This is a genomic window from Bosea sp. PAMC 26642 (assembly GCF_001562255.1).
Classification (GTDB): domain Bacteria; phylum Pseudomonadota; class Alphaproteobacteria; order Rhizobiales; family Beijerinckiaceae; genus Allobosea.
This window is the reverse complement of sequence record NZ_CP014301.1, coordinates 506,789-561,591: the sequence shown is the minus strand read 5'-3', so window position 1 is coordinate 561,591 and position 54,803 is coordinate 506,789. Positions and strand designations below refer to the sequence as shown.

The following is a 54,803-nucleotide window of genomic DNA, read 5'->3' as shown; positions in this document are numbered from 1 at the left end:
GCACGCGGTCGCGCGGGATGCGCGTGCCCAGCGTCTTGCCGGCATAGCAGGGGATGCGCGAGATCGTCAGGAAGGCGATGAAGAGGATGTAGAGGCCGACGAATGGCGCGCCGTATTCGCTGACCGGCAGGCCGATGAACTGCAGATAGAGCGGCAGCATGGCGGTGATGGCACCGGCCGGCGCAGGCATTCCGACGAAGAAGTTCTTCTGCCAGTCGGGCCGGTCGGGATCGTCGATCATGACGTTGAAGCGCGCGAGCCTGAGCGCCATGGCGCAGGCCAGCGTCAGAACGATGATCCAGCCGAAGGATTTCAGGTCGTGCAGGACGAAGATCCACAGCACATAGCCGGTGGCGACGCCGAAATTGACGAAATCCGACAGCGAATCGAGCTCGGCGCCGAAGCGCGAGGTGCCCTTGAGCATACGCGCCAAGCGCCCGTCGACGCCGTCGAGCGCGGCTGCGATCAGGATGCAGATCGTGGCCATCTCGAATTTGGCCTCGACGACGAGGCGCATCGCGGTCAGGCCCAGGCACAAAGCGAGCAGCGTCACGACGTTGGGCGCGATCAGGCGGAACGGGATGGGCTTGAAGCGGGCGCGCTTGGATTCGGCGCGCTCGGGCTCGAAAGGGGGAAACAGGTCGCTCATGCGAGCGGGAATACGCGGTTTTTCAGGCGGAGGCTAGGCGGGTGTGAACTCGCCACTGTCGCCGCGTGAAGCGCGGGGAACCCCTCTCCTGTAAGGAGAGGGCAGGGTGAGGTGACGGACGTTCGACCAGAATACTGCAAAGCCCACCGCGCGGCAGGACATTCGCCCTATCCGGAGAGCGTCCGACCCCTCACCCTGCCCTCTCCCTTTGGGAGAGGGTTCCCCGCGCTTTCTCCTGAAAGCTCAAATCCCTTTGAACGGCCGCGGAATCAGTTCGCTGCCGGAAAAATCGGCCAGCACCGTCTCACCGGCGATGGCGGTCTGGCCCTCGCCCACCAACGGGATCACGCTGACCGGCAGGTAGACGTCGACGCGGGAGCCGAAGCGGATCAGGCCGAAGCGCTCGCCGGTCGCGATCGCCTCGCCCTCCTTGACGAAGGGCACGATGCGGCGCGCGATCAGGCCCGCAATCTGGACGACGCCGACGATGCCGGCCGTGGTTTCAATCGCCAGCGCGTTGCGCTCGTTGTCGTCGCTGGCCTTGTCGAGCTCGGCGTTGAGGAACAAGCCCGGCGTATAGGCCATCTTGACGATCCGGCCCGAGACGGGCGCGCGGTTCACATGGCAGTCGAAGACGTTCATGAAAATCGAGATGCGCGTCATCGGCTCGGCCGGGAGGTTGAGTTCCGGCGGCGGCAGGGCCAGGGCGATCTGGCTGACGCGGCCATCGGCCGGCGAGATCACCAGCCCCTCGCGCTGCGGGGTGATGCGGACCGGATCACGGAAGAAATAGCAGATCCAGAGCGTGATGATCGCGCCGATCCAGCCGAACGGCGTCCAGAGATGCCCGAGCACGAGCGAGGCCACGAGCCCGATGGCGATGAAGACATAGCCCTCCTTGTGGATGGGCACGATCACCTTGCGGACGGAATCGACGAGCGACATAGGGTGGGGTTCCGATTGCGGCTTTAGCGCCAACAGGCGCGAATGTGATGGTGCTCTGCGCGGCTGTCGGGCGCAGGGCTTGGGCGGTGGTTTAGGAGGTTATGGGCGGCAGGGGAAGTACGACGCACCCCAGGGCTGGAACCTCAACTCCGGCATCCCTATGCTCCGCGCCGAGGCGGGCACTTGTTCGACGCCGCCCCGGAGATGCCGATGACCTGGTCCGCCACGCAATACAGCAAGTTCGAGGCCGAGCGGAACCGGCCGGTGATGGACCTGCTCGCCCGTATCCAGACGAGCGCGGTCAGCCGCGCGGCCGATATCGGCTGCGGGCCGGGCAATTCGACCGAACTGCTGCGCGGGCGGTTTCCGCAGGCCGAAATCTCGGGCATGGATTCGTCCGCCGACATGATCACGGCGGCCCGCAAGCGCCTGCCGGATGTCGCCTTCGAGGTCGCCGATATCGCGAACTGGGCAAATGCCGGCCCGTTCGACGTGATCCTCTCCAACGCGGCGCTGCAATGGGTGCCCGATCACGAGGCCTTGCTGCCGGCGTTGATGACGAAGCTCCGCGCGGGCGGAAGCCTGGCCGTCCAGATGCCCGACAATCTCGACGAGCCGGCCCATGTGCTGATGCGCGAGATCGCGGCCGACGGTCCATGGGCTGGAGCGCTTGCCAATGCCGCGAACGCGCGCGGCACGCGCCAGCCTGCGGAGTGGTATTTCCGCATCCTGAGCAGCGTCGCCGCCGAGACCGACATCTGGCGCACGACCTATTTCCATCATTTGGCGGGAGGCCCGGAGGCGATCGTGGAATGGTTCAGAGGCGCAGGCCTGCGTCCCTTCCTTGATCCGCTGGACGACGCGCAGCGAGCCGGCTTTCTGGAGCGCTATACGACGGCAATCGCGCAGGCCTACCCTGCCCTGCCCGACGGCAGCGTGCTGCTGCCCTTCCCGCGCCTGTTCTTCATCGCGACGCGCTGACGCGGGAAACGGCGCTGTCCGACGGGCGAAAGCCTGTCCCGGCGAAGCGCCGGGTTGCCAGCCAGGTCCAGGCCGCGAAAATGACCAGTACGAGCCCTTCGGCGATGGCAAAGGGCGGCTCCGACTGGGTCGGCGCCATGGCGCGCAGGAACGGCACCTTGGAGAAGAGCTGCGCGACCAGAACAAAGACGAGCAGATAGAAAGTGAGCATGGCCGTGATCGCATAGGCGCGCCGCCAGCCGCCGGCGAGGCCCCGGCCATAGAGACCGTAACCCGCAATCGCGACAAGCACGAGCGAGATCGCGCCGATGATGTGCGAGGGCAGAACGCCATTGAAGGGGAAACCGAAGCCTGTCGCGCTGGTGGCAAAGGCGGTGGCGAGGAAGATGCCGGTCCAGTTCGGAACCGTGTGGCCCTTGAGCAAGCCGGCCGCCATGGGAAAGCCCGCGACGATAGCGATCAGGCTCAGCCAGGTGTGAAAGCCTACGAATGTCGTCGGATCGAACATGGAAAAAGCCCCCGCTTCACCTCGCCGCCGCAACGCATCCGGCACGGCCGAAGATGCAGGAACGGTGCCGAAAATGCGAGCGATTATAAAGGAAGGCGCCTGCCCTGTTACGTCAGGCTGACCCGCACGCTCGGCTCCTCTTCCTGCGTGGCGCGCTGGAGCGTTGCCTTGGCCTCATCGACCTGGCGCTGGCGATTCCAGAGGGCCGCGTAGACACCATTGGCCGCCAGCAACTGCGGATGACTGCCGCGCTCGGCGATCAGGCCCTTGTCGAGGACGATGATCTCATCGGCGTTGATCACGGTTGAGAGCCTGTGCGCGATCACCAACGTCGTGCGGCCCTCGCTGACCCGGTCGAGCGCGTCCTGGATCTCCTTCTCGGTGAAGGAATCGAGCGCCGAGGTCGCCTCGTCGAGCACCAGCACGGGCGGGCCCTTGAGGATGGTGCGGGCGATGGCGACGCGCTGCTTCTCGCCGCCCGACAGCTTGAGGCCGCGCTCGCCGACCGAGGTGGCGTAGCCCTCCGGCAGGGATTTGATGAAGCGGTCGATCTGGGCGAGCCGCGCCGCCTCCTCGACCTCGGCCTCCGACGCCTCAGGCCGGCCATAGCGGATGTTGTATTCGATCGTGTCGTTGAACAGCACCGTATCCTGCGGAACCATGCCGATCGCAGCGCGCAAGCTGACCTGCTGGACATCGGCGATGGGCTGGCCGTCAATCAGGATGCGTCCGGAACCCGGTTCGTAGAAGCGGAAGAGCAGGCGCGAGATCGTCGATTTGCCTGCACCCGAGGGCCCGACGATGGCGATCGTCCTGCCCGGCGGCACGGTGAATGAGATACCTTTCAGGATCGGCCGCTCCGGGACATAGGCGAAGTGCACGTCCTCGAAGACGACCTCGCCGGCATCGACCCGCAAGGGCAGCGAACCGGGCTTGTCCTGGATTTCGGGATCTCGGCCGATCAGGTTGAACATCTCGCCGATGTCGAGCGTCGCCTGCTTGATCTCGCGATAGACGGTGCCCATGAAATTCAGCGGCTGGTAGAGCTGGATCAGCATGGCGTTGATCAGCACGAAATCGCCGACCGTATGTGTGCCGGCGCGAAAGCCCTGCACCGCCATCGCCATCGACAGGGTCAGCCCTGCCGCGAAGATCGCCGCCTGGCCGAAGTTCAGCCAGGCAAGCGAGGTGTAGGCCTTCACCGAATTGCGCTCGTAGCGCAGCATCGAAACATCGTACCGGGCGGTCTCGCGGGCCTCAGCGCCGAAATACTTCACCGTCTCGTAGTTGAGCAGCGAATCGATCGCCTTGGAATTGGCGTCGGTGTCGGATTCGTTCATGGCGCCGCGGATGGCAATGCGCCACTCGGTCGCCTTGATGGTGTAGGCCATATAGGTCGTCACCATGACGACCAGCACGACGACATACACCCAGTCGAACATCACCAGCAGCACGGCGACGATCAGCGTGACCTCGACGATGACCGGCACGAGCTGGTTGAGGCCGAGCCGGACCATCTCCTCGATGCCGTTGCGGCCACGCTCCAGGACTCGGGTCAGGCCGCCGGTCTTGCGTTCGAGATGGAAGCGCAGCGAGAGGTGATGCAGGTGGCCGAAGGTCTGCAGCGCCAATGTCCTTACCGCATGCATGAAGACCGGCGCGAACAGCGCGTCGCGCAGCTGGATAAAGGCCGCCGACCCGACGCGGGCCAGGCCGTAGATCACCGTCAGCGCCAGCGGCGCGCCGACGAGCCACGGCAGCCAGCGCTCCATGCTGGAGGGCGTATTGGCGAGCGCATCGGTCGTCCATTTGAAGGCGAAGGGCACGCCCATCAGCACGATGCGGCCCATCACCAGCAGGATGAAGGCGAGTACGACCCGCTTGCGAAGATCGGCCCGGTCGGCCGGCCAGAGATAGGGCCAAAGCGCGCGGAAGGTCGCGACGAAACCGGAGCCGGGCTGCAGCGCGAAGGAGTGCGGAACGATCGGCGCCGGATGGGGCGCGGCAGGCGGGGACATTTTCAAACGATTCCAGTTGGGCTGCCGATATAGGCGCATTCGCTCGCGAATGCATGTGCAGGCGCTGCGAGCCGGCGATAGCGCGGAAGGCGCCTTGTTCTCGTCTCAAGCGGGGTGTCAAATCATCCCGAGAACTTCGAAAAGCTGGCCCATGGGGATGAGACAATGTCGACAATTCAACGTCTTATGACTGCCGCAACGATTGCCGCCTGGACTGCGTCCATCCTCGTGGCCGGACCTGCCATGGCCCAAAGAGCCAAGCCGCCGGCCCAGATCACCATCACCAACATGCGGGCCGCGCCGCTGACGACCTTCGAGATCGCCACCACCGGCGAGCAGCCCCGCCTGATCGGGAAGCTCGCCAAGCCGCTGGCACCGGGCAAGAGCGCGGCGATCAAGCTGACCAGGCCGGACGGTTGCAGCTACTACGTGCTGGCGCGTTTCAGCGACGACGCCGAGAGCGACAGCGAGAGCATGGATTTGTGCCGGGACAGGGTGATCCGGCTGACGGAGTGAGGGCTTGTTCCCTTCTCCCCTTGCGGGAGAAGGTGGCAGCGCGAAGCGCTGACGGATGAGGGGTCGCGCTACGCCAATGCACCGTTCGACTTCAACTGTGACGATTTGGGGCAGCGCGACCCCTCATCCGGCGCTGCGCGCCACCTTCTCCCGCAAGGGGAGAAGGAAAAGTTCTCACGCCGTCGCGCCCTCGCGGACCAGCTTGTAGGTGATCGAGTCGACCAGCGCCTGAAACGAGGCGTCGATGATGTTGGCGCTGACGCCTACCGTGGTCCAGCGCTCGCCCGTCTCGTCGGCGGATTCGATCAGGACGCGGGTGACGGCGTCGGTGCCGCCCTGGAAGATGCGGACCTTGTAGTCGACCAGCCGCAGCCCCTCGATCAGCGACTGGTAGCGGCCGAGATCCTTTCGCAGCGCGACATCCAGCGCATTGACCGGGCCGGCGGCGCCCTCGGCGGCGGAAATCAGGACCTCGTCGCCGACTTTCACCTTCACGATCGCCTCCGAGAAGGTGACAAGTTCGCCGATTGCGTTGTAGCGGCGCTCGACATTCACCTTGAAGCGCTCGACCTCGAAATAGGCAGGGACCTCGCCCAGGATGCGCTTGGCGAGCAGGAAAAAGGACGCATCGGCGCCCTCGAAGGCATAGCCCTGCGCCTCCTTCTCCTTGACCTCTTCGAGCAGGCGGCCGAGCCGCGGGTCGTCACGGCCCAGCGTGACGCCGATGCGCTCCAGCTCGGCGCTGAGGTTCGACTTGCCGCCCTGATCGGATATCAGGACTTTTCGCAGGTTGCCGGTCGCCTCGGGCGGGACATGCTCGTAGGTGCGCGGGTCCTTCAGCACGGCCGAGGCGTGGATGCCGGCCTTGGTCGCGAAGGCCGAGGCGCCGACGAAGGGCGCGTGGCGGTTGGGCGCACGGTTCAACATCTCGTCGAGCGCGCGCGAGACATGGGTGAGTTCGCCGAGCTGCCTGTCGTCGACGCCGGTGACGTAGCGGTCCTTGTAGCGCTCCTTGAGCTTCAGCGTGCCGATCAGCGTGACGAGATTGGCGTTGCCGCAGCGCTCGCCGAGCCCGTTCAGCGTGCCCTGGATCTGGCGCGCGCCGGCCTCGATCGCGACCAGCGAATTGGCGACGGCGCAGCCGCAATCGTCATGGGCGTGGATGCCGAGATTCTCGCCGGGGATGACCTTTGCGACCTCGGCGACGATGGCCGAGATTTCGCCCGGGAGCGTGCCGCCATTGGTGTCGCAGAGCACGACCCAGCGTGCGCCGGCCTCATGGGCGGTCCGGGCGCAGTCCAGCGCGTAAGCCGGGTTGGCCTTGTACCCGTCGAAGAAATGCTCGCAATCGAGCATGACCTCGCGGCCGGCAGCCTTTGCGGCGGCGACGCTTTCGCGGATGCCGGCGAGGTTGTCTTCGAGCGGGATCTCGAGCGCGACATGGACATGGTAGTCCCAGGTCTTGGCGACGAAGACGATGGCGTCGGCTTTCGCGTCCAGCAACGCTGCGATGCCGGGATCGTTGGCGGCCGAGCGCCCTGCCCGCTTGGTCATGCCGAAAGCGGCGAACTTCGCCTGCTTTGTCGGCTTTTGCGCAAAGAACGCCGTGTCGAGCGGGTTGGCGCCGGGATAGCCGCCCTCGACATAGTCGATGCCGAGCCTGTCGAGCATGGCGGCGACGGCGCGCTTGTCGTCGAGCGAGAAATCGACCCCGGTGGTCTGCGCGCCGTCGCGCAGCGTAGTGTCCAGAAGGTGAATGCGCTGGGCGGTCACGGCTTGCGTCGCAGTTTGAAGCGCAGCACGCGCGGCACGACCATGGCCAGCATGACGAGCTTGATCGCGACGGAGAGGGAGCCGGCGGGGCGGATTTTGGGGGTCATGGCGTGTCGTCCAGCGTCTTGGGAAGCCGCCGGAGATCGACGGGCGTTTCGGGATCGATCTCGCCGACCATGGCGGGCTTGAGATCGTAGATCGCGGCAACCGCCTCGAGGGCGGCCGGCGCATCGAGATTGACGCCCCAGGACGCGACGGTGCGCACGAAGGCGCGCGTCGTCATCAGCGTGACCGGGTAGTCGACCTCGAGAAAGAGGCTTGGCACCTTGCGGTCCTCATAGAGCACGACGGCTGAAGAAACCGTGTCGGGCCGCCAGAGATCGACGAATTCGCGCAGAGCCAGTTCGCCGGAGTTGCGCAGGCCGGATTTCAGCCGCGCATCCTCCTCGGGCGTGCGCGCGCGCGCCTTCAGCGAGGCAATGCCTTCGCCGATGATCGTGGAGACACGCAACAGGGCATCGCCCTCGCCGGCGATCCATTGCGCGATCTCGCCGGCGTAGGGTTTGGTCTCGTCGCCGACGAGTTCGTCCTCGATGCGATCGACGAGGACGATCCGGCGGTTGAGGCGGGCGAGCATGGGCAAGAGACCCGCCGCCGCCAGCCGCAGGACGGGGCCGGCATCGGCGATGATGATGGGTTCGCGGGAGGCCGGGGACATCATCGCTTGACCTCCCAGGTCGTGGTCGGCTCGCCGGTGGCGGGGTCCTTACCGTCCTTGAGCGCGATGCCCATGGCGGCGAGTTCGTCGCGGATGCGGTCGGATTCGGCGAAGTTTTTGGTGCGGCGGGCATTTTCGCGGGCTTCGATCAGCTCCCTGATCCTTGTTTCATAGGCATCGTCAGTCACCATTTTGAACGTCAGCGCCTGATCGTCGGCGTCCCAAGCGTGGCGTCGGAACCCTAAGAAATCGACCGTCGCAGCGAGCGACGAAGCCGCTTTGCCATCTCCGTTTTTAGCGATGCGAGCTAATGAGTGAAGCGCAGCCATTGCTTTGGCGGTGTTGAGATCGTCGAGCAGCGCCTTCACGACTTCGTCGTTAACATTGCGCGGAGCCTCTGCCGGATGGTTCGAGATATTGCGAACCAGAGGCTGCCAACTCCTCAGGGTGGCCTCCGCCTCCTCCAGCGCTTTCACCGTCCAATCGATCGGCTGGCGATAATGCGTCTTCAGCATCGCAAGCCGCAGCACCTCGCCGGGCCATTTCCGCCCGCCGAACGTCTCCGTCTCCAGCAGTTCGTTGATCGTGACGAAGTTGCCGAGGCTTTTCGACATTTTTTCGCCTTCGACCTGCAGGAAGCCGTTGTGCATCCAGTAGTTCGCCATGCGTCCGCTGCCATCCGGCCCCCCGAAGGCGCAGCAGGATTGGGCGATCTCGTTCTCGTGGTGCGGAAAGACGAGGTCGATGCCGCCGCCATGGATGTCGAAGACGTTCTTGGCGGGATCGTCGCAGGAGAGCCCGCCGCCGAAGGGTTCGAGCAGCTTCGCCATCGACATGGCCGAGCATTCGATATGCCAGCCGGGGCGGCCGGGCGTGGCGATGCCGGCGGGCGAGGACCAGCCGGGATCGATCCCGTCGCGGCTCGGCTTCCAGAGGACGAAATCCATCGGGTCGCGCTTGTAGGGCGCCACATCCACCCGTGCGCCGGCGATCATCTCGTCGAGCGGACGGCGGGCGAGCGAGCCGTATTTCGGCGCGTTGCGCAGATGCGCGACGGCCGGCACATGGAATAGCACATGCTCCTCGGCGACATAGGCGACGCCACGCGCGATCAGGCGCTCGATGATCGCCTTCATCTCCTCGATATGGTTGGTGGCGCGCGGCTCCTCGTCCGGCGGCAGGTTGCCGAGTGCGGCGATATCGGCATGGAACTGCGCCGTGGTGGCGGCCGTAACCTTGCCGATCGCCTGGTTCAGCGGCAGGCTCGGAAAGTCGCGGGCGGCGCGGGCGTTGATCTTGTCGTCGACGTCGGTGAGGTTGCGGGCGTAGGTGACATGGCTTTCGCCATAGAGATGCCGGAGCAGCCGGTAGAGCACGTCGAAGACGATGACCGGCCTCGCATTGCCGATATGGGCGTAGTCATAGACCGTCGGGCCGCAGACATACATGCGGACGTTGTCGGGGTCGATCGGAGCGAAGGGCTCCTTCGTCCGGGTCAGCGTGTTGTAGAGCCTGAGTTGGGAAGACATCGCGACGGTCCTGAAAAACGAAAAGCGTATCCTGGCCGCTGGCCGGGGCGCTTCGTGTCAGGTCTTTTCGGAGACGAGGACGTGAGCAGCCGGCCAGCGAATGCTAGCGGCAAATCCGACAAATCAGGGCGGCGGCTCCGGTCATGACATTCTGCTTGCCTGCAAGCGGGCTTTGCGTCAAGAGGGCGCCCCGCCGCGACGGCGGGGCACAGCGGCCCGACCTGCTCATTCAGACAATTTTAACGGTCCGGAACCATGCTCGCGCCTCGCGGGTTGTCCGCCCGTCTCAACGCTTTCCAGGAATGTTTCTCATGCGCCGCGCCATCGCTCTGGTTGGCCTTTTCGGAATCGTCGGTGCCGGCATTTCGCTCTCGATCCTGCCGACGACCCGCACCGTCGCCGCCGCCAACGAGCAGCGCACCTTCGTGATCCCGGCCAGCGACGGCTACGGCGTCGCCGACTGCATCTCTTCGAAATCCGAATGCGGCGAGATCGTCGCCAATGCTTATTGCGAGGCGCAAGGCTTCGCCAAGTCGACCAGTTTCGGTCTCGCCACCCGGGAGGATTTTACCGGGACGCTGGCGAAGGCGACATTGACCGCCGAGGTCGAGACGCCGCTGGTGATCACCTGCGGCGGTTGAGACGTCGTCAGCCTACTCTTCTTACTTCACCCATTCCCCGCATCTGGCCGGCTCGGCCGTTCCGCCCCAGGGCATGATCGGGACGCTGGAGGTGGAGTTCTTCGGCGAGCCGTCGATCAGCTTGTCGGTATAGACCATGTAGATCAGCACGTTGCGCTTGGCGTCGCAGCCGCGCACGATCTGCATCTTCTTCCAGATCAGCGAGCGGCGCTCGCGGAAGACGACGTCGCCCTGCTCGGACTTCTCCTTGAACCTGATCGGGCCGATCTGGCGGCAGGCAAGCGAGATGTCCGACAGTTCCTCGGCCAGGCCGAACATGCCGGCGACGCCGCCCTTTTCAGGCACGGTGTAATGGCAGGCGACACCCTCGACGACCGGGTCATCGACGCCGTAGATCGCGAGCCTGTCGTCGGGCGTCAGCATCTTCCAGACAGTCGATTTGCGCAGGATCAGATCCTCCTGCGCGACGGCGGGCGCGGCAGCCGCAAGGCCAAGCACGACGCCGAGCAGGGCAAGAGCGGAACGGCGGAACGGCAGCATTTCATTCTCCTGACATATTGGCCTGCGCAGTGGCCGCAGCGATATGGACTCGGGCGATATGGGATGGCCGATACGGCCATGCCAGAGCCGCGGTGACGAACGCATGACGCCATCAAGAACTCGAAAGCAAACAAGCCTTCACGATGCAGCCTGGCATACAGCCTGAACTGGCGACGGAACGCCTTGTGCTGCGTCCTCGCAACCAAGGCGATCTCGTACGCATCGCGGCGATGAATTCCGACCCGGAGGTGATGCGCTTCATCGCGCCGACCGACGACCCCTTCATGCAGGTCGAGGGGCTAGCCAAGCGCAGCTTCACCTATGTCGCGCAGGGGCTCGGCTACTGGTCCGTCAGTCGGCGTGGGCAGGACGACGATCTTATCGGCTATGTCGGGCTGATCGCGGACGGTCCGGCGCTTGGGCGGGTCGAACTGAGCTACCGCTTCGAGATGCGGCATTGGGGGCGTGGCTATGCGGTTGAAGCCGCCAGCCGCCTGCTGGCACATGCCTTCGAGGCCCTCGGGCTTGCGGAAATCGTGATCTTCACTCACCCGCTCAACACGGCCTCGCTGAAGCTCGCCGGACGGCTCGGCTTTGTACGCGAGGCGGATCGGCCGTCCGCCATGATGGGCCTGCCCGATTTTCCCTGCGCCTTCCTGCGGCTGTCGCAGGTGCGCTGGCGCAACGATCAGACCGGGATCGCGATCGGCCGGAAGGCGAGATAGACTGCGGCGAGCGCGCCGACGATTCCGGCGGTGAACAGCACCAGCTTCAGCCGCGTGAAGCCCGACGCCATGGCGACATCGCCCGGCACGATCGTCGGGTATTTGTCCAGCAGGCGCGCGATGGCGAGGTTCTCGACAACGTCGCAAAGGCCGCCGAAGAGCCAGCCGCCGCCGCAGAGCGCCGCCACCCACCAGGGATAGCCCCGCATCGAAAGGCCGGCGACGGTGACGGCGCCGACGATCGCATAGGTGAAGGCGCAGGCCATGTCGGCCGGCAGAACGCGGTTGCGATAGCGCGCCCGCCGCTCCTCGCCATAGGCGGAGAACAGTTTTTCGATGTCGGCGGCATTGAAGCCGTTCCAGTCGTTTTCGAGCAGCCGCGCCACGCGCTGGCGACTGGCCCAGGCCCCGACCAGCCAGAACAGCAACATGACCAGCACCGGCCCCCATACGAAGAAGGCGAGCGGAATGGTGTCGGGATAGAACGGCACGGATTCGATCATGATGCTCTCGGGTCTCGCGGCGGCCGATGGTTCGTTCAAGGCTTAGCGCGCCTCGCCCGCCGACGCCAAGCCTCTACGGAACAGCAACGACGCTCCGCACTACCCCCGCAGCTGCGCCCACATCTGCCGGTCGCGCTCGTCGGTCCAGATCCGGGGACGGTCGAGCCCGCCGACCTCGTCATAAGCGCGGCTGACGCTGAACGGCAGATAGCGGTCGAAATCGGCCAAATCGCCATAGGCCGGTTTCAGCGTAGCGTGAACATGCTCGAAGGTTTCGCGAAAGGAGTGGACACCTTCCGCTTTCGCGCCCACGGCCTCGTAAAGATCCCTGAGAAAGGCCCGCGTCGCGGCGATCGCATCCGAGACGGCGGACGGGCCGATCAACGCCGCGCCTCGGCCCGGCAGCATCGCGACCGAACCGATCTGGGAGAGATCATCGAGCGTCGCCGGCCAGTCCTCGAAATGGGCGTCGCCGCAATAGGGCGCGGCCCCATGTTCGACAAGATCGCCGACGAACGAGATCGAGCAGTCCGGGATCAAGGCGATGATGTCGCCGGTGGTGTGGCCGCGCCCCAGCCTGATCAGGCGCACCTCGCGGCGCCCGAGCCAGATCGAGCAGTCCTCCGAGAAGGTCGTGGTCGGCCAGGTCAGATCGGGCAGGATCGTTTCCGCGCCCCGGAACAGATGCGGATGGCGCGCGATCTCGTTTGCCCTTTCCTGCTCGCCACGCTCCAGGATCAGGTCGCGCGCCTCGTCCGAACAGACGATCTGGCGTGCACCATAGGCCGGCGCGCCCAGCGCGCGCACGGCGTGGTAGTGCGACAGCACGAGATGGTGGATGGGCTTGTCCGTGACGGACCGCACGCGGTCGATCACGGCCTGCGCCATCTTCGGCGTCGCCTGCGCATCGAACACCAGCACGCTGTCGTCGCCGACGACGACACCGGTGTTCGAGCAGCCATCGGCGATGTAGGCGTAGATGCCGTCGTCGATCTCGTCGAAGGAGACGGGGTTCCCGCCGAGACCGGCACTGGCGGCGAGGCCGGGCTTGTCAGCTGGCTGTGGGCTCTGCATGGGGCAGGACGTCCTGTTCTATGGCGCCGAAGATAGAGTGTCCGGCGGCGTCCTTCATCTCGAGGCGAATCGTATCGCCATAGCGCAGGTACGGTGTCGAAGCTGAACCGTCGATGATCGTTTCGACCATTCGCTGCTCGGCGATGCAGGCATAGCCTGCTCCGCCCGCTGCCAGCGGCCGGCCCGGACCGCCGCCGGCATCCCGGTTGGAAACGGTGCCGGAGCCGATGATCGTGCCGGCCGACAGGGGCCGCGTCCTGGCCGCATGGGCGATCAGTGTGCCGAAATCGAAGGTCATGTCGACGCCGGCATCGGGCCTGCCGAACGGCTTGCCATTCAGCAGGGCGAGCAGGGGCAGGCGCAGTTTGCCGCCGGCCCAGGCATCGCCCAGTTCGTCGAGCGTGACCGCGACCGGCGAGAACGCCGTCGGCGGCTTTGACTGAACGAAACCAAAGCCTTTCGCCAGTTCGCTCGCAATCAGATTCCGCAAGCTGACATCGTTTGCCAGCATCACGAGACGGATATGGCCATGCGCCGCCTCTGCAGTGAGGCCGAGCGGGACGTCACCCGTCACCACCGCGATCTCGCCTTCGAAATCGATGCCATGCTCCTCGCTGCGGGCATGGATCGGCTCGCGCGGACCCAGGCAGGAATCGGAGCCGCCCTGGTACATCAGCGGATCGGTCAAGAAGCTCTCGGGCATCTGCGCGCCCCGCGCCTTCCGAACCAGATCGACATGGTTCACGTAAGCGGAGCCATCGAGCCATTGATACGCCCGCGGCAGCGGCGCCGCGCAGTCATGCTCGTGGAAGCGGAAGGACGGCACGAAGCCGTGCTCCAGGCTTTCCGACAGATCGGCCAGACGCGGAGCATTCCGGTCCCAATCGTCGAGCGCGGCCTGCAGCGTCGGCACGACCGGGAAGGCGTCGGTGGCGCGGGTGAGATCCTTCGAGACGACGACGAGACGGCCATCCCGTCCGTGCTTGAGCGAGGCGAGTTTCATGTCTTTTCATTCCTCCCGGGACGCGCCAATAAGAGCGCAACAAACTTTTGGGAGACGACCTTATGAAACGCCGCGAGTTTTTGAAAACAGGGGCTCTTGCCGCCGCTGCGACTCCGGTGGCAATGCCCGCCATCGCACAGTCGATGCCGGAGGTGAAATGGCGCCTGACGTCGAGCTTCCCGAAGTCGCTCGACACGATCTACGGCACCGCCCAACAGTTCGCGAAGTTCATGTCCGACGCGACGGACGGCAAGTTCCAGGTTCAGACCTTCTCGGCCGGTGAGATCGTGCCCGGCCTGCAGGCGCTCGACGCGGTGACCTCTGGCACGGTCGAATGCGCGCATACGCCGACCTATTTCTATATCGGCAAGGATCCGACGCTCGGGCTGGGAACCGGCATCCCGTTCGGGCTCAATGCGCGCCAGCAGCATTCATGGTGGTATTTCGGCGGCGGCGAGCAGATCGTCAATGCGGCGCTGGCCAAGTTCAACGCCTATTCGATCCCCTGCGGCAATTCCGGCTGCCAGATGGGCGGCTTCTTCCGCAAGGAATTGACCGGGCTCGACGACCTCAAGGGGCTGAAATTCCGGATCGGCGGCATGGGCGGGGCGGTGCTGGCCAAGCTCGGCGTGGTGCCGACGCAGATCGCCGGCGGCGACGTCTATCCGGCGCTGGAGCGCGGTACGATCGACGCGGCCGAGTTCGTCGGCCCCTATGACGACGAGAAGCTCGGCTTCGTGCGCGTGGCGAAATACTACTACTACCCCGGCTGGTGGGAGGGCGGCGCTATGCTGCACCTCGTCATCAACCAGGAGCAGTGGAACAAGCTGCCCAAGCACTATCAGGCCATCGTCCAGCACGCCTGCGAGGCGGCCAACAACTGGATGCTGGCGAAATACGACGCCGTGAACCCCGGCGGGCTGCGCCGACTGGTCGCGCAGGGCGCGCAGCTCAAGGCATTCCCGATGCCGATCATGGAAGCGGCGCTTAAGGCGGCGGAAGAATATTACGCTGAGACCTCGGCCAAGAGCCCCGAATTCAAGGCCGGCTACGATTCGATGGTCGCCTTCCGCGGCGAGAACCTGCTCTGGTGGCAGGTGGCGGAGCTGTCCTACGATTCGTTCATGAACCGGCTGCGGTCGCGCTGAGTCTGGTCGCGACCATCGCATCACCCGCAGTCGGCGAGTCCGGCGACGGCGTCCGGCGACTGGCTCTCCGGGTTTGGGCGACCGCGAGGTCATCCAAACCCGCCTGCAAGTGAAACCCATGTCGCAAAAAAAGCTCCAGCCGGACCGCGAGCCGCCCCAGGCTCAGGCGCAGCTGCGGCTCGAGCAGTTCCTGCCATACAGGCTCAACGTCGTCGGCTTCTTCGCCAGCCGGGCGCTCGGGCGGATCTATGCGGAGCATTTCGGCATCGACATTCCGCAATGGCGCGTCGTCGCGCAGCTCGGTGAATTCGGCAAGCTGACGGCACGCGACATCGGCGATCTCGCCCAGATGCAGAAGACCAAGGTCTCGCGAGCGGTCGGCGAATTGGAGAAGCGCGGGCTGGTTGCGCGCGCCGAGAACCGGCAGGATCGGCGCGAATCCTTCGTCACCCTCACGCAAGCCGGGACCCGTATCTATGCGCAGATCGTGCCGCTGGCGCTCGCGTTCCAGCAGCGCTGGATCGAGGGCATCTCGCCCGACGAGCTGAAGGTTTTCGAACGGGTTCTATCGACGCTGACCGAAAGAGGCCGCCATCTCGCCGGCGGGTATCGCGAGGACGAAGCCTGATTGCTGGCATCACGCAAATATGCCATGCGGATAAGCTCGTGGCGCTGCGTGGTTGAGTGCCGGTACGCCGCAGCAGTCCTTAGTTCGGTCGCGTTTGGCTGATGATGTGACGGGCAACGGCAATGGTTCGGCACTGGCTGGACCGGCAAACAGGTGATGTGGCCCGACCGGCGATGATAGTCCAATTTTCCAGACGCTTTGGTGCGGTGCTGATGGCGCTGGCCGGCCTGAGCGGTGCGGCCTATGCGCAATCCCCGGCCTGCAATGCGTGGCGATCCGAGCTGGCGAGCCTGCAGGGCCAGCGCAACAGCGATCCGCGCGTGGCCGAGGCGGCGCGCCGGGCCGGCGCCCAGCTGTCGCAGGCCACGGAACAGTACCGCGCGATAGGCTGCGAGCGCGGCGGCTTCCTGATCTTCGGCGACCAGCCGCCGCCGCAATGCGGGTCCTTGCGCGCCCAGATCGGCCAATTGCAGGCCCAGTACGGTGCACTCCAGCGACAGGCGCAAGGCGGCGGCGACACCCAGCGACGGGCTCAGCTCGCCGCCGCGATCGAGAACAACTGCCGGGGCGCACCGCAGCAGCAGCGCGGCTTCTTCGAAACGATCTTCGGGATCGAGCCACGCCGCGGCGAAGTCGATTCGACCCTGCCCGGCCTCGACCCCGACCAGCCGCTGGAACCGGAAAAGCCGCGTCTGGGCGGCCCGCAGACCGTCTGCGTGCGCAGCTGCGACGGCTTCTTCTTCCCGCTCGCCAACACCCCCAACGGGCGCGAGGGCGCCGACGAGATGTGCCAGGCGCTCTGTCCGGGCGCGGAGACGACAGCCTATGGCATGACCAATGGCAGCGACATCCAGAACGCGGTCTCGCGCAGCACGGGCCAGCCCTACCAGTCGCTGCCGAATGCCGGCAAATACCAGCGCAGTTTTGATGCAGCTTGCACCTGTCGCGGCCAGGGCCAGAGCTGGTCGCAAGCCCTGAAGGACGCCGAATACCTGCTCGACAAGCGCAAGGGCGACATCATCGTCACCGAGCAGCGTGCCGCCGAGCTGTCGCGCCCGAGGGTCGATCCGAAGGCCGACCCCAAGCGCAAGGGCGCCGCGCCCGCGCCCGCGCCGACGCCGGCTGCGGCTGCGGCCGCCAGCCCGCCCCCTGAGCTGCCCGACGAGAAGCCGCTACCCTCGGAGAATTCTCCGACATCGGGCACGGAATCGGCCGGCGTCGGGCCTCGCACGGTCGGCGAGCGGGTTCTCGACAAGGGCGACGGGCTCACGCGCGAGACCCGCAGCGTCACCGGCGAGAAGCGCACGGTGAGGATCGTCGCCCCCAATCTCGCGCCCAATCTGGCACCCACGGTCGCCCGACCCTGACGGCGACCGGCAGGAGTTCCATGCACCAGAGCCATACCAGCACAGCTTCGACGTCGAGATCAGGCGCTGGACGCATGGGTGGTGGCGGCGCATAACGACGGGCAGTCGTTCAACCTTCGCCTGGGGGTGCACCGGATGGGGACGTTGCCTCGCGCCTGTCGCGAACGCACCGGCAGCTCCGACGACCCAGGCCCAGAGGCCGCCATGTCCGATACCGCCGCGCCCCACCACGCCCACCCGATCGAACTCGCCGACGCGAAACGGCGCATCAAGGCGATCTTCGTCGGCTCCGTCGGCAATCTCGTCGAGTGGTACGATTTCTACGCCTATACGGCGTTCGCGCTGTATTTCGCGCCTGCCTTCTTCCCGTCGAGCGACCCGGTCGTGCAGCAGCTCAATGCCGCGACGCTGTTCGCGGCCGGTTTCATCGTACGCCCGCTCGGCGGCTGGCTGTTCGGCCATCTCGCCGATCGCTACGGCCGGCGGCTTTCGCTGACGATCTCCGTCGTGATGATGTGCTTCGGCTCGCTGATCATCGCGGTAACGCCGACCTATGCCTCGATCGGCTTTGCGGCCCCTGCCCTGCTCGCGCTGGCGCGCATCATCGAGGGCCTGAGCCTGGGCGGCGAGTACGGGGCGAGCGCGACCTATCTCTCGGAGGTGGCCGACCCGGAGCATCGCGGCTTCTATTCGAGCTTCCAGTACGTCACGCTGATCGGCGGGCAGCTGACCGCCATTCTCGTCCTGCTGCTGCTTCAGAACGTCTTTCTGACGCATGAGCAGCTCGTCGCCTGGGGCTGGCGCATTCCCTTCGTCATCGGGGCGCTGCTGGCGATCACGGCGATGTTCATGCGCCGCCATATGCAGGAAACGGATGCCTTCAACGCGGCCACGAAGGAGCCGGTCAAGCGCCAGAGTTCGATCCGCGGCCTGCTGAAATACCCGCGCGAGATTGCGATCGTGGTCGGGCTGACGGCCGGCGGGACGGCCGCCTTCTACACCTTCACCACCTATATGCAGACCTTCGTCAAGCAGACCGTCGGGCTTTCCGACCTGACCACGACCTATGTCATCGCGGGCTCGCTGATTTTTGCCGCGATCCTGCAGCCGATCTATGGCGCGATCTCGGACCGCATCGGCCGCAAGCCGCTCCTGATCTTCTTCGGCGTCGCCGGCACGCTGCTGACCGTGCCGATCCTAACGGCGCTGGCGGGAACGAAATCGCCCTGGATCGCCTTCCTGCTCATCTCGGGTGCCTGGCTCTTCGTCGCGGGCTACACCTCGATCAATGCCGTCGTGAAGGCAGAGCTGTTCCCGACCTCGATCCGGGCGACCGGCATCGCGGTGCCTTATGCCGTCACGGTATCCATCTTCGGCGGCACGGCGCCCGCGATCGCGCTGTTCTTCAAGCAGCAGGGCCATGAGGAGTGGTTCTACTACTACCTCGCGGGCGTGATCTTCCTGTCGCTGCTCGTCTACGCGACGATGCGCGACACCAAGCATGACTCGGCGATGCACCGGCACGATTGAATAAGAGGCTCACGTCATGGTCGGGCTTGACCCGACCATCTCTGAAACCAGCCCGCACTCGTCACGAGATTCTCGGCTCGCTGCCTTGCAGCGCCCGAGAATGACGGTGGGCTCAGGCCGCCTCGCCTGCCAGCCGCCTCAGCGCCTTGTCGCGGCCGATCAGCGGCAACAGGGCGGCGAGCTCCGGGCCGTGATCAAGCCCGGTGAGGGCCTGCCGCAGGGGCATGAACAGGGCCTTGCCCTTCGCCCCGGTCGCGGCAGAGACGGCGGCGGTCCAGCTCTTCCATGTCGTCGCGTCGAAAGGCTCGGGCGGCAGCACCGACGCTGCGGTCGCAGCGAAGTCCGGGTCGACGATCACGGGCGCCAGCTGGCCGCGGACCACCTCATCCCACATGCGCGCCTCGTCGATTTTCGCGAGGTTGCCCCGGATCGCTAACCAGAAGGCTTCACAGCCATCGACGCCGAGACCGGCCAGCCGCTCGGCCACGGCCTCATAGGGCAGCTGGTGCAGCGTGCGGGCGCTCAGCGCCTCCAGTTCGTGCTCGTCGAACTTTGCCGGCGCGCGCGAGACATGCGCGAGATCCACCAGATCTGCGAGTTCATCGAGGCTGGCGACCGGCCGCACCGCGTCCGACGAGCCGACCAGCACGGCGAGCGCCGCGACCGCCAGCGCCTCGACGCCGGATTCTCGCAGGCCGCGCAGGGAGAGATGGCCGAGCCGCTTGGACAGCCCCTCCCCGCTCGCGGTGGTCAGCAGGTTGTGATGGCCGAAGACAGGAAGCTTTGCGCCCAACGCCTCGAAGATCTGGATCTGGACCGCCGTGTTGGTGACGTGGTCCTCGCCCCGGATGACGTGGGTGATGCCGGTCTCCGCATCATCGACGACGGAGGGCAGATGGTAGAGATAGCTGCCATCCTCGCGGATCAACACCTGATCCGACAGCGAGGCGCAATCGACATGGGCCTCGCCGCGGATGAGATCGCTCCAGGCGACGATGCGCGGCTCCAGCAGGAAGCGCCAATGCGGCTTGCGGCCTTCGGCTTCGAGCTGAGCCTTGTCCTGTGCCGTCAGCTTGAGCGCGGCGCGATCGTAGACCGGCGGCAGGCCCCGCGCGAGCTGGCGCTTGCGGCGGCGATCGAGTTCGTCGGCCGTCTCGTAACAAGGGTAGAGGCGTCCGGCGTCGCGCAGGCGTTGCGCGGCAGCGTCATAGATGGCCAATCGATCCGACTGCCTGATGACACGATCGGGCACGACGCCGAGCCAGGCCAGGTCTTCCGCGATCGCCTCGGCGAATTCTGGCTTCGAGCGGACAGCATCGGTATCGTCATAACGCAGCAGGAAGCGGCCGCCATGGCGGCACGCAAACAGCCAGTTGAACATGATCGACCGGACGTTGCCGATATGAAGGAAGCCGGTCGGAGACGGGGCGGTGCGGACGAACGGTGGAGTCATCGGTGGCTTATGGCGCGTTTGCCGGGCAGCGACAATCGTCTCAAAAATCGAAGCTCTCCCCGCCTCCCTTGCCGACGCCCTTCACCAGTCCACCATTGGGCACATGTGCCGGCTCGCCTGAATCCACGAAACCATTGACGATCGGGTAGCGCCGGTCACGGCCGAAATTTCGGGCGGTGATCTTGACGCCGGGCGCCGCCTGCCGGCGCTTGTACTCGGCGCGGCGCAGCATCTGCTCGACCCGCTGCACGATTACGGGATCGTGGCCCTTCGCAACGAGATCGGCGACGCGCAGTTCCTGCTCGACGAGGCCGTCGAGAATGGCGTCGAGCACATCATAGGGCGGCAGCATGTCCTGGTCGGTCTGACCTTCGCTGAGTTCCGCGGAGGGTGGCCGCTCGAGGATCGAGGCCGGGACGACGATGCCGTCGGGCCCCAGTGCGCCTATCGGCCTCCAGCCATTGCGCAAGGTGCAGAGACGGTAAATCTCCGTCTTGTAGAGGTCCTTGACCGGGTTGAAGCCGCCGCTCATGTCGCCATAGAGCGTGGCGTAGCCGCAGGACATCTCGGATTTGTTGCCTGTCGTGACCAGCATCGAGCCCTGCGCGTTCGAAATCGCCATCAGGATCGTGCCGCGGATGCGGCTCTGCAGGTTCTCGTCGGCGATGCGGCGGTCGGTGCCGGCGAGCAGCGGCGCAAGCACAGGCTCGAAGCCCGCGAGCGGTCCGGCGATCGGGGCGATCTCGTAGCGCAGTCCGAGCGCGTCGGCGCAAGACTTTGCGTCGTCGAGACTGCGCTGCGCCGTAAAGCGGGAGGGCAGCATGACGGCATGGACCCGCTCAGGGCCCAGCGCATCGACGGCCATCGCCGCGCACAGCGCCGAATCGACACCGCCCGACAGACCCAGCACCACGCCCGGAAAGCGGTTCTTCTCGACATAGTCGCGCAAGCCCAACACACAGGCGGCGTAGTCGGCCCGAGCGCCGGTCTCGATCTCCGCGACCGCTCCAGGCTTGCACTGCCAGCCGCCGCCTTCGCGCACCCAGTCGGTGACGACGAGGCTTTCGCGGAAGGCAGGAAGCTGATGCGCCAGCGTCCGGTCAGCGTTCAGGACGAAGGAGGCGCCGTCGAAGACGAGTTCGTCCTGGCCGCCGATCTGGTTGAGATAGACCAGCGGCAGGCCGGATTCGACGATGCGCGCCACGGCGACGCTCATGCGCTCGTCCATCACGCCACGACGAAACGGCGAGCCATTGGGCGAGAGCAGTATCTCGGCTCCGGTCTCGGCCAGGCACTCGACGACATCCTCGCCCCAGATGTCCTCGCAGACCGGCAATCCGAGCCGGACCCTGTCGCGGAACACCACCGGGCCGGGCAGCGGTCCCGGCGAAAAAACGCGTTTCTCGTCGAACACGCCGTAATTCGGCAGATCGACCTTGAAGCGCACCGACTGGATCAAACCGCCGTCGAGCAGGGCATAGGCATTGTAGAGCCTGCCCTCCTCCAGCCAGGGCAGGCCGACGAGCAGGGCCGGTCCGCCATCGGCGGTCTCGCGCGCCAGCGCCTCGCAGGCCTTGCGGCAGGCATCCTGGAAGGCGGGTTTCAGCACGAGGTCTTCGGGCGGATAACCGCAGAGGAAGAGCTCAGGGAACATCACCAGATCCGCTCCCACCTGCCGGGCGGATGCGCGCGCGGCGCCGATCTTTGCCGCATTGCCGGTAATGTCGCCGACAGTCGGGTTCAGTTGCGCCAAAGCGATGCGGAGGGAGTTCGAGCTCATGAGCCCGGCTGTAGCGCGGCGGCGGGGCACCAGCAATGTGGGCTCCCGCATAGCTGCGCGTCGGCGCTTAACCGGTCGTTAGGGTTAATCGCGCATGAATCGTGTCGCGCCTGTCAGTGACGATGGCCGGCTGGTTCGGAGAGACCATCATGCGTATCCGCTCACTCATGCTAGCCGGCGTCGCCACGCTCGGCCTCGCCTCGGTCACAGGCCCTGCCGCACAGGCGGCCGACTACCCGGTCCTGCGCGGATCGCAGATCGAGGACGCGCCGCAGGCGCCGAACGGTTTCGATTCGGGGACGATGAACTGGAGCGGATTCTACCTCGGTGGCGGTGCGGGCGTGTCAGACACGAAATTCGCTCCGGGAGGGACAGGACTGCAGGGACTGGCGCGGTCGGCCTACCGGAACACGGTTCTGGGGGCGGAGATCGACATGGGCGGGCTCGTCAGTGACCTGCCCACCAAGCGTGATAGCGGAGCGACCTATTTCGGCTTCGGCGGATACAACTTCGCCTTTGGCGACGTGATTCTAGGCTTCGAGGCGGATTACACCCGCTCGGAACATCGCTATGCGATCAAAGATTTCATCGCACGCCAATTCCAGACGTCCGATGGCGACATCAACAATTTTTCCCTGGCCACCAATCAGGGCGCGACCTTGCAAGATTATGCAACCGCGCGCCTGCGCATGGGCTGGGCCTATGGCCGCATCATGCCGTTCGCGACAGTCGGCGGTGCTGTCGGCCGCTTCGACACGACGTCGACCATCGACGCGACCTATCGTTTCACGCGGATCAATCCGATCACCGGCGTAGTGCAGAACAACGTGGTCGCTGCAGGCTATCCCCTGACCGTCGGGAACTCCAAGACCAACGTCTACGGCTTTGGCCTCGCTTTAGGCGGCGGCATCGACATGGCGCTGACCGACAATCTGTTCGTGCGAGCGGAATACCAGCTCATCCGCTTCGCCGATGTCGAGGGCACGACGACGACGGTCAACACGGCGCGGGTCGCGGCCGGCCTCAAGTTCTGACACCTGAACAGTTTGAGATCGACGGCCGGGGCTGAGCCCCGGCCTTTTGCTATGCCAACTGCGGCGCGGATTATTCCGCCGCCTCGACCTCAGGCCGCGCCCGCCCTGCCCGCTCGCGCTTAACGAGTTCGGCGACGAGGAACGCCAGTTCCAACGCCTGCTCCGCGTTGAGGCGCGGGTCGCAGACCGTGTGGTAGCGATCGTTCAGGTCCGCGTCGGTCATGCCCCGGGCGCCGCCGGTGCACTCCGTGACGTTCTTGCCGGTCATTTCCAGGTGCAGGCCGCCGGCATGGGTGCCCTCGGCCTGATGCACGGCGAAGAAGTTCCTCACCTCGGTCAGGATCAGGTCGAAGGGCCGCGTCTTGTAGTTTCCCGCCTTGACCGTGTTGCCGTGCATCGGGTCGCAGGACCAGACGACGTTGCGGCCCTCGCGCTTGGTGGCCCGCACAAGCGCCGGCAGGTTGTCGAAGACCTTGTCAGCGCCGAAGCGTGCGATCAGCGTGAGACGCCCGGGCTGGTTCTGGGGATCGAGCACCTCGATCAGCTTCATCAAGCCGTCCGCCGTCATCGACGGCCCGCATTTGAGGCCGATCGGATTGCGGATGCCGCGGAAGAACTCGACATGGGCGTGGTCAAGCTGGCGCGTGCGGTCGCCGATCCAGACCATATGGCCCGAGGTGTCGTACCAGTCGCCGCTCGTCGAATCGGTGCGCGTCATCGCCTGCTCGTAGCCGAGCAGCAGCGCCTCATGGCTGGTGTAGAAATCCGTCGTGCGCATCTCGGGATGCGTCTCCGGATCTATGCCGATGGCGCGCATGAAGTCGAGCGCTTCGGTGATTCGCTCGGCGACCTCGTTGTAGCGCGACGAGGCCGGCGCATCCTTCACGAAGCCGAGCATCCAGCGATGGGCGTTGTCGAGATTGGCGTAGCCACCCGTCGCAAAGGCGCGGATCAGGTTCAGCGTTGCGGCCGACTGGCGATAGGCCTCGAGCTGGCGGCGCGGATCGGGGATACGCGCTTCCGGCGTGAAGGCGTTGTCGTTGACGATGTCGCCCTTGTAGCTCGGCAGCTCGACGCCGCCGATCGACTCCGTGGGGGCCGAGCGCGGTTTGGCGAACTGGCCGGCGATCCGCCCGACCTTCACCACGGGCGAGCCGCCGGCAAAGGTGAGGACCACCGCCATCTGCAGAAACAGCCGGAAGAAATCGCGGATGTTGTCGGCCGAATGCTCGCCGAAGCTCTCGGCACAGTCTCCGCCCTGGAGCAGGAAGGCCTCGCCGTTTGCGACTTGTCCGAGGGCCTTCTTCAGCTTGCGCGCCTCACCCGCAAAAACGAGCGGCGGAAAGCCGGCGAGCTGCTGCTCCACCGCCTTCAAGGCTGCCTGGTCCGGATAGTCCGGAATCTGCTGGACGGGCTTTGCCCTCCAGCTCTCTGGCGTCCACCGCTCGGACATGGGGTCTGCTCCTGACTGACAGTCGCGCGGCCGTTAACCTCGTTGCAGCGCGAAGGCGGGCCTATACACCCAAGGCGGCGCGATGGCCACCAGAGAGCACACGAACGGCGACGACCGGCTCCCACTGCGACATGGTTAGCGAAACCTGAATCGCTTCAAGGCATTGTGCGCCGTCGCTGCCAGATCGATTCCGATGTTTGAGACGGTGATTCAGGAAGTTCGCGCAGCGATTCAACGCGTTCTGGTTCGGAATCGGCCTGGCCGGCTACCGCCGACGCTATGCGGAGTCGATGTCGGTCCGGCCGAAATCGTCGCCCTTGAACAGCAGTGCAGCCTTGAAATGCTTTGCCGTGGCGTAGGAGAAACAGTCACCGAGGTTGAGGATACCCGGGCGACCGCCACCCATGCCGTAGCGCTCGGAGGCGGCGATGGCTAGGGCGGTGATCGCCATGTCGGGCGCGATGGGCTCGACCTCGGCTGCGTCAACGAACTCACCGACCTCGGCAAATGCATCGTTTCGATCGATGCTCCATATGCGCGCCAGCGCGCAGGCAGCTTCCCAGATCGTGACGGTCGAAGCGTATCGACGGCCGGATCCTCGCGGCAGCGCATGAAGCCGTGCAGCCAACACCTCGCTGCCGTTTTCCCCGGCCATGATACCGACGATCGCCGAGGCATCGACCACGATCACGGCCGTTCGTACTCGCCGTTCAGTTCGTCATAAAACGCTTTGTCAGCCTGCAACCCAGTCTTGCCAGCTTTTGCCAGCCGCTCGCGGATCGGCGCGATCTTCTCCCAAAGCGTCATCTCCGACCCGTCACGCTCCGCCTTCTCGACCAAGGCCAAGTGGATGATCTCGGTCACTCCCTTGCCGTGGCGGCGCGCCAGATCGCGTGCCAGCGACTCAACGGCCGGGTTCTTGATGCTCAGTCCCATGGCCAAACCTCTTATTCTAGAATGCGACACCATCATTCTATAAATCGGGTACGGCCGCAACGTGGCGGCTCCGCCGGCGCCGCTGGAGCGGGCGATCGGATTTGACAGTCCCGCGCCCCCTCTTTAGCTCGCCGAACAAGCGCGACGCCGCAGACCTTTGCTATCCGAGGCCATTCGATCCATGAATCTCAGCGTCTTCGTGCAAGAATACATGCGTGCCTCCGTGCGCAAGCCGCGGCAGTTCCTGGCGAGCATCCCGGCCCGCACCTGCCCGGTCTGCGATTTCACGGGGCGGTTCCTCGATGTCGGGCCGCGGCCCGAGGCGCGCTGCCCGAACTGCTCCTCCAAGGAGAGAGACCGGATCATGGGGCTCTATCTGCGCCGCACGGGCGCCGACATGTCCGACAAGGCGATCCTGCATTTTTCGCCGGAGCGGCCGTTCTTCCGGCAATGGAAGACAAACCCCGATTATGTCGCCGGCGACGTGAAGGTCAGCAAGGTCGCCAATGCGGTCGTCGACATCACCAAGATCCAGTTCGGCGACGGCCATTTCGACTATGTGATCTGCCATCACGTGCTGGAGCATGTTCCCGACGATGCGCAGGGAATGCGCGAATGCTTCCGCGTGTTGAAGCCCGGCGGCACCGCCTTCTTCTCGGTGCCGCTCGACATGGAGCGCGAGGAGACCTGGGAGCCGCCGGCCGGCATGGACCCGAAGGAAATCGAGCGCATCTGCGGCTGGGATCATGTCCGGCTCTACGGCCGGGATTTTCGCGCGAAGCTGGCGTCGGTCGGCTTCGGCGTGGAAGAGATCGCTTTCACCCCGGAGGAGGCCGAACGATACCGGCTCTCCGAGCGCCATGCGCTCAGCCTGCAAGGCCTCGACAGGATATTCGTCTGCAGCAAGTAGGCCGGCGGATCAGCCCGCCCGCGCCGTCCGCATCGTCACGAGTTCCTCGGCAGCGCTGGGGTGTAGTGCGATGGTGCGATCGAAATCCGCCTTGGTCGCGCCCATGGTGACGGCGATGGCCACAGCCTGGATGATCTCGCCGGAGTCGTGACCGAGGATGTGGACGCCGAGGACGCGGTCCGTCTTCGCGTCAACGACGAGCTTCATGTAGATGCGCTCCTGCCGGCCGGAAATCGTCGCCCTCATCGGCCGAAAGCCCGACTCGAAGATGCGCAGTTCGTAGCCGGCGGCGAAGGCCTGCTGCTCGCTCAGGCCGATCGTGCCGATCTCGGGTGTGGTGAAGACGGCGGAGGCGACGAGGCCGTGGTCCATATGCCAGGGCTTGCCGCCGAAGGTGGAGTCGGCAAAGGCATGGCCTTCGCGGATCGCGACCGGGGTGAGGTTAATGCGGTTGGTGACATCGCCGACGGCATGGATCGAGGGAATGTTCGTCGCCGAATTGTCATCGACCATCACCTGACCGATGGGCCCAAGCTTCACTCCCGCCTGCTCCAGCCCGAGACCGACCGTGTTGGGACGGCGGCCGGTCGCGACCAGGATCACCTCTGCATCGATCGGATCGCCCTTGACGCAATGGGCGCGGCGCGCGCCGTCGGGCAGTTCCTCGATCCGGTCGATGGTGCAGCCCAGCCGCAGTGCGATGCCGGCATGGGCGAGCGCGTCGCGCAGGCGGATGCGAACATCATCATCGAAACCGCGCAGGACATTGTCGCCACGATGCAGCACCGTGACCTCGACGCCGAGCCGTGCGAACAGGCTGGCGAATTCGAGCGCGATATAGCCACCGCCGACGACGAGCATACGCTGGGGCAGGCTCGGCAGATGGAAGATCTCGTTCGACGAAATGCCGAGTTCGCCGCCGGGAATCGGCGGATCGAAGGCGGGGTAGCCGCCTGTCGCCACCAGGATGTGGCGAGCGCGGACGATCTCGCCGCTCTTCTGTAGACGGATCTCGTGCGGCCCCTCGACCACAGCCCTTTCCTCGCGGATCGCAACCTTTGCGCCCTCCAGCCCCTTTCGGTAGAGGCCCGACAATCGTGTCACCTCGTCGGCCACGGCGTCGCGCAGGGTCGGCCAGTCGAAGCGCGGCTTGGGAACCGTCCAGCCGAAGCCTGCGGCATCCTCGAAATCCTCGGCGAAGCGGCTGGCATAGACGAAGAGCTTCTTGGGCACGCAGCCGCGGATGACGCAGGTGCCGCCGATGCGGTCCTCCTCCGCGATCATGACGCGAGCACCATGGCCGGACGCGATGCGCGCCGCGCGCGTGCCGCCGGAGCCTGCCCCGATGACGAAGAGGTCGACGTCGAAATCAGTCATGGCATCCTCGCATGTTCGGTCGGCTCGGGAATGCCGCGTCCGGCCTGCCCGCCCTGCAGCGCTTACGCCATGACGGAAGGGACTGCCAGCGGGCGGCTCCGGCTGCGAGCGAAAGGCAGTCCTGCGAAATCTCTTGACTCATGATTGTGCAATCAGGCGCAATTGACGGCGAAGCGTCCAGCCTGCAGTGGCAGGCCGGGTGACTTGAAAAATGCGCGGGGAAGCCGCGCGCGGAGGAAATTCACATGCTCACATCCATCCTGAAACGCGGCGCCCTGGTGGCGGTCGCGGTGGCCGGCCTCTCGACAGCGGCCTTTGCCCAGCTCGAACTGAAGATCATGGCCCCCGCCTCTCCCGGCGGCGGCTGGGACGGCACGGCGCGCTCGATGCAGCAGGCGCTGATGGCGTCGGGTATCGCCAAGAGCGTGCAGGTGACCAACGTCACCGGCGCCGGCGGCACCATCGGCCTGTCGCAGTTGATCAACGCCAAGGGCGATGGCTCGCAGCTGATGGTCAACGGCTTCGTCATGGTCGGCGCGATCCTGCTCAACAAATCGCCGGTCAACCTGTCGCAGACGACGCCGATCGCCCGGCTGACGGCCGAGGCGCTGGTCATCGTGGTCCCGACTGATTCACCGATCAAGACCGCCAAGGACCTGGCCGAACGCGTCAAGGCAGACCCGGCCAAGGTAACCTGGGCCGGCGGCTCGGCGGGCGGTGCCGACCACATCCTGGCCGCGCTCTTTGCCGAGGGCGCTGGCGGAGATCCCAAGAAAATCAACTACATCCCGTTCTCGGGCGGCGGCGAGGCGCTTGCCGCCATGCTGGGCGGCCGGGTTACTGCCGGCATCTCCGGCTATGGCGAGTTCGAGGGCCAGATCAAGGCCGGCAAGCTGCGCGTCATTGGCGTATCTGCCCCCAAGCGCATCGCGAACGCCCCCGATGCGCCGACCCTCAAGGAGGGTGGCGTCAATGTGGAATTGCTGAACTGGCGCTCGGTCGTCGCCCCTCCCGGCCTGAGCGCGGAGCAGCGCAAGACCCTGTCGGACGCGGTCGAGAAGCTGGTCAAGTCGAAGGAATGGGCCGAGATCCTCAAGGCACGCGGCTGGGACGACGCCTATCTAGGCGGCGCCGATTTCGAAGCCTTCATGACCGCCGAGCAGGCCCGCGTTTCCAAGGTGATGACGGATGTCGGCCTCGTGAAGTAAGGTGAGGGCAGCGTCGCGACGCATCAGAAGGGGCCGGGCGACCGGCCCCTTTCGCGCCTCGGCTTCCCGTTTTCGATCAGCCAAACCGCCTGACCGGCCATGGACCCCATGACGAACGAAAAAATCACACAAGGCGCCGATCGACCGGCCCTCATCGTGGGCATACTCCTGCTCGTCGTGGCCGCGATCGTCGGATATGACGCTTCGAAGCAGACGATCACCTCCAATTACGGCATCGGCCCGACCGCCATGCCCTATGTTGCCTGCGCCGGCCTCGTGATCCTGGGCCTGGCCCATCTGTTCGTCGCATTCCGCGGGGGCTTGCCGAAGCCCGAGGCCGCCGACGGCGCAGCGCTGCTCTGGATCGTCGCCGGGCTTGTGGGGTTGATCGCCTGCATCGCACTCGGCGGCGGCTTCGTCATCGCGGTCACCATCGTCTTCGCCTGCACGGCGCGCGGTTTCGGCCGGCGCGCCCTCCTGGTCGATGCGGTGATCGGCTTCGTGCTGGGCTTCGTCATCTTCATGGTCTTCGCCAAGCTCCTGACCCTGCTGCTCCCGGCGGGGCCGTTCGAACACCTGTTCATCTGAGGCGAGCGATCATGGAAACCACAGTCGCATTGCTGCACGGCTTCTCCGTCGCGCTCGAGCCCTCCAAGCTGATGTTCTGCCTGATCGGCGTGTTCCTGGGCACCGCCGTCGGCGTGCTGCCGGGCATCGGTCCGGCACTGACGGTGGCGCTTCTGCTGCCCGTCACCTTCAAGCTCGATCCTGCCGGCTCGATGATCATGTTTGCCGGCATCTATTACGGCGGCATGTATGGCGGCTCGACCACCGCCATCCTGCTGAACGCACCCGGCGAGAGCGCCTCGCTCGCGACCGCGCTCGAAGGTTCGAAGATGGCCAAGGCCGGACGCGGCGGACCCGCTTTGGCGACGTCGGCGATCGGCTCCTTCGTCGCCGGCACGATCGCGACGATCGGGCTTGCGTTCCTGGCGCCCTGGCTGGTCGAGGTCGCGGTCAAGTTCGGCCCCTGGGATTACTTCGCGCTGATGATCGTCGCCTTCGTCACGGTCTCGGCGACCTTCGGCGATTCGCCGCTGCGCGGCCTGACCAGCCTGTTCCTGGGCATCACGCTCGGGCTCGTCGGCATCGACAAGCTGACAGGACAGGCGCGCCTGACCTTCGGCGTTCCCGACCTGCTGAACGGCGTCGAGGTCACGACATTGGCGGTCGGTCTGTTTGCGGTCGGCGAGGCGCTTTATGTCGCCTCGAAGCGCTTCCGCGACCCCGAGGAGATCATCCCGATCAAAGGCTCCCTGTGGATGACCAAGGAAGACTGGAAGCGCTCCTGGGCTCCCTGGCTGCGCGGCACCGCCTTCGGCTTCCCGATCGGCGCGTTGCCGGCGGGTGGAGCGGAGGTGCCGACCTTCCTGTCCTATTCGACGGAGCGGAAGCTCTGCAAATATCCCGAGGAGTTCGGCAAGGGCGCGATCGAGGGCGTCGCCGGGCCAGAAGCCGCCAACAATGCCTCGGCGGCCGGTACGCTGGTGCCGCTGCTGACGCTGGGCCTGCCGACCTCGGCGACAGCCGCGATCATGCTGGCGGGCTTCCAGCAATACGGGCTCAACCCCGGCCCGCTGCTCTTTGCCGAGAAGCCCGATCTGGTCTGGGGCCTGATCGCCTCGCTGTTCATCGCCAACGTGATGCTGGTGATCCTGAACCTGCCTCTTATTGGACTATGGGTGAAGCTGCTCGCGATCCCGCAGCCCTGGCTCTATGCCGGCATCCTCGTCTTCGCGACGATGGGCACGGTCGCGGTGAACGCCTCGCCGGTCGAGCTCGGGATGCTCTTCGTCTTCGGCTATCTCGGCTACCTCATGCGGCGCTACGACTATCCCGTCGCGCCGATGGTGGTCGGCCTGATCCTGGGGCCGATGGCGGAGGCGCAGCTGCGCCGGGCCCTGCAGATCAGCCTCGGCGACCCGATGATCCTGCTGGAGAATCCGATCTCGGCAACGCTGCTGGGTCTGGCCTTTATCGCGCTGGTCGCGCCTTTCGTGATGAAGGGGCTGAACAAGTTCAAGGCGTCGGAGGATTGAGCCTTCCGCCCGACGGTGATCGAGGGGATCGCCGCGGTTGAACAAATGTGGCGTGAATGTGTTTCCTTGGGAGCGGTGGCCGGCGTAACCTGACGCCTCGGCCCGTCCCCGGGAGACATGTCAATGACTGACGCCACGCTTTCAGCCTCAACGACGCCGACAACCGAGCCCACCCTTAACCGCGTGATGGGCCCCTGGCTGCTGCTTCTGTTCATTGTCGGCGACATTCTCGGCACGGGCATTTATGCGCTGACCGGTCAGGTCGCCAAGCAGGTCGGCGGTGTGGTCTGGCTGCCGTTCCTGATCGCCTTCATCGTCGCGATGGTGACCGCCTTCAGCTATCTCGAACTGGTCACGAAATATCCGAAGGCGGCCGGTGCGGCGCTTTATACGCACAAGGCCTTTGGCGTGCATTTCATCACCTTCATCGTCGCTTTCGCGGTGATGTGCTCAGGCATCACCTCGGCCTCGACGGCGTCGCGCGCCTTTGCCGCCAACATGTCCAATGCCTTCGGCCTGGGACTTTCGGGCGGGTTCGGCATCACGCTGATTGGGCTTGGGTTCATGGCGCTGGTGGCGGCCGTGAACCTTCGCGGCGTCGGCGAAAGCGTCAAGGCCAATGTCGTTCTGACCTGCGTCGAGCTGACCGGACTTCTGATCATCATCGGCATCGGCCTGATGGCCATCATGGCGGGCCAGGGCGACGTCTCGCGCGTGCTGGAGTTCAAGACGACGGGCGATTCCGGAGCGTTCTGGCCGGTGATCGCCGCGACGACGCTCGCTTTCTTCGCCATGGTCGGATTCGAGGATTCGGTGAACATGGCCGAGGAATGCAAGGATCCCAGCCGCATCTTCCCGAAGGTGCTGCTGGCGGGCCTCGTCATCACCGGGGTGATCTATGTTCTGGTGTCGATATCGGCGATCACGCTGGTCTCGCCACAGGACCTGGGCGAGGGCGAGACACCCCTGCTGAAGGTGGTTCAGGCCGGCGCGCCCAACTTCCCGCTCTGGATCTTCGGCTTCATCACCATGTTCGCGGTCGCCAACAGCGCCTTGATCAACATGCTGATGGCGAGCCGGCTGGTCTACGGCATGAGCCGCGAGCACGTGCTGCCGCCGCTGCTCGGCAAGGTGCATGCGACCCGGCGTACGCCCTATATCGCGATCGGTTTCACGACGCTGCTGGCGTTCGGGCTGATCACCTTCGTCGGCGAGGTGCCGGCGCTGGGCGGCACGACGGCGCTGCTGCTGCTTTGCGTCTTCACCATCGTCAACATCACCGTGCTGGTGCTGCGCAAGGACAAGGTGGAGCACGAGCATTTCCGCACGCCGACGCTGCTGCCGATTCTCGGTGCGCTGGCCTGCGCCTTCTTCGCGGGGCCGTGGACGGGGCGCGACATGGTGCAGTACCAGATCGCCGGGGCCTTGATCGCAATCGGCGTGGTGCTCTGGGTCGTGACGGTGATGGTCAACCGCGCCAGCGGCGTGCGGCCTGCCGATCCGACGATCGACGAGCTCGGCCGTCGCGGCCCGGTGAACTGAGGCCTCCGAGGCCTCACCGGCAAAACGAAAAGCCCGCCGGCGCGGTGCGCCGGCGGGCTTTGTGTGTTCACCCGGACAGGGTCAGAGCTTGTGGCCGCGCTTGCGCATCTCTTCGGCAAAGCGGTCGAATAGGAAGTTGCTGGTCTGGACCGACCAGGGCTGCAGCACGCCAAAAATCTCGTCCAGAGCCTGGTTGCGCGTCAGGTTGTAGCGCTGGCCGACGGGGGACCGGAAGAACGAGACGATCTCCTTGATGTCGGCCTCCGGCATCTTCTGGGCGAAGATCACCGCAGCGCTCGTCATGATCTCGTCGCGCTTCTTGTCCGCCTCGGGCTTCAGCGCCGCGACGACCTCGTTGGAATCCTTGAGCATTTCCGGCCGCGTCGAGGAGACGAGTTGCTGCGTCTCCTTGCGAAACTCGGGATAGATCGCGTCGAAGGAGCCAGACAGCCCGGTGATCTGGATGAGGTCGCGCGCGAGCTGGATGTGGGTCGGCGTCAACGGAGCCGACGGCGCCACCGCCGGGGCGGGCGCTGGCGCCTGCGCGAAGGACGGCACGGACACGACAAGGGCGAGGCCGAAGGCGGCGCCTGCGATCGAAAAACGGTTCATGGCGACAGGCCCCTTCACTCATGCGGCCGCCCGGTCGGGAGCCGTATCGGTGGGTGCACTCTATCAGTCAGCACACCCAGCATCTGCGGATTTCGTTTCGCCGAAGCGGCGTGGAATCGCGACCGCCGGACGAGCCGCCGGTCTGCTTGGCCGTTCCTTAGCGTGCTTTGCGCGAGAATGGAATCATTCGATCGTACCCAGGCAGACGAGACCGTCGACGCCCGCCAGAATCGCGGCCGAGGCGAGGCCGAGGAAAAGACCGTGCTCGACCACGCCCGGCACTCGGGTCAGCGCGGCAGCCAGCACCTCGGGCTGCGCGATAGCGCCAAGATGCGCATCGAAGATGTGGTGGCCGCCATCGGTGACCAGCGGCGTGCCGTCCGAATGGCGACGCAGCTTCAGTTCGCCCGCGCAACCGGCAGCCGCGATCGCGGCGGCTATGGCGCGCCGCGTAACCTCGATACCGAAGGGCACGACCTCGATCGGCAGCGGGTATCGGCCAAGCATCGAGACCAGCTTGCCGTCATCGGCGATGACGACCATGCGCTTCGAGGCGCTGGCGACGATCTTCTCGCGCAGCAGCGCCGCACCGCCGCCCTTGATCAGCCGCAACTCGGAATCGACCTCGTCGGCGCCATCGATGGTGAGGTCGAGTTCGGGCGTCTCGCCCAGCGTCGACATCGGGATCGCAAGCGAGAGGGCCTGCGCTTGCGTGAACTCCGACGTCGCGACACAGATCACGTCGAGGCCGGCCTTGACGCGCGCGCCGAGCAGATCGACGAAATGCTTCGCTGTCGAGCCCGTGCCGAGGCCGAGCCGCATCCCCGGCCTGACCAGTTCGAGCGCGCGGGCTGCCGCCTGCTTCTTGAGATCGTCCTGCGTCACGCGCCGAGCCCGCCCATCAGCATGTATTTGATCTCGACGAACTCATCCATGCCGTGGAGCGAGCCCTCGCGACCCAGGCCCGATTCCTTGACGCCGCCGAAGGGGGCGACCTCGGTGCCCAGCATCGCGGAATTGATGCCGACCATGCCGTATTCGAGCTCCTCGGCGACCCGGAAGGCACGGCCGAGATCCTTCGAATAGAAATAAGCGGCGAGCCCGAAAGGCGTGTCGTTGGCCATGGCCACGACTTCCTCCTCGGTCTTGAAGCGATAGACGGGCGCGACCGGGCCGAACGTCTCCTCGTTGGTCACCAGCATCTTCGTGGTGACGCCCGACAGCACGGTCGGCTCGTAGAAGGTGCGGCCGAGCGCGTGACGATGCCCGCCCACAACGACCTTCGCGCCATGGCTGACCGCATCGGCGACGTGGCGCTCGACCTTCTCGACCGCGCGCTCATTGATCAGCGGGCCCTGGACGACGCCGACCTCCGTGCCGTTGCCGACCTTCATCTTCGCGACCTCGCCGGCGAACTTCGCGACGAACTCGTCATGGACGCCGTCCTGCACGAAGAGCCGGTTGGTGCAGACGCAGGTCTGGCCCATGTTGCGGAACTTGGCGGCGATGGCGCCCTGAACGGCGGCGTCGACATCGGCGTCGTCGAAGACGATGAAGGGTGCGTTGCCGCCGAGTTCGAGCCCGACCTTCTTCACGGTCGAGGCCGCCTGCTGCATCAGGAGCTTGCCGACCGGGGTGGAGCCGGTGAAGCCGATGAAGCGCACGGCGGGATGGCTGGTCATGACCTTGCCGATCGCGACCGCATCGCCGGTGACGATGTTGAGCACGCCGTCGGGGAAGCCGGCCCGGATCGCGAGTTCGATCAGGGCGAAGGCCGTCAGCGGGGTATCAGGCGCGGGCTTAACCACGAAGGTGCAGCCGGCGGCGAGGCCGGGCGCGCATTTGCGGGTGATCATCGCGGCCGGGAAGTTCCAGGGCGTGATCGCGGCGCAGACGCCGACGGGCTGCTTCTGGATGATGATGCGCGAATTCGGGAAGGGCGAGGGAATGGTCTCGCCATAGATGCGCTTGGCTTCCTCGGCGTAGAACTCGACGAAGGAGGCGGCATAGGCGACCTCGCCGCGCGATTCCGTCAGGGGCTTGCCCTGCTCGGCGGTCATGATCTGGGCGAGGTCCTCCTGGTTCGCCATGATCAGGTCGAACCATTTGCGCAGGATCAGCGAGCGCTCCTTGGCGCTCTTCTTCGCCCAGGGCTTGAAGGCGCGCGAGGCGGCTTCGACGGCAGCCGTGGTCTCCTCGGCGCCGAAGCGCGGCACCCTGGCCAGAACCTCGCCGGTCGCGGGATTATCCACCGCATCGACGCCATCGCCGATCCAGGCGCCATCGATGTGGCACTGCGACTTCAGGAGCGACGGGTCGTTGAGCTTCAGCATGGCGGCCTCCGGCAGAGCACAGGATTGATGCCGGTGGCTCTACCACGCCCGGGCTGCCGATTTCGACAGCCAATCTGGCATGGCGACGGCATTATCTGCGCAGCCATGCCTTCGTGGAAGCGCGTTATTTCGCCTGTGGGGTACAGACGACCTTGTCGTCGAAAACGTAGCAGATGCTCATCTCGCCGGTGCGGACATTGACCCGGAAGATGCCGCCCTCGCGCTCGTGCCGCGAGGGCATCAGGAGATAGTCGCTGGGGGCCTGGGGACCCGCGCCCTCGCCCGGCGGGAAGCAGACGGTGACGCCGATGCCGCCTTCCTTGAGCTGGAACTGGCAGGCGCCGACCTCACCGGTCGGTTTGTCGATGCGATAGATGCGGTTGAGGTCGGTCTGCGGTGCGGGCGCGAACTCGAAGGGAGCGGCCTCAGCGGAAGAGGCCGCAAACAATGCGACAGCGATCATGCCGCTGAGCGAGGCAATGCAGCCCCGGCGCGAGACGCATTTTTCCCTGATGTTCGACACGGCCGGACCTCGTCTGACGAATCAACGGGACGTTAGCACCATTGGCGATGCGTTTGACGATGTCAGCAGTGTCGCGCTTGCCAAGCGGAGGTGAAACCGCTTCAAGCCCCCTTCCAACGGAGCGACGCCATGAGCCTGCCCCCCATCGTCGTCTTCGATCTCGACGGCACGCTCGCCGAGACCGCGCCCGACATCATGCGCGTGCTGAACGTCATCCTCGCGCGCGAAGGCCTGCCGGTTCTGCCGCTGGAGCGGGCGCGCGAGCTGGTCGGAGCCGGTGCGCGGGCGCTGATCGAACGCGGCTTCAAGGTTTCGGGCCGGCCGCTCGACGCCGAGACGCTGGAGAGGCTGTTCGAGGATTTCCTGCTGATCTATGCGCAGGATGTGGCGGCGGACAGTTTCCTGTTCGACGGTGTTCTCGAGGCGATGGAGGCGCTTTCGTCGGAGGGCTACCTGCTCGCGGTCTGCACCAACAAGCCAATCCTGCATACGCGGCTGATCCTCGACCATTTCGGCATCACCGAGCGCTTCGCGTCCGTCGCGGGGCGCGACAGCTTCCCGTTCCACAAGCCCGACCCGCGGCATCTGACGATGACGATCGAAGCAGGCGGCGGAGATCCGAAACGTGCCGTGATGATCGGCGATTCACGCACCGACATCGACACGGCGAGGGCTGCCGGAATCCCGTCGATCTGCGTGCCGTTCGGCTATACCGACGTGGCGATCGGGACGCTGAATCCGGATATGGTGATCCAGCATTTCGACGAACTGCCGGGGGCCGTTGCCAAGGTCGCGACGCGCTGGGCGGCGATGGTGGGCGACACAGGGATCGAACCTGTGACCACTCCCGTGTGAAGGGAGTGCTCTACCGCTGAGCTAGTCGCCCGCACCGGCCCTTCTCCTAGTCGCGGAGCCGGATCGCGTCAAGGATAGGGTGGACACCGGAATCACCACCGATTTGGACAGGGATTTGCCTCACAATGACCATCGAACGGACGGGCCTGACACCACGCTGGTGCGACGCGGCGGCCTTCAACGGCATCGTCTTCCTCGCCGGCCATGTCGCCGAGACGACGCAGGGCGCCGCTCTGGCGGAGCAAACGGCGGAGGTTCTGGCGTTGCTGGAAGAGACGCTGGAAAGCGCCGGGAGCGGCAAGGAGAGCATTCTCAGCGTGCAGATTTTCCTGACCGACATCGGCAAAATCGCCGAGATGAACGCGGTCTGGGACGCCTGGGTCGCGCCCGGACAGGCGCCGGCTCGCGCGACCGTCCAGGCGGCGCTGGCCTCGCCGGGCTATGCCATCGAGATCACGGCCGTCGCTGCCAAGCGGTCGGCCTGACGGTCGCCGCATGCGTTGGCGGGTCGCCCTTCTGGCTGCGGTCATGCTCGGTCTGCCGCAGGCTCTCGCGGCGCAGGAGCCACCTTCGTCGGGCATCGATGCGGCGCTGTGCCGCCTGATCGACGATGCCGCAGTTGCCAACGCCGTACCGCCCGCCTTCCTGACGCGGCTGATCTTCCAGGAATCGAGCTTTCGCGCCGGCGTCACCAGCCCGGCAGGTGCGCAGGGCGTGGCGCAGTTCATGCCCGGTACGGCACGCGAGCGCGGTCTGGCCGATCCGTTCGATCCCGAGCAGGCCCTACCCAAGGCCGCCCATCTGCTGGCGGAGCTGCGCCAGCGCTTCGGCAATTGGGGGCTCGCAGCCGCAGCCTATAACGGCGGGCCTGGCCGGGTCTCGGCCTGGATGGCCGGGCGCGGCGGCCTGCCCTTCGAGACCGAGAACTACGTCTTCGCGATCACGGGAGCGACGGCGCAGGCCTGGGCCGACGACGCGCGAGAGGCGGCCAATGGCGAGGGCCGCGACCGCCCTGCCCGCGCAGCGGCCCCCGACAGTGCCGCGCTCTGCCTGACGACGTTAGCGTCGATCAGAGCCGGCAGGCCACAACTGGCCACCATCGAAGCGCCATTCGCGCCGTGGGGCGTGCAGCTTGCCGGCAATTTCTCGAAAGCGCGGGCGCTGAGTGCATTCCAGCGGGCGGGGAGCCGACACCGCGCCATCATCGGCGAGCTTCAACCCATGGTCATCGGCACAAGGCTGCGCAGCCGCGGCACGCGTGCCTTCTACAGGGTGCGGCTGCCTGCCGCGACACGTGTCGAAGCCGCAGCCCTGTGCCGCCGAATCCAGGCCAATGGCGGCGCCTGCGTGGTGCTGCGAAGCTGAACGGATGCCGTTTATGTTGCAGGTGCGCAACGGCGGTGCGCAAAGCCCTGGGCTCGCGCCGATGTGATGGGGTCGCAATTGCGACTCCGGCAGGAGTCTGACAAAAAATTGAGAAGACGTTGACCTTTTTGGGCCAACTTCATGACCCGCGCCCCTTCCCGTCGCCTTTAGAGGTCCAGATGAACCGTTTTTCCCGCCTGGCTATGATCGCCGGCCTGGTCGCCGCCGCGACCTCCGCTTCCGCCTATGAGATCGATCCCCTCACCCGCCAGCCGCTCGTGCAGGGCGTCGAGCCCGCCAAGGCGCAGGCGACCGCGATTCCGCGTGAGGTCGTCTCCTATGACGGCAAGCAGCGCCCCGGCACCGTTGTGATCAACACCAGCGAGCGTCGCCTCTATCTGGTGATGCCCGACGGCAAGGCGATGCGCTACGGCGTCGGCGTCGGCCGCCCCGGCTTCGACTGGGCCGGCTCGCAGAACATCACCCGCAAGGCCGAATGGCCAACCTGGACACCGCCTTCGCAGATGCTGAAGCGCCGTCCCGACCTGCCGCGCTTCATGCCGGGCGGCCCGGAGAACCCGATGGGTGCCCGCGCCATGTATCTCGGCTCCTCGCTCTATCGCATCCACGGCTCGAACGAGCCGGAGACGATCGGCCAGGCGGTCTCCTCGGGCTGCATCCGGATGCTGAACGAGGACGTGATCGACCTCTACGAGCGCGTGAAGGTCGGCACCCGGGTCGTGGTCGCGCGCTGAGCATTTTGCACTGAGAGCTGGAAAGGGCCGGCGGAGACGCCGGCCCTTTTTTCTTGCGCGCGAACTGACGATCACCGGCAATGCGGCTCGTCATTCCGGGGCTTCGCGGAGCGAAGAGCCCGGAACCCATAAGCGCGACCGCATCCGGAAGAAGCGACAGGCCGCCACAACGCCTCTTCCGGCAGCCCGCTGTGCATATGGGTTCCGGGCTCGGCCCTGCGGGCCGCCCCGGAATGACGCAGGTTTTGCTGCAGATCTAAATGTAGGGCATCGTGAGCCTGGCCGCCGCATCGCGTATCTTCACCATGGGCCAGCGAGCATCGAGGTCGGCCAGCGTGACGGCATGGCCCCGTTTGCTGTCGATGATGTCGTTGAGGCGCCGCACCAGGTCGCGATCGTAGAATTCCAGCGTGATCTCGAAGTTCAGCCGCAGGCTGCGCGCATCCCAGTTGGCGCTGCCGATCAGGCACCAGGCGTCGTCGATCGTCGCGAGCTTCGAGTGATCGAAGGGCGGCGGAGAGCGCCAGAGGTGGCAACCGGCGTTGATAAGCGGCCGGATATGCGCCTGCATCGCCCATCCCGCCAGGCGATGGTTGTTCACCGCCGGGATGACGATGTGAACCTCGACGCCCCGCAGCGCGGCCAGCTGCAGTGCGGTGATGACCTGCTCGTCGGGCAGGAAATAGGGCGTCACGATCCGCAGCGACGACGACGCGGAGTTGATCGCCGACAGCAGGACCAGCATGAGTTGGTCGACGCTCTGGTCCGGCCCTGAGGAAATGACGCGGGCAGGCGCGCTGCCGCCGCGATCCACGGCCGAAGCCCACTCCGGGCCGTCGAGAACCTCCAATGTCGAGAAGGCCCAGTCGTCCTGGAAGCTCTCGGCGACCTGCCTGACGACAGGCCCCTCGACCTCGAAGTGCATGTCGCGCACCGGCTCGCGCGGCTGCGTCGCCAGCAGGTTTTCGGCGCCGATGTTGAGGCCGCCGATGAAGGCTTTCTCACCGTCGACGACGAGAATCTTCTTGTGCAGCCGCAGATCGAGCAGTGGCATCTTCCATGGCAGCAGGGAATGAAGATAGCGGGCGGCCGGCACGCCCCGCCGGCGCAAGCGGTGGTAAGCCCGGGACAGCAAGAAGCCGCCGCCGAAGCCGTCGATCAGAACCCGAACCGCGACACCGCGGTCATGCGCGCGGGCCAGCGCCTCGACGAAGCGCAGGCCGAGTTCGTCGGCCCGGAAGATGAAGGTCGAGAGCGCGATGCTGGATCTTGCACCGTCGATGGCCGCCAGCATCCGCGGATAGGCTTCGTCGCCGGAGTCCAGCACCGCGACGACCGTGCCGGGCTCCGTCGGCAATCCGGTGATCGCTCCAACCGCGATCTGCAGACTGTCGGAAGGACCAGCGGGGACGGTCTCGGCCGTGGCAGGCCCGGTGCCGCCCTCGCTTGCGCCGCGCAGGCGCCGGGCGCGGCGCTTCACCCGGTTGATGCCGAAGCCGAAATAAAGCAGCGGACCAAAAAAGGGCGAAAGCCAGGCCAGGCCGATCCAGCCGATGGCGGCGGGAACGTCGCGCTTTCCTAGCAAGGCATGGATCGTGACGATGCCTGCGGTAGCGACGTGGGCGGCCGTCAGCAGCAGGGGGCCGTGAGCGGACAGCGTCGGTGTCAGGGCGGTGGGGTCCATGGCTTTACCGGATTTACGCGGAAATGCCCTGTTTTGACATCGGAAAAGCTCCGCGCGACCGGCCTATCGCCGCCCTCCCCGCTCACGCGAAAGTCCCTGCTCGGCCAGCGCGTCGAGATAGGCCTGCATCTTCGCCTCGCCTTGCTCGCCGAGTTCGCGCAGATAGACCCAGGCAAAGATGCCGGTGTCGTGCATGTCGTCAAAGGTCAGCTTGACGGCATAGTGGCCAACCGGATCGACCTTGAGGATCTCGACATCGGCCTTGCCGGGCACGGTCTTCTTCTGCGTCGGGCCGTGGCCCTGGACCTCGGCCGAGGGGCTCTCGACGCGCAGCAGTTCGGCCGGCAGCGCGTAGGACGCGCCGTCCTCGAAAGTGACATGCAGTGTTCTACGATCCTTCGACAGGCGGATCTCGGTCGGCCAGGCTGACATGATCGTGCAATCTCCAGGGCCGGATGCGACGATGGCCGCGCTTGACCTTGGCGTCCGCAATGCCAATGTCTCGGGGCTAAAGCAATCGGCCGTCGCAGCCCTCCTGGGTGATAAGCGGCCGACCTGATCCTGGGATGACGCCCGCGTGCTTCTCGACGACATCAAGCCCAATGGAATCTCTCAGATCGCGCGTGCGCCGCTGATCGATCCGTTCGGCCGCGACATCTCGTATCTGCGCATTTCGGTGACGGATCGCTGCGATTTCCGCTGCGTCTACTGCATGTCCGAGGACATGACCTTCCTGCCGAAGCGCGATCTGCTGACGCTGGAGGAGATCGACCGCGTCGCCACCGCCTTTGTCGCGCGCGGCACGCGCAAGCTGCGGCTGACCGGCGGCGAACCGCTGGTGCGGCGCGACGTGATGAGCCTGTTCCGCTCGCTCTCGCGCCATCTCGCCTCCGGCGCGCTGGAAGAACTGACGCTGACGACCAACGGCTCCCTGCTCGACCGCTATGCGCAGGAACTGGCTGACTACGGCGTGCGGCGGATCAACGTCTCGCTCGATACGCTGGATGCCGACAAGTTCCGCAAGATCACGCGCTGGGGCGATCTCGGCAAGGTGCTCGGCGGCATCGAGGCGGCGCGCAAGGCGGGGCTGCGGGTCAAGATCAACGCCGTCGCACTCAAGGGCGTCAACGAGGACGAGATCGAGAGCCTGATGAGCTGGGCTCACGGGCTGGGCATGGACCTGACGCTGATCGAAGTGATGCCGATGGGCGAGATCGAGCCCGGCCGCATCGACCAGTTCCTCCCGCTCTCGATCGTGCGGGCTCGGCTGATGGACCGTTACAACTTGATCGACGATCCCTACCGGACGGGCGGGCCTGCGCGCTATGTACGCGTGAAGGAGACCGGCGGGCTCGTCGGCTTCATCACGCCGATGACGCATAATTTCTGCGAGAGCTGCAACCGCGTCCGGCTGACCTGCACCGGCACGCTCTATATGTGCTTAGGGCAAGAGGACGCCGCCGATTTGAGGGCGCCGATCCGCGCCTCGGCGGACGACGCCATGCTTCACCGCGCCATGGACGAGGCGATCTCGCGCAAGCCCAAGGGCCACGACTTCGTCATCGACCGGCGGCGCGAGCGGCCCGCGGTCGGGCGCCATATGAGCGTGACCGGCGGCTAGGACGCAGGTATCGGATTTCCGACGCGGCCGGACGCAATCTTGACCTCCTATCATGGTCGGATAGGTTGGGCGCTGGTCGAGCGTGTTGCGGGTGTTGGATGCTGCGGACGATCCATCCCAAGATCAGATCGACATTTCATACATTCGGCCGCGTGGTGCGGGATACCTACTGCGCAAGACTCGTCGCCATCGCCCATGCTTTGTGGCGAGACATCCGGATACTCTCCTGCTTCGTGATCGTGCTGCTGATCTTCTGCTTCTGGAGCGCTTCCAACGCGGCCCTGCGCGTATTCGGCGTCGTCGCCCCGAACGCAGGCTGGCTCTTGCTGACGCTCGGCCTGCTTGCCGCGCTGTTGGCTTTCATCGTCGTGCTGGAACTCTGTGCCGCCGTCGTGACGACTGGACTGACTGTCGTGCTACAGCTCTCCCATGACACCGGCAGGCATATCATTGGAACCATGCTGACCATGCTTGCGATCGTCGCCTGCGTGTTCGCCGTCCTGCAGGTGCAGGGCGATGGCGGCCGAAGCCTCGCCGCCTGGGTCGCGCCCTCGATTCCGATCGCAGCAGCGCTGACCGCGCTCGCCTTCTGGTTCGACCGCGCCTATCGCCGACCTGCCTATCCGGGCTTCCGCGACTTTCGAGCCGATGTCGTGGATGCGCGCCAGTTCATGATGCGGGCCTCCCATGTCCATTGACCCGCGCGACACCTCGCCAGCCCGCCAGATGCCCGATCTGCCGCCGATCTCAGGCTATCACCTGGCCGAAAGCGTTCAGGCTGGGCAAAGCGGCGCCAGCGACGCCGTCTCGAACCATCCGCCGCCGCATTCCTCAATGCTGTCGCAGACCGAACTCGCGCTCCTCGGCAAGGTCCGGGACATGCAGGTGGCGCTTCGGCAGGAGGTCGGGGCCAAGCTCAACGCGGTCCATGCCGCCGTTCTCGGCGCGCGCGAGCGCTTTACCGAGTCGCGCTACGCGACTCGTGTCAAATCGATCGAGGCCGCAATGCGCGCGGCTCTGACCCGGCATGGCAGCGAGCTCGAGCAGAAGGTCTACGACGCGCTCCGGGCCAAGCGGGAATACGAGTACTTCAACTACGTGCACAAGCGGATGAGCGACCCCAAGCTCGACAAATGGCAGTTTATCCTGGCCTTTCTGGTGGTGCCGCTGGCGATCGAAAGCCTGCTGAACGGCAATTTCTTCGCCGAAGCGAGCGATTTCGGCCTGGTCGGCGGAGCAGCGACGGCCGTCATCATCTCGGCGCTCAACATTTCACTCGGCTTCATCATGGGGCTGGGGCCGGTGCGCTACTGCCAGCATGTCAAGGCCTCTCATCTGTTCTGGGCCCTGCCCGCCTCTGTCGGGATAGCGCTGGTGATCGTGCTGTTCAACCTGGCCGTGGGTCATTATCGCGAGATGCTGATAGCCAATCCCGATGCCACCTCGATCCAGGTGGTGCCGCGGATGCAGGCAAATCTGCTCGCCATCTACGATCTGAAGTCGATCGCACTGGTGATCATCGGCTGCCTCGTCGCCTTCGTCTCGGCTTCAAAAGGCTATGCCGCCTTCGGCCACTATCCCGGCCATGCCAGCGCCTACAAAAGCTGGCGGCAGCGCTGGAGCGCGGTGGAGACCGAGCGGCGGCGCATCGATGTCGATCTGCTGCCGGAGCTGGAGCAGTTGCGCGGGCAGGTCGAGGATTTCCGAAGCGATTGCCGGGCGGAGATCGGCCAACTGCGGATCGCCAAGACGCAGGCCGACGAGGCGCGCGACATCTACTTTACGCGGCTGCAACAGCTGCGCGACGCCAAGGACGCGGCGCTGATGCAATATCGCGACGCGAACCTGAAAGTGCGCACCGATCTGCCGCCGGCCTATTTCTCGCAAGGCGTGACCTTGCCTGAGATCGACCAGCCGCCGGAGCTGGAAAGTTATGGCGCACTCGTGGCGCTCCTCGCCGACTTCGAGCGGCAGCTCGCCAATATGCCGGCGCTGATCGAGGCCAAGCTCAAGGACCAGTTGGCACTGATCCGCGGCGTCGATCTGGCGGGCGAGATCGAGCGGCTGAAGGCGCGCGCCGCAGAGGCCGGGCGCGACGCGTTCGAGCAGGACGAGGCGGCGCGCAAGACCATCGCCGCCGAATTCGTTGCCACGGCTCGTTAGGCGCAGACGATGAAGAACGAGAGCTGGGCGATCGTCGCCTCCGTTCTGGCGGGCGCCGCGCTGATCGGCTTCTTCGCAGCGCCGGCGCTGCTCGGCGGCCCGCCGCGCGATCCGGAGACCTTGTGTCGCAAGACCGACCCTATCGGCCACACGCTGATCCTCGTCGACAAGAGCGACCCGTGGAGCGAGGTCCAGGCCGGGCGGCTGAAGCGGCTGGTCAAATCGGTCGGAGAGGCGCTGCCGGCCGACCGGCTGCTCTCGATCTACGTTTTCAACGACAGTTTCGAGCCGGGCTTTCCGGCGCTGATCGCGCTGTGCAATCCCGGCCGCACCGCCAGCGAGCTGATCGGCAATCCGCGGCGCGACTACCTGAAATGGGTCGAGAAGTTCGGCAAGCCGCTCGACGAGGCGCTGGTCGTGCTGGCGCAGCCGGCCAAGGGCAACCTCTCGCCGATCGTCGAGGCGATGGGCGATGTGATGTCGCGCCGCGAAACGCGGGTGCAGAGCGGAGACAAGACGCTGCTCGTGGTTTCCGACATGCTGCAGAACTCGCCGCAGTTCACGGTGTTCGGCAACGGGCCCGGCGCGCGCGATCCCGAGCGGCTGCGCCGGCTGCTCGGCAAGACCTGGGCGGATTCGGGTGGCGCGAGCTGGCAGCTGCAGGTGCATCAGGTCCAGGGTGCCTATGACGCGCAGCGTCTCGAACAGGCCAGCGGGCTGTGGCAGCCGGCGCTGCGGGCGCTTGGCATTTCGTTCGTGTGGGAGCGGCTGTAGCGCCACTCACATCTTGTATGCCATCCGCACTCCGCCCCAATGCCGTCCGCGCACGCGCAGCGGCGCATCGACTTCGCGCATGACATGGGTGACGCCGCCGCCCATGTCGCGGCGGTAGGACTGGACGAGGAAGGGCCTGACCGAGCGGGCCGCCATGATGCCGGCGCGATCGTCGAAGATGCGGCGATTGCGGCTGTGGGCGGCATTCCAGACCGGATCATCGGGCCGCTGCGGCTGCGAAAACTCTTCGTTGTGGACCGGGAGATAGCCGTTGCGGTCGATCGGCAAGGCGAAGACGAGGCGTTTGTCCCCGGCCAGCGTCGCGGCCAGGAGCGGCGGCAACTGCGCTTCCAGAGCGGGCAGCGCCCGGTTGGCGTATTGCCGGGGATCGGTGCCGGGCAGCAGTTGGTAGTCGATGTCGAAGAGATCGCTTTCCGTCAGTTTGCCCCGCTCCAGCGCGCTTTCCATCAGCGTCACGACAGCGGCGGCAAAAACCTGCGCCTTGTCGATCAGCGGCCGGTAGGAGCGCGCGATCTCCTCGACCAGTCCGTTCAACGGGTGGTTTTGCGCAATGGCCGCCTCGTGGAAGGCGACATGCAAGCCGATTTCGGTATTCGCCACGAGGCGGCACGCGATCGGCGGCAGGCCGTCGAGCACGATGGTGCCGGCCGAGCCCCACCGCAGTTCCGCCTGTCCCGGGCAGGCGAGCAGCGCGCCGCCCAGTCCAAGATCGACGGTCTGGCAGGACGAGGCGATGGCGCCGAAGCGGATTTCAGCGCGATGCTCGGCCGGGTAGCGATCATGATGGCGCCGGTCAGCGAAGGCGGAATGACGCAGAGTCGGTATGAAGCGCCGCAACATGCTGTCGGCCTGACGCGCGCCGTCCGACAGGGCTTCCCGGGCGCTGGCGCTTTCGCCCGCCGCCGCGAGCGCGACGCGGTCGATGTCATCGACGCGGTGCAGGACCGTCTCGACGAAGCGGGCCGTCGCCTCGGCGCTGCGCGACAGTTCGGCAGCGGCCGCCGCCTGTTCATGCGAGGCGCTACCGATGGCGGCGATGACCGGGTTGACGTCCCGGACCATCTGCAGCGCCTCGTTGACGATGACAGCAGAGCCCTGCGCCGTCTGGGTCAGCCGATCGACCCGGCTGCGGATGTGATCGACGGCGTCGCGCACCTCGACCGAGAGCGACTTGACCTCCTGCGCGACGACGCCGAAGCCGCGGCCCGCCTCGCCGGCGCGGGCCGCCTCGATCGTCGCGTTCAGCGCCAGAAGATTGGTCTGGCGCGCGATCTCCGCAATCGAGTCGACGATGCTGCGAATCTCGATCGTCGCGGCGGCGAGGCCCGTCATCATCTGCGTCGCCTCGCCGGCGCGGATGGCGGCAGCATCCAACCGTTCGCGGGCGCTGCTCATCGAGCTGCCGACATCCTCGGCGGCCTGCGAGACTTGCTGGGTCGCCGTGGCGAGCGCGACCGAATTGGTGGTTGCGGTGAAGGTCGCGGCCCGGACATCGGCGATGCTGTCATGGATCTCGCGGGAGCGTCCCTCGGAGCGGGCCGAGAAATCCTCGGCGTGGTCGAGCCCGCCCTTGAGACGGCGCATCGCGGCCACGACGTCCTGTTCGAGCGTGCTGACGGCCTCGCGCAGGGCATCTTCGCCGCTATCGAGAACCGGGGCGGCGACGACGGAATCGCCGGTTGCAGCCAAGGCCGGCACCGCGACCTGACTTCGACCGCCCAACCAGCGCCGAACCCTGTCACGCAGCATCAGCCATTCCCGGACACCATTGAACCGTCCCGTTATGGTCGCGCATCGTTAACAAAGTCTCACGGCGATGTCTGGGCACAGCCGGACTGGTTCCCTTGAGCGCGGCGTCATCTGAAGACGGCCAGCGCTTCCTGCCATGCACCGGGCGGCATGGACCCGCGCCGGCCCGCGCTGTAAAGCTCGCGACCCGGTCGCCCGCAGCAGAGCCCTTCCGATGACGAGCCATAGCTATGACGTGATCGTCGCCGGCGTCGGCGCGATGGGCTCCGCCGCCTGCTGGCACCTGGCCCAGCGCGGGCTCAAGGTGCTCGGGCTCGAGCGCTTCGACCTTGGCCACGCGATGGGCTCGTCACATGGGATGACCCGGATCATCCGGCTGGCCTATTTCGAGGGCTCGCAATACGTCCCGATCGTGCGGCGCGCGCATGAACTCTGGCAGCAGACCGGCGATGCGGCCGGGATGAAGCTGCTCCATGTCACCGGCTCGCTCGATCTGGCGCCGGAGGGGTCGGGACCCGTCGAATCCTCGCTGCAATCCTGCCTCGACCACGGTCTGACGCATGAACAGCTGGATGCCAGCGAGATCGCGCGGCGCTTTCCTGCCTTCCAGCTGCCGGCAGGCCATATCGGGCTTTGGCAGCCCGATGGCGGCTTTGTCGCCTCCGAAAAGGCGATCTACGCCCATGTCGGGCTTGCGCAGTCGCGCGGCGCCGAGATCAGGACCAACGAGCCGCTTCTCGACTGGACGCCGACGGCTCAAGGCGGCGTCGTCGTACGCACGGAACGGGGCACCTATTCAGCCGGACGGCTCGTCATCACCTCCGGCGGCTGGATCGCGGATGCCGTGCCCGCGCTGGCGAAGAACGTCTCGACGGTGCGGCAGGCGATCGGCTGGTTCACGACGCGCCGGCCCGAGCTGTTCCGGGAAGGCGCGTTTCCGGTGTTCATCCTCAGCGTCGAGGAAGGCAATTTCTACGGTTTTCCGCTCTACGAGCACCCCGGGTTCAAGCTCGGCGGGCCGCATTTCGGCCGCGAGCCGATGGACCCGCGCGAAGACGACAGGACGCCGAGCCCACGGCAGCTGGCGCTCATCCGCGAATGTCTGGCACGCTATATCCCGGACGCGGCGGGCGAGCCGCTGACCGTCAAGGGCTGCGTGTACAGCGTGACGCCCGACGACGACTTCATCATCGACACGGTCCCCGGCGTGCCGCAGGCGGTGTTCGCATCCTGCTGTTCCGGCCACGGCTTCAAGTTCTCCAGCGCGATCGGCGAAATCCTGGCCGATCTCTCGACCTCCGGGCAATCGGCCTTCGATCTCACGCCCTTCTCGCTCGACCGTTTCGCGGCCTGAGCCAAGCGCAGCGGACCGACGCCTTGGCCAGTGCAGCCGAAAACCGCCGCGGCATCATCACGATGCTGACCGCGATGTCGCTCTTCACCTGCAACGACGCGTTGATGAAGCTCGCGCGCGAGGTCTATCCGGCAGGGCAAGCCATCTGTCTGCGCACGATCTTCGCGGTGTTGGCCGCCTTCGCTCTGGTTCTCGGCCTCGGGCACGCCGACCGACTGGTGCTCGCCTTCCGACCGATCGTGCTGCTGCGCGGCCTGGTTGAGGCGAGTGTGGCGCTGACCTTCATCTGGTCGCTCGGCAAGCTGCCGCTCGGCAATATCACCGCCATCGGCATGGCCTCCCCGCTGCTGATCGTCGTGCTGGCGGTGCTGCTCCGCATCGAAAAGGTCGGCTGGCGGCGAACGGTTGCCATCGCCGTGGGATTCTGCGGCGTGCTCATGATCGTGCGGCCGACCGCCGAGGGCCTTGACCCGGCGGTGGCCGTCGCGTTGTTCAGCACGCTGCTGATCAGCTGCCGCGATCTCCTCACCCGCAGCATCGGCAACGACGTGCCCTCCACCGTGGTCTCGCTGACGACGACCGTCCTCGTCGGCATCCTGGCTCTTGGTTACGGCCTGTTCGAAAGCTGGGAACCCGTTTGGCGGCGCGAGACCCTCTATGTCGCGGCTGCGGCAGTGCTGGTCTCGGCCGGCAGCTTCTTCATCATCGGCGCCTTCCGCAACACCGATCTCGGCGTCGTCTCCGGCTTCCGCTATTCGGTGGTGATCTTCGCCGTGGCGATGGGGTATCTCGTCTGGGGCGAGGTGCCCGACCCTCTCGCCATGGCAGGCATCGCGTTGATCGTCGGCAGCGGCCTTTACACCATGCACCGGCAGCGGGTGCGGCCCGATTCCAAGCTCAAGCTGCAAGGCCCACCGGCATGACATCGTCCCTCGTGCCGGCGAAACCGACGCTGCTGATGCTGGTCGCGATTTCGACCCTGCAGCCGATCGCGCTCAACCTGCTCGCGCCGGCGACGCCGATTTTGGCGCGCCATTTCGCTACAAACTACGCCGCGATCCAGCTGACGTTGACGCTGTTCCTGGTCGCGGTGGCCCTGACGCAGCTCGTGATCGGGCCGCTGTCGGACCGTTACGGACGCCGGCCCTGCGTCGTGGCCGGCATCGCGCTGTTCGTGCTCGGCTCGGTGCTCGGAGCGATGGCGACCTCGACCGGCGTGCTGCTGATGGCGCGCGTGCTGGAAGGCGCGGGCGCGGGCTCGGCCTTCGCCCTGACGCGCGCGATCATCCGCGATACCGCAGACCGCGACGAGGCGGCGAGCCAGATCGCCAGCGTCACCATGGTGATGGTGGTCGCGCCGATGATCGCGCCCTATCTCGGCGGCCATATCGAGGGCATCCTCGGCTGGCGCGCGATCTTCTGGTTCATGACGGCAGCGGGCGTCATCGTCCTGCTGCTGACGATCGCGCGGTTGCCGGAGACGGCTCCTCAGATCGGCGCGCAGACGTCGTTCCTGGGCATCTTCCGGGCCTTTCCGGCGCTGATCATCGATCGCGGCTTCGTCGCCAATGTGATCGCGCTGTCGATGAGCTCCGGGGCGTTCTTCGCGTTCATCGCGGCCGCGCCCTATATCGTGGTCGAGACCATGGGGCGCGGACCCGACGTCTACGGCACCTACTTCATCCTGAACGCGTTCGGCTACATGGTCGGCAACTTCGCCATGTCGCGGCTGGCCGTCCGGTTGGGAACGAGGCGGATGGTGCGGCTCGGGCTCGTGATCTCCTGCGTCGCGCTCACGGTCGCGCTGGGGCTCTCGCTCAGCCCATCCTGGTCGCCGCTGGGGCTGTTCCTGCCGTTGGCGGTGAACGCCATCGGCAACGGGCTGACGATCCCCGGCTCGACCGCGGAGGCGCTCTCTGCAAAGCCCGAACTCGCCGGCTCCGCCGCAGGCCTGATGGGCGCGATCCAGCTCGGCTCCAGCGCGCTCGCGACGATCCTGATCAGCTGGCTGGTGACGCTCTGGCCGCAGGCGCTGATGGTGATGATGTGGGCGATGATGGCGGTCGGGCTGGTCGGTCTGCGGATCGACCGATCCGGATCGCGCTGATCGCCCGCGATTGCGGCGCACAATCTTGTGCTGCCTTAAAGCTTCGTATAACAGCGCGACATGACCCTTATGCAAAGGGCGCATCCAGCCGACCAAAGGATGCCTGGGAGGACGAGCGTGGACGGACTACTCAAGATCAGCCGCGTAATCGACGCGATCAACCGCCAGATCGGCAAGAAGGTCGCCTGGCTGATCCTGCTGGCGGTCATCGTCGCGACGGTCAATGCGATCATCCGCAAGGTCTTCAACGTCTCGTCCAATGCCTGGCTTGAGCTGCAATGGATGCTCTTCGGAGCCGTGTTCCTGATGTGCGCCGCCTGGACGCTGCAGGTGAAGGAGCACATCCGCATCGATATCGTGAACAGCCTTTTGCCCAAGACCGTGCAGCGCTGGATCGACCTCGTCGGCCATACGCTGTTCCTGATGCCGTTCTGCCTGCTGATGGTCTATCATTCCTGGCCGTTCTTCACGCGCTCCTTCGCGGTCAACGAGCAGTCGCTCTCGGCCGGCGGCCTGCCGCAATGGCCGGCCAAGGGGCTCGTGATCGTCGGCTTCCTGATGCTGACCTTCCAGGGCGTGTCCGAGATCATCAAGCAGATCGCGATCATGCGAGGGCATCTGGAGGACGACGAGACGCTCAAGGGCCATGCCGCAGCCGCCGAGGCGGAGGCGCAGCGCCTGCTCGACCAGGCCAAGGCCGACGGCCTCGCCTGAGCGACCGATTTCTCGACTTGCCGATTTCCGCACTCGTCCGGACCATTGCCCAATGACCGCATCCCGCCTTTCGCGCGTCGCCGGCCTTCTGCTCGCGCTGACCGTCACTGCCTTTTTCAGCCTGCATACCGGCGAGGCCCATGCCGCCGGCTTCGCCGACTTCATGCGGGTCAACATGGCCCCGGTGATGTTCGCCGCGCTCGTAGCCTTCCTCTTGCTGGGCTATCCGGTCGCCTTCGCGCTCGCCGCCAACGGCCTGTTCTTCGCTATCGTCGGCATTGAACTCGGCATGTTTCAGGAGAACTTCCTGCAGGCGTTGCCGGAGCGAATCTACGGAACGATGAACAATGACGTGCTGCTGGCGATCCCATTCTTCACCTTCATGGGCCTGATCCTGGAACGCTCCGGCATGGCCGAGGATCTGCTGGACACGATCGGCCAGCTCTTCGGGCCGATCCGCGGCGGTCTGGCCTATGCCGTGATCTTCGTCGGTGCGCTGCTGGCGGCGACGACCGGCGTCGTCGCTGCATCCGTCATCTCGATGGGCCTGATCTCGCTGCCGATCATGCTGCGCTATGGCTACGACCGCCGGCTCGCCTCGGGCGTGATCGCGGCCTCCGGCACTCTGGCGCAGATCATCCCGCCCTCGCTCGTGCTGATCGTGCTGGCCGACCAGCTTGGCCGCTCCGTCGGCGACATGTATGAAGGCGCCTTCATTCCAGGCCTCGTTCTGGCCGCGCTCTATGCCGGCTACGTCTTCCTCGTCACCATCATCTATCCCAAGCGCGCACCCGGCCTGCCGCCGGAGGCGCAGACGCTGCGCGACGCCGATGGCCAGACCCGCCGGATGTCGCTGCTGGTCATCACGATCATCGCCTTCGGCACCGCCTATGCCTGCATGAAGCTTTTCACCAAGATCCAGGCCGGTGCCGACTTCGTGATCCTGACCATGTCGATCGCGGTCGGTGTGTCCTTCGTGCTGGCGATCATCAACAAGGTACTGAAGCTCGGCCTGCTTTCGCGCATGGCCGAGCAGGTCATCTTCGTGATGGTGCCGCCGCTGGCGCTGATCTTCCTGGTGCTCGGCACGATCTTCATCGGTGTCGCGACACCGACAGAGGGTGGCGCGATGGGTGCGGCCGGCGCGATCCTGCTCGCCTATGGCAAGCGGCGCATGACCTTCGACCTGCTCAAGCAAGCGACGGAATCGACCGCCAAGCTCTCAGCCTTCGTGCTTTTCATCCTGGTGGGCGCGCGGGTGTTCTCGCTGACCTTCTACGGCGTCAACGGCCATGTCTGGGTCGAGCATCTACTGGTCGGCCTGCCGGGTGGGGCGACGGGCTTCCTGATCGTCGTCAACGTGATGGTGTTCTTCCTCGCCTTCTTCCTCGACTTCTTCGAGCTCGCCTTCATCGTGGTGCCGCTACTGGGGCCGGCGGCGGAGAAGCTCGGCATCGACCTGATCTGGTTCGGCGTCATCCTGGGCGTGAACATGCAGACCTCGTTCATGCATCCGCCCTTCGGCTTCGCACTGTTCTTTCTGCGCTCGGTCGCGCCGAAGGACCGCTACCGCGACAAGGTGACGGGCATCATGATGGAGCCCGTGACGACGGCGCAGATCTACTGGGGCGCCGTGCCGTTCGTGGTGATCCAGTGCATCATGGTCGCGATGGTGGTGATCTTCCCGCAGATGGTGATGCACTACAAAGCCTCGGCCGTGCAGCTCGACCAGAAGTCGATCGACAAGCAGTTCGACTCGATCCAGATCCCGGGCCTGGGCGGAGGCGGCGGATTGCCGGGCCTCGATCTCAACCAGCCGCCATCGCTCAATCTGAAATAGCGCCGCGCAACAAAAAGGCCCCGGAGCGATCCGGGGCCTTTTGCTTGTCTCGGCCGTTATTGCGAGCGCAGCGAACTAATTCAGCTCCTCGCAATGACGGGGGCGCCTCAGTCCTCCAGGCGCGCGATCAGGCTTGAGGTATCCCAGCGCCGGCCGCCCATCTTCTGGACCTCGGCATAGAACTGGTCGACGAGCGCCGTAACGGGAAGCTGGGCGCCGTTGCGGCGCGCCTCCTCCAGCACGATGCCGAGATCCTTGCGCATCCAGTCGACGGCGAAGCCGAAATCGAACTTGCCGGCATTCATGGTCTTGCCGCGATTTTCCATCTGCCAGGAGCCGGCGGCGCCCTTCGAGATGACTTCCAGCATGGCCTCGACATCCAGCCCGGCACGCTTGGCGAAGTGCACGCCCTCGGACAGGCCTTGGACGAGGCCGGCAATGCAAATCTGGTTGACCATCTTGGTCAGCTGGCCCGAGCCCGCAGGACCCATAAGCTTGCACATGCGGGCGAAGGCGGCGATCACCGGTTCGGCGCGGGCATAAACGGCCTGATCGCCGCCGCACATCACGGTCAGGACGCCGTTCTCGGCGCCCGCCTGCCCGCCGGAAACGGGCGCGTCGATGAAGCCGAAGCCGCCAGCAGTGGCCGCCGCGTCGAGTTCGCGCGCGACGCCGGCCGAAGCCGTGGTGTGATCGACGAAGATCGCGCCCTTCTCCATGCCGGCGAAGGCGCCGTTATCGCCCAGTGTGACCGAGCGCAGATCCTCGTCATTGCCGACGCAGCAGAAGACGATTTCCTGGCCCTTGGCCGCATCGGCGGGCGTCGGCGCCGAGATGCCGGCGTGCTGGGAGACCCACGCTTGCGCCTTCGTCGGATTGCGGTTGTAGACCGTGACCTCATGGCCCTTGGCCTTGAGATGGCCGGCCATGGGATATCCCATCACGCCGAGACCGATGAAGGCGACTTTGGTCATGTTTCTCTCCAGGTGGGATTCTTGTGTTGCGGCTTGGGTTTAGCGCGGCGGACAGCTCGCGCAAACCAGTGTTGAAACGACGCTGGCTTGGCCGACATTGCAGAAGGAAGGTAGAGACATATAACCAATTAGTAGTCCTCCTCGCGCTGGTGGCGAAAAGCGAGGAGGAACACCGTATCAGTGCCGAGATCATATCGGTAAAGGGCGACATATCCGGATTCGCCGTAGCTGATCAGGAGTTCCCGCAGCTCACCCTCCCCAGACAGCGGCCGCCCGATACCGGGATGCGTTGCGAGAATCGCAATACGTCGAAGAATTGCCTCCGTAGCCATCCTGGCAGCGCGAGGGTTTGTCGGATCAAGGAAACGGCGGCAGCGTTCAACGCCGAGGCTTGCAGCCCGCGTAAAGGCTATCTGTGGCAAGGCGGCGGTGGGCCTTCAGCATCAGTACCCCAAGTGTCCAACCAAGCGCTGACTTCCTCAAATGTGAGGTGAAGGCCCGTCTCCTGAAAATCCCGCCAGGACTCAAGCGCTTCCTGCTGGAAACCCAGCCGCGCCTCAGCGCGCGCCACATATTGCTCGATCGCTTCGACTATGACCGAGCCGGCCGAGCGCTGCTGGCGCTCGGCAAGTTCGCGAATACGAACCTTAAGTTTCGGATCAATGTCGAGCAATGTGTCCATGCTGTCCTCGGGCGGGGGAACTTTCGCTTCGCAATTTAGGCAGCTAGACGCGGGCTGTCCAACCCTCACCTCAACGCCATATGCCGCGT

The 54,803-nt window shown here is 65.7% G+C and carries 55 protein-coding genes and 1 tRNA gene (2 of these 56 running past the window's edge); 27 read left to right on the top strand and 29 right to left on the bottom strand.

Going from position 1 to position 54,803, the window contains the following annotated elements; translation table 11 throughout:
* Both AXW83_RS02645 and AXW83_RS02640 read right to left on the bottom strand, forming a co-directional pair.
* Positions 1–649, bottom strand: the 5' portion of a protein-coding gene (locus tag AXW83_RS02645; RefSeq protein WP_066610389.1) for a CDP-alcohol phosphatidyltransferase family protein. 197 nt of this gene lie to the left of the window's left edge; only the first 649 of its 846 coding nucleotides appear in the window; the start codon lies at positions 647–649; its stop codon lies beyond the left edge, outside the window.
* A 243-nt stretch (positions 650–892) separates the two neighbouring features.
* Positions 893–1,594 (bottom strand): phosphatidylserine decarboxylase, encoded by a 702-nt coding sequence (locus AXW83_RS02640; RefSeq protein WP_066610386.1) that lies wholly within the window; start codon positions 1,592–1,594, stop codon positions 893–895.
* 210 nt (positions 1,595–1,804) lie between these two features.
* Between AXW83_RS02640 and tam the strand changes: the two genes are divergently transcribed.
* A complete protein-coding gene (gene tam / locus AXW83_RS02635) occupies positions 1,805–2,575 on the top strand; it encodes a trans-aconitate 2-methyltransferase (RefSeq protein WP_066619708.1) in 771 nt (256 codons plus the stop codon).
* Here tam and AXW83_RS02630 read toward each other — a convergent pair.
* Together AXW83_RS02630 and AXW83_RS02625 are read right to left on the bottom strand one after the other, a co-directional pair.
* The gene (locus tag AXW83_RS02630) at positions 2,559–3,083 is read right to left on the bottom strand and encodes a hypothetical protein (RefSeq protein ID WP_066610384.1); all 525 of its coding nucleotides are present in this window, start codon (positions 3,081–3,083) and stop codon (positions 2,559–2,561) included. The genes tam and AXW83_RS02630 overlap by 17 nt on opposite strands.
* Positions 3,084–3,190: 107 nt before the next feature.
* Positions 3,191–5,101: an ABCB family ABC transporter ATP-binding protein/permease gene (locus tag AXW83_RS02625; RefSeq protein ID WP_082766906.1), complete on the bottom strand. Its 1,911-nt coding sequence runs from the start codon at positions 5,099–5,101 to the stop codon at positions 3,191–3,193.
* 243 nt (positions 5,102–5,344) lie between these two features.
* On the opposite strand from AXW83_RS02625, the gene AXW83_RS02620 reads away from it, so the two are divergent.
* Entirely contained in the window at positions 5,345–5,617 is a 273-nt protein-coding gene (locus AXW83_RS02620; RefSeq protein WP_156639713.1) for a hypothetical protein, read from the top strand.
* Positions 5,618–5,791: 174 nt separating this feature from the next.
* On the opposite strand, the gene cimA is transcribed toward AXW83_RS02620, so the two are convergent.
* The 3 genes from cimA to cysS form a co-directional block, all read right to left on the bottom strand.
* Complete coding sequence (cimA, locus tag AXW83_RS02615; RefSeq protein WP_066610380.1) at positions 5,792–7,390, bottom strand: citramalate synthase; 1,599 nt, start codon at positions 7,388–7,390, stop codon at positions 5,792–5,794.
* A gap of 103 nt (positions 7,391–7,493) precedes the next feature.
* Positions 7,494–8,111 (bottom strand): hypothetical protein, encoded by a 618-nt coding sequence (locus tag AXW83_RS02610; RefSeq protein ID WP_066610378.1) that lies wholly within the window; start codon positions 8,109–8,111, stop codon positions 7,494–7,496.
* Complete coding sequence (gene cysS / locus AXW83_RS02605) at positions 8,108–9,637, bottom strand: cysteine--tRNA ligase (protein WP_066610376.1); 1,530 nt, start codon at positions 9,635–9,637, stop codon at positions 8,108–8,110. Before cysS ends, AXW83_RS02610 begins: the two co-directional genes overlap by 4 nt.
* A gap of 311 nt (positions 9,638–9,948) precedes the next feature.
* On the opposite strand from cysS, the gene AXW83_RS02600 reads away from it, so the two are divergent.
* Positions 9,949–10,278: a hypothetical protein gene (locus AXW83_RS02600; protein ID WP_066610374.1), complete on the top strand. Its 330-nt coding sequence runs from the start codon at positions 9,949–9,951 to the stop codon at positions 10,276–10,278.
* Positions 10,279–10,299: 21 nt separating this feature from the next.
* Here AXW83_RS02600 and AXW83_RS02595 read toward each other — a convergent pair whose 3' ends face one another.
* Positions 10,300–10,818, bottom strand: a complete 519-nt coding sequence (locus tag AXW83_RS02595) for a CreA family protein (RefSeq protein ID WP_066610372.1) — start codon at positions 10,816–10,818, stop codon at positions 10,300–10,302.
* 185 nt (positions 10,819–11,003) lie between these two features.
* On the opposite strand from AXW83_RS02595, the gene AXW83_RS02590 reads away from it, so the two are divergent.
* Positions 11,004–11,543, top strand: a complete 540-nt coding sequence (locus AXW83_RS02590; protein WP_168166048.1) for a GNAT family N-acetyltransferase — start codon at positions 11,004–11,006, stop codon at positions 11,541–11,543.
* Here AXW83_RS02590 and AXW83_RS02585 read toward each other — a convergent pair.
* The 3 genes from AXW83_RS02585 to AXW83_RS02575 all read right to left on the bottom strand — a co-directional run bounded on the left by AXW83_RS02585 (position 11,507) and on the right by AXW83_RS02575 (position 14,123).
* A complete protein-coding gene (locus AXW83_RS02585; RefSeq protein WP_066610365.1) occupies positions 11,507–12,046 on the bottom strand; it encodes a hypothetical protein in 540 nt (179 codons plus the stop codon). The two genes, AXW83_RS02590 and AXW83_RS02585, sit on opposite strands and share 37 nt — an antisense overlap.
* Positions 12,047–12,145: 99 nt before the next feature.
* Positions 12,146–13,120: an MBL fold metallo-hydrolase gene (locus tag AXW83_RS02580; RefSeq protein WP_066610364.1), complete on the bottom strand. Its 975-nt coding sequence runs from the start codon at positions 13,118–13,120 to the stop codon at positions 12,146–12,148.
* Positions 13,098–14,123, bottom strand: coding sequence for a fumarylacetoacetate hydrolase family protein (locus AXW83_RS02575; RefSeq protein WP_066610363.1), 1,026 nt, complete (start codon positions 14,121–14,123; stop codon positions 13,098–13,100). Before AXW83_RS02575 ends, AXW83_RS02580 begins: the two co-directional genes overlap by 23 nt.
* Before the next feature lie 62 nt (positions 14,124–14,185).
* Here AXW83_RS02575 and AXW83_RS02570 point away from each other — a divergent pair, with 62 nt between their 5' ends.
* The 4 genes from AXW83_RS02570 (at position 14,186) to AXW83_RS02555 (ending at position 18,796) form a co-directional block, all read left to right on the top strand.
* Positions 14,186–15,271, top strand: coding sequence for a TRAP transporter substrate-binding protein (locus AXW83_RS02570; RefSeq protein WP_066610362.1), 1,086 nt, complete (start codon positions 14,186–14,188; stop codon positions 15,269–15,271).
* A gap of 118 nt (positions 15,272–15,389) precedes the next feature.
* Positions 15,390–15,899: a MarR family winged helix-turn-helix transcriptional regulator gene (locus AXW83_RS02565; RefSeq protein WP_066610359.1), complete on the top strand. Its 510-nt coding sequence runs from the start codon at positions 15,390–15,392 to the stop codon at positions 15,897–15,899.
* A 173-nt stretch (positions 15,900–16,072) separates the two neighbouring features.
* A complete protein-coding gene (locus AXW83_RS02560; protein WP_168166047.1) occupies positions 16,073–17,266 on the top strand; it encodes a DUF2865 domain-containing protein in 1,194 nt (397 codons plus the stop codon).
* Between the two features lie 204 nt (positions 17,267–17,470).
* Complete coding sequence (locus AXW83_RS02555) at positions 17,471–18,796, top strand: MFS transporter (RefSeq protein ID WP_066610353.1); 1,326 nt, start codon at positions 17,471–17,473, stop codon at positions 18,794–18,796.
* A 112-nt stretch (positions 18,797–18,908) separates the two neighbouring features.
* Here the strand turns inward: AXW83_RS02555 and gltX are convergent, their stop codons facing one another.
* Together gltX and AXW83_RS02545 are read right to left on the bottom strand one after the other, a co-directional pair.
* The gene (gene gltX / locus AXW83_RS02550; protein ID WP_066610351.1) at positions 18,909–20,249 is read right to left on the bottom strand and encodes a glutamate--tRNA ligase; all 1,341 of its coding nucleotides are present in this window, start codon (positions 20,247–20,249) and stop codon (positions 18,909–18,911) included.
* A gap of 40 nt (positions 20,250–20,289) precedes the next feature.
* Complete coding sequence (locus tag AXW83_RS02545; RefSeq protein ID WP_066610349.1) at positions 20,290–22,029, bottom strand: NAD+ synthase; 1,740 nt, start codon at positions 22,027–22,029, stop codon at positions 20,290–20,292.
* Positions 22,030–22,178: 149 nt separating this feature from the next.
* Between AXW83_RS02545 and AXW83_RS02540 the strand changes: the two genes are divergently transcribed.
* Positions 22,179–23,063, top strand: coding sequence for an outer membrane protein (locus AXW83_RS02540; RefSeq protein WP_168166046.1), 885 nt, complete (start codon positions 22,179–22,181; stop codon positions 23,061–23,063).
* 70 nt (positions 23,064–23,133) lie between these two features.
* Here the strand turns inward: AXW83_RS02540 and AXW83_RS02535 are convergent, their stop codons facing one another.
* The 3 genes from AXW83_RS02535 to AXW83_RS02525 all read right to left on the bottom strand — a co-directional run bounded on the left by AXW83_RS02535 (position 23,134) and on the right by AXW83_RS02525 (position 25,452).
* Positions 23,134–24,516 carry a class II 3-deoxy-7-phosphoheptulonate synthase gene (locus tag AXW83_RS02535; RefSeq protein ID WP_066610340.1) on the bottom strand — a complete coding sequence of 461 codons (1,383 nt, stop codon included), beginning with the start codon at positions 24,514–24,516 and terminating at the stop codon, positions 23,134–23,136.
* Positions 24,517–24,793: 277 nt separating this feature from the next.
* The gene (locus AXW83_RS02530; protein WP_066610339.1) at positions 24,794–25,207 is read right to left on the bottom strand and encodes a type II toxin-antitoxin system VapC family toxin; all 414 of its coding nucleotides are present in this window, start codon (positions 25,205–25,207) and stop codon (positions 24,794–24,796) included.
* Positions 25,204–25,452 carry a type II toxin-antitoxin system VapB family antitoxin gene (locus AXW83_RS02525; RefSeq protein ID WP_066610338.1) on the bottom strand — a complete coding sequence of 83 codons (249 nt, stop codon included), beginning with the start codon at positions 25,450–25,452 and terminating at the stop codon, positions 25,204–25,206. The genes AXW83_RS02530 and AXW83_RS02525 overlap by 4 nt, the downstream gene beginning before the upstream one ends.
* 181 nt (positions 25,453–25,633) lie before the next feature.
* On the opposite strand from AXW83_RS02525, the gene AXW83_RS02520 reads away from it, so the two are divergent.
* Complete coding sequence (locus AXW83_RS02520; RefSeq protein ID WP_066610337.1) at positions 25,634–26,362, top strand: methyltransferase domain-containing protein; 729 nt, start codon at positions 25,634–25,636, stop codon at positions 26,360–26,362.
* A 9-nt stretch (positions 26,363–26,371) separates the two neighbouring features.
* Here the strand turns inward: AXW83_RS02520 and gor are convergent, their stop codons facing one another.
* On the bottom strand, positions 26,372–27,739 hold the full coding sequence (gene gor / locus AXW83_RS02515; protein WP_066610336.1) for a glutathione-disulfide reductase: 1,368 nt from the start codon (positions 27,737–27,739) through the stop codon (positions 26,372–26,374).
* 245 nt (positions 27,740–27,984) lie between these two features.
* Here gor and AXW83_RS02510 point away from each other — a divergent pair, with 245 nt between their 5' ends.
* From AXW83_RS02510 to AXW83_RS02495, 4 genes are all read left to right on the top strand, one after another.
* Positions 27,985–28,947, top strand: coding sequence for a Bug family tripartite tricarboxylate transporter substrate binding protein (locus tag AXW83_RS02510; RefSeq protein ID WP_066610335.1), 963 nt, complete (start codon positions 27,985–27,987; stop codon positions 28,945–28,947).
* Between the two features lie 108 nt (positions 28,948–29,055).
* A complete protein-coding gene (locus AXW83_RS02505) occupies positions 29,056–29,535 on the top strand; it encodes a tripartite tricarboxylate transporter TctB family protein (RefSeq protein ID WP_168166045.1) in 480 nt (159 codons plus the stop codon).
* 11 nt (positions 29,536–29,546) lie between these two features.
* Positions 29,547–31,046, top strand: coding sequence for a tripartite tricarboxylate transporter permease (locus AXW83_RS02500; protein ID WP_066610332.1), 1,500 nt, complete (start codon positions 29,547–29,549; stop codon positions 31,044–31,046).
* Between the two features lie 123 nt (positions 31,047–31,169).
* The gene (locus tag AXW83_RS02495; RefSeq protein WP_156639709.1) at positions 31,170–32,588 is read left to right on the top strand and encodes an APC family permease; all 1,419 of its coding nucleotides are present in this window, start codon (positions 31,170–31,172) and stop codon (positions 32,586–32,588) included.
* Between the two features lie 81 nt (positions 32,589–32,669).
* On the opposite strand, the gene AXW83_RS02490 is transcribed toward AXW83_RS02495, so the two are convergent.
* The 4 genes from AXW83_RS02490 to AXW83_RS02475 all read right to left on the bottom strand — a co-directional run bounded on the left by AXW83_RS02490 (position 32,670) and on the right by AXW83_RS02475 (position 35,996).
* Complete coding sequence (locus AXW83_RS02490; RefSeq protein ID WP_066610330.1) at positions 32,670–33,200, bottom strand: DUF2059 domain-containing protein; 531 nt, start codon at positions 33,198–33,200, stop codon at positions 32,670–32,672.
* 183 nt (positions 33,201–33,383) lie between these two features.
* The gene (rpiA, locus tag AXW83_RS02485; RefSeq protein WP_442855239.1) at positions 33,384–34,022 is read right to left on the bottom strand and encodes a ribose-5-phosphate isomerase RpiA; all 639 of its coding nucleotides are present in this window, start codon (positions 34,020–34,022) and stop codon (positions 33,384–33,386) included.
* A gap of 59 nt (positions 34,023–34,081) precedes the next feature.
* On the bottom strand, positions 34,082–35,533 hold the full coding sequence (locus AXW83_RS02480) for an NAD-dependent succinate-semialdehyde dehydrogenase (protein ID WP_066610326.1): 1,452 nt from the start codon (positions 35,531–35,533) through the stop codon (positions 34,082–34,084).
* 124 nt (positions 35,534–35,657) lie between these two features.
* Positions 35,658–35,996 carry a hypothetical protein gene (locus AXW83_RS02475; protein WP_082767441.1) on the bottom strand — a complete coding sequence of 113 codons (339 nt, stop codon included), beginning with the start codon at positions 35,994–35,996 and terminating at the stop codon, positions 35,658–35,660.
* Positions 35,997–36,185: 189 nt separating this feature from the next.
* On the opposite strand from AXW83_RS02475, the gene gph reads away from it, so the two are divergent.
* A complete protein-coding gene (gene gph / locus AXW83_RS02470) occupies positions 36,186–36,911 on the top strand; it encodes a phosphoglycolate phosphatase (RefSeq protein WP_082767440.1) in 726 nt (241 codons plus the stop codon).
* Here the strand turns inward: gph and AXW83_RS02465 are convergent.
* A tRNA-Val gene (locus AXW83_RS02465) sits at positions 36,868–36,942 on the bottom strand. The genes gph and AXW83_RS02465 overlap by 44 nt on opposite strands.
* A gap of 94 nt (positions 36,943–37,036) precedes the next feature.
* On the opposite strand from AXW83_RS02465, the gene AXW83_RS02460 reads away from it, so the two are divergent.
* From AXW83_RS02460 to AXW83_RS02450, 3 genes are all read left to right on the top strand, one after another.
* Positions 37,037–37,396 (top strand): RidA family protein, encoded by a 360-nt coding sequence (locus AXW83_RS02460; RefSeq protein WP_066610322.1) that lies wholly within the window; start codon positions 37,037–37,039, stop codon positions 37,394–37,396.
* Between the two features lie 10 nt (positions 37,397–37,406).
* A complete protein-coding gene (locus tag AXW83_RS02455; protein ID WP_066610316.1) occupies positions 37,407–38,276 on the top strand; it encodes a lytic transglycosylase domain-containing protein in 870 nt (289 codons plus the stop codon).
* 179 nt (positions 38,277–38,455) lie between these two features.
* Entirely contained in the window at positions 38,456–39,031 is a 576-nt protein-coding gene (locus AXW83_RS02450; RefSeq protein ID WP_066610315.1) for a L,D-transpeptidase, read from the top strand.
* A 256-nt stretch (positions 39,032–39,287) separates the two neighbouring features.
* On the opposite strand, the gene AXW83_RS02445 is transcribed toward AXW83_RS02450, so the two are convergent.
* Together AXW83_RS02445 and AXW83_RS02440 are read right to left on the bottom strand one after the other, a co-directional pair.
* Positions 39,288–40,715, bottom strand: coding sequence for a phospholipase D-like domain-containing protein (locus AXW83_RS02445; protein WP_082766902.1), 1,428 nt, complete (start codon positions 40,713–40,715; stop codon positions 39,288–39,290).
* A 63-nt stretch (positions 40,716–40,778) separates the two neighbouring features.
* The gene (locus AXW83_RS02440; protein ID WP_066610313.1) at positions 40,779–41,147 is read right to left on the bottom strand and encodes a gamma-butyrobetaine hydroxylase family protein; all 369 of its coding nucleotides are present in this window, start codon (positions 41,145–41,147) and stop codon (positions 40,779–40,781) included.
* Positions 41,148–41,307: 160 nt separating this feature from the next.
* On the opposite strand from AXW83_RS02440, the gene moaA reads away from it, so the two are divergent.
* The 4 genes from moaA to AXW83_RS02420 all read left to right on the top strand — a co-directional run bounded on the left by moaA (position 41,308) and on the right by AXW83_RS02420 (position 45,273).
* Positions 41,308–42,336 (top strand): GTP 3',8-cyclase MoaA, encoded by a 1,029-nt coding sequence (gene moaA / locus AXW83_RS02435; RefSeq protein ID WP_236841910.1) that lies wholly within the window; start codon positions 41,308–41,310, stop codon positions 42,334–42,336.
* Positions 42,337–42,434: 98 nt separating this feature from the next.
* Positions 42,435–43,034 carry a hypothetical protein gene (locus AXW83_RS02430; protein WP_066610311.1) on the top strand — a complete coding sequence of 200 codons (600 nt, stop codon included), beginning with the start codon at positions 42,435–42,437 and terminating at the stop codon, positions 43,032–43,034.
* On the top strand, positions 43,024–44,499 hold the full coding sequence (locus AXW83_RS02425) for a hypothetical protein (protein ID WP_066610309.1): 1,476 nt from the start codon (positions 43,024–43,026) through the stop codon (positions 44,497–44,499). The genes AXW83_RS02430 and AXW83_RS02425 overlap by 11 nt, the downstream gene beginning before the upstream one ends.
* Before the next feature lie 9 nt (positions 44,500–44,508).
* Positions 44,509–45,273, top strand: coding sequence for a hypothetical protein (locus AXW83_RS02420; RefSeq protein ID WP_066610307.1), 765 nt, complete (start codon positions 44,509–44,511; stop codon positions 45,271–45,273).
* A gap of 6 nt (positions 45,274–45,279) precedes the next feature.
* On the opposite strand, the gene AXW83_RS02415 is transcribed toward AXW83_RS02420, so the two are convergent.
* Positions 45,280–47,043 carry a methyl-accepting chemotaxis protein gene (locus AXW83_RS02415; RefSeq protein WP_082766901.1) on the bottom strand — a complete coding sequence of 588 codons (1,764 nt, stop codon included), beginning with the start codon at positions 47,041–47,043 and terminating at the stop codon, positions 45,280–45,282.
* A 214-nt stretch (positions 47,044–47,257) separates the two neighbouring features.
* Here AXW83_RS02415 and solA point away from each other — a divergent pair, with 214 nt between their 5' ends.
* The 5 genes from solA (at position 47,258) to AXW83_RS02390 (ending at position 53,058) form a co-directional block, all read left to right on the top strand.
* Entirely contained in the window at positions 47,258–48,397 is a 1,140-nt protein-coding gene (gene solA / locus AXW83_RS02410) for an N-methyl-L-tryptophan oxidase (RefSeq protein WP_066610303.1), read from the top strand.
* Between the two features lie 23 nt (positions 48,398–48,420).
* Positions 48,421–49,320 (top strand): DMT family transporter, encoded by a 900-nt coding sequence (locus AXW83_RS02405; protein WP_066610301.1) that lies wholly within the window; start codon positions 48,421–48,423, stop codon positions 49,318–49,320.
* Entirely contained in the window at positions 49,317–50,504 is a 1,188-nt protein-coding gene (locus AXW83_RS02400; protein ID WP_066610299.1) for a multidrug effflux MFS transporter, read from the top strand. Before AXW83_RS02405 ends, AXW83_RS02400 begins: the two co-directional genes overlap by 4 nt.
* 117 nt (positions 50,505–50,621) lie before the next feature.
* Positions 50,622–51,218, top strand: coding sequence for a TRAP transporter small permease subunit (locus AXW83_RS02395; protein ID WP_156639706.1), 597 nt, complete (start codon positions 50,622–50,624; stop codon positions 51,216–51,218).
* 175 nt (positions 51,219–51,393) lie between these two features.
* Complete coding sequence (locus AXW83_RS02390) at positions 51,394–53,058, top strand: TRAP transporter large permease (RefSeq protein WP_082767439.1); 1,665 nt, start codon at positions 51,394–51,396, stop codon at positions 53,056–53,058.
* Between the two features lie 107 nt (positions 53,059–53,165).
* On the opposite strand, the gene AXW83_RS02385 is transcribed toward AXW83_RS02390, so the two are convergent.
* The 4 genes from AXW83_RS02385 to AXW83_RS02370 all read right to left on the bottom strand — a co-directional run.
* Complete coding sequence (locus AXW83_RS02385; RefSeq protein ID WP_066610294.1) at positions 53,166–54,032, bottom strand: NAD(P)-dependent oxidoreductase; 867 nt, start codon at positions 54,030–54,032, stop codon at positions 53,166–53,168.
* A gap of 128 nt (positions 54,033–54,160) precedes the next feature.
* Positions 54,161–54,454: a type II toxin-antitoxin system RelE/ParE family toxin gene (locus tag AXW83_RS02380; protein WP_066610292.1), complete on the bottom strand. Its 294-nt coding sequence runs from the start codon at positions 54,452–54,454 to the stop codon at positions 54,161–54,163.
* Positions 54,442–54,714 carry a CopG family ribbon-helix-helix protein gene (locus AXW83_RS02375; RefSeq protein ID WP_066610290.1) on the bottom strand — a complete coding sequence of 91 codons (273 nt, stop codon included), beginning with the start codon at positions 54,712–54,714 and terminating at the stop codon, positions 54,442–54,444. Before AXW83_RS02375 ends, AXW83_RS02380 begins: the two co-directional genes overlap by 13 nt.
* 65 nt (positions 54,715–54,779) lie before the next feature.
* On the bottom strand, positions 54,780–54,803 hold the end of the coding sequence (locus tag AXW83_RS02370; protein ID WP_066610287.1) for an ABC transporter permease. Its footprint extends 693 nt past the window's final position; the window shows 24 of its 717 coding nt (coding positions 694–717); its start codon lies beyond the right edge, outside the window; its stop codon occupies positions 54,780–54,782.

What these genes read in the sequence shown, in the direction of transcription:
- AXW83_RS02440 (WP_066610313.1), bottom strand. Translation starts at nt 41,147, where the DNA reads ATGTCAGCCTGGCCGACCGAGATCCGCCTGTCGAAGGATCGTAGAACA.
- AXW83_RS02390 (WP_082767439.1), top strand. Translation starts at nt 51,394, where the DNA reads ATGGCCCCGGTGATGTTCGCCGCGCTCGTAGCCTTCCTCTTGCTGGGC.
- AXW83_RS02520 (WP_066610337.1), top strand. Translation starts at nt 25,634, where the DNA reads ATGAATCTCAGCGTCTTCGTGCAAGAATACATGCGTGCCTCCGTGCGC.
- AXW83_RS02595 (WP_066610372.1), bottom strand. Translation starts at nt 10,818, where the DNA reads ATGCTGCCGTTCCGCCGTTCCGCTCTTGCCCTGCTCGGCGTCGTGCTT.
- AXW83_RS02450 (WP_066610315.1), top strand. Translation starts at nt 38,456, where the DNA reads ATGAACCGTTTTTCCCGCCTGGCTATGATCGCCGGCCTGGTCGCCGCC.
- AXW83_RS02545 (WP_066610349.1), bottom strand. Translation starts at nt 22,029, where the DNA reads ATGAGCTCGAACTCCCTCCGCATCGCTTTGGCGCAACTGAACCCGACT.
- AXW83_RS02425 (WP_066610309.1), top strand. Translation starts at nt 43,024, where the DNA reads ATGTCCATTGACCCGCGCGACACCTCGCCAGCCCGCCAGATGCCCGAT.
- AXW83_RS02600 (WP_066610374.1), top strand. Translation starts at nt 9,949, where the DNA reads ATGCGCCGCGCCATCGCTCTGGTTGGCCTTTTCGGAATCGTCGGTGCC.
- AXW83_RS02585 (WP_066610365.1), bottom strand. Translation starts at nt 12,046, where the DNA reads ATGATCGAATCCGTGCCGTTCTATCCCGACACCATTCCGCTCGCCTTC.
- AXW83_RS02620 (WP_156639713.1), top strand. Translation starts at nt 5,345, where the DNA reads ATGGCCCAAAGAGCCAAGCCGCCGGCCCAGATCACCATCACCAACATG.
- AXW83_RS02625 (WP_082766906.1), bottom strand. Translation starts at nt 5,101, where the DNA reads ATGTCCCCGCCTGCCGCGCCCCATCCGGCGCCGATCGTTCCGCACTCC.
- AXW83_RS02560 (WP_168166047.1), top strand. Translation starts at nt 16,073, where the DNA reads ATGATAGTCCAATTTTCCAGACGCTTTGGTGCGGTGCTGATGGCGCTG.
- AXW83_RS02375 (WP_066610290.1), bottom strand. Translation starts at nt 54,714, where the DNA reads ATGGACACATTGCTCGACATTGATCCGAAACTTAAGGTTCGTATTCGC.
- AXW83_RS02495 (WP_156639709.1), top strand. Translation starts at nt 31,170, where the DNA reads ATGACTGACGCCACGCTTTCAGCCTCAACGACGCCGACAACCGAGCCC.
- AXW83_RS02385 (WP_066610294.1), bottom strand. Translation starts at nt 54,032, where the DNA reads ATGACCAAAGTCGCCTTCATCGGTCTCGGCGTGATGGGATATCCCATG.
- rpiA (WP_442855239.1), bottom strand. Translation starts at nt 34,022, where the DNA reads ATGCGGCTCGGCCTCGGCACGGGCTCGACAGCGAAGCATTTCGTCGAT.
- AXW83_RS02610 (WP_066610378.1), bottom strand. Translation starts at nt 8,111, where the DNA reads ATGATGTCCCCGGCCTCCCGCGAACCCATCATCATCGCCGATGCCGGC.
- AXW83_RS02455 (WP_066610316.1), top strand. Translation starts at nt 37,407, where the DNA reads ATGCGTTGGCGGGTCGCCCTTCTGGCTGCGGTCATGCTCGGTCTGCCG.
- AXW83_RS02430 (WP_066610311.1), top strand. Translation starts at nt 42,435, where the DNA reads ATGCTGCGGACGATCCATCCCAAGATCAGATCGACATTTCATACATTC.
- AXW83_RS02420 (WP_066610307.1), top strand. Translation starts at nt 44,509, where the DNA reads ATGAAGAACGAGAGCTGGGCGATCGTCGCCTCCGTTCTGGCGGGCGCC.
- AXW83_RS02540 (WP_168166046.1), top strand. Translation starts at nt 22,179, where the DNA reads ATGCGTATCCGCTCACTCATGCTAGCCGGCGTCGCCACGCTCGGCCTC.
- AXW83_RS02460 (WP_066610322.1), top strand. Translation starts at nt 37,037, where the DNA reads ATGACCATCGAACGGACGGGCCTGACACCACGCTGGTGCGACGCGGCG.
- AXW83_RS02480 (WP_066610326.1), bottom strand. Translation starts at nt 35,533, where the DNA reads ATGCTGAAGCTCAACGACCCGTCGCTCCTGAAGTCGCAGTGCCACATC.
- AXW83_RS02640 (WP_066610386.1), bottom strand. Translation starts at nt 1,594, where the DNA reads ATGTCGCTCGTCGATTCCGTCCGCAAGGTGATCGTGCCCATCCACAAG.
- AXW83_RS02400 (WP_066610299.1), top strand. Translation starts at nt 49,317, where the DNA reads ATGACATCGTCCCTCGTGCCGGCGAAACCGACGCTGCTGATGCTGGTC.
- AXW83_RS02525 (WP_066610338.1), bottom strand. Translation starts at nt 25,452, where the DNA reads ATGGGACTGAGCATCAAGAACCCGGCCGTTGAGTCGCTGGCACGCGAT.
- AXW83_RS02535 (WP_066610340.1), bottom strand. Translation starts at nt 24,516, where the DNA reads ATGTCCGAGCGGTGGACGCCAGAGAGCTGGAGGGCAAAGCCCGTCCAG.
- AXW83_RS02475 (WP_082767441.1), bottom strand. Translation starts at nt 35,996, where the DNA reads ATGATCGCTGTCGCATTGTTTGCGGCCTCTTCCGCTGAGGCCGCTCCC.
- tam (WP_066619708.1), top strand. Translation starts at nt 1,805, where the DNA reads ATGACCTGGTCCGCCACGCAATACAGCAAGTTCGAGGCCGAGCGGAAC.
- solA (WP_066610303.1), top strand. Translation starts at nt 47,258, where the DNA reads ATGACGAGCCATAGCTATGACGTGATCGTCGCCGGCGTCGGCGCGATG.
- AXW83_RS02570 (WP_066610362.1), top strand. Translation starts at nt 14,186, where the DNA reads ATGAAACGCCGCGAGTTTTTGAAAACAGGGGCTCTTGCCGCCGCTGCG.
- gph (WP_082767440.1), top strand. Translation starts at nt 36,186, where the DNA reads ATGAGCCTGCCCCCCATCGTCGTCTTCGATCTCGACGGCACGCTCGCC.
- AXW83_RS02445 (WP_082766902.1), bottom strand. Translation starts at nt 40,715, where the DNA reads ATGGACCCCACCGCCCTGACACCGACGCTGTCCGCTCACGGCCCCCTG.
- AXW83_RS02630 (WP_066610384.1), bottom strand. Translation starts at nt 3,083, where the DNA reads ATGTTCGATCCGACGACATTCGTAGGCTTTCACACCTGGCTGAGCCTG.
- AXW83_RS02490 (WP_066610330.1), bottom strand. Translation starts at nt 33,200, where the DNA reads ATGAACCGTTTTTCGATCGCAGGCGCCGCCTTCGGCCTCGCCCTTGTC.
- AXW83_RS02505 (WP_168166045.1), top strand. Translation starts at nt 29,056, where the DNA reads ATGACGAACGAAAAAATCACACAAGGCGCCGATCGACCGGCCCTCATC.
- gltX (WP_066610351.1), bottom strand. Translation starts at nt 20,249, where the DNA reads ATGACTCCACCGTTCGTCCGCACCGCCCCGTCTCCGACCGGCTTCCTT.
- gor (WP_066610336.1), bottom strand. Translation starts at nt 27,739, where the DNA reads ATGACTGATTTCGACGTCGACCTCTTCGTCATCGGGGCAGGCTCCGGC.
- cysS (WP_066610376.1), bottom strand. Translation starts at nt 9,637, where the DNA reads ATGTCTTCCCAACTCAGGCTCTACAACACGCTGACCCGGACGAAGGAG.
- AXW83_RS02510 (WP_066610335.1), top strand. Translation starts at nt 27,985, where the DNA reads ATGCTCACATCCATCCTGAAACGCGGCGCCCTGGTGGCGGTCGCGGTG.
- AXW83_RS02500 (WP_066610332.1), top strand. Translation starts at nt 29,547, where the DNA reads ATGGAAACCACAGTCGCATTGCTGCACGGCTTCTCCGTCGCGCTCGAG.
- AXW83_RS02580 (WP_066610364.1), bottom strand. Translation starts at nt 13,120, where the DNA reads ATGCAGAGCCCACAGCCAGCTGACAAGCCCGGCCTCGCCGCCAGTGCC.
- AXW83_RS02565 (WP_066610359.1), top strand. Translation starts at nt 15,390, where the DNA reads ATGTCGCAAAAAAAGCTCCAGCCGGACCGCGAGCCGCCCCAGGCTCAG.
- AXW83_RS02555 (WP_066610353.1), top strand. Translation starts at nt 17,471, where the DNA reads ATGTCCGATACCGCCGCGCCCCACCACGCCCACCCGATCGAACTCGCC.
- AXW83_RS02415 (WP_082766901.1), bottom strand. Translation starts at nt 47,043, where the DNA reads ATGCTGCGTGACAGGGTTCGGCGCTGGTTGGGCGGTCGAAGTCAGGTC.
- AXW83_RS02575 (WP_066610363.1), bottom strand. Translation starts at nt 14,123, where the DNA reads ATGAAACTCGCCTCGCTCAAGCACGGACGGGATGGCCGTCTCGTCGTC.